66 protein-coding genes and 1 riboswitch (2 of these 67 only partly in view) are annotated in these 54,031 nt (G+C 61.7%); of the genes, 16 read left to right on the top strand and 50 right to left on the bottom strand.

All coding sequences use genetic code 11. From position 1 onward, the window contains the following. Positions 1–525 carry the 3' portion of an NADH:flavin oxidoreductase/NADH oxidase gene (locus PAN08_RS15640; RefSeq protein WP_269792441.1) on the top strand. The gene continues 585 nt to the left of window position 1, outside the view, so only the last 525 of its 1,110 coding nucleotides appear in the window; its start codon lies off the left edge, out of view; the stop codon is at positions 523–525. 42 nt (positions 526–567) lie between these two features. On the opposite strand, the gene PAN08_RS15635 is transcribed toward PAN08_RS15640, so the two are convergent. Beyond that, positions 568–1,500, bottom strand: coding sequence for a LysR family transcriptional regulator (locus PAN08_RS15635; RefSeq protein WP_269792440.1), 933 nt, complete (start codon positions 1,498–1,500; stop codon positions 568–570). A gap of 138 nt (positions 1,501–1,638) precedes the next feature. Here PAN08_RS15635 and PAN08_RS15630 point away from each other — a divergent pair, with 138 nt between their 5' ends. Together PAN08_RS15630 and purU are read left to right on the top strand one after the other, a co-directional pair. After that, positions 1,639–1,902, top strand: coding sequence for a DUF2798 domain-containing protein (locus PAN08_RS15630; protein ID WP_269792439.1), 264 nt, complete (start codon positions 1,639–1,641; stop codon positions 1,900–1,902). Between the two features lie 105 nt (positions 1,903–2,007). Then, positions 2,008–2,859, top strand: coding sequence for a formyltetrahydrofolate deformylase (gene purU, locus PAN08_RS15625; RefSeq protein ID WP_269792438.1), 852 nt, complete (start codon positions 2,008–2,010; stop codon positions 2,857–2,859). Positions 2,860–3,046: 187 nt separating this feature from the next. On the opposite strand, the gene PAN08_RS15620 is transcribed toward purU, so the two are convergent. Then, positions 3,047–3,670 (bottom strand): nicotinamidase, encoded by a 624-nt coding sequence (locus PAN08_RS15620; protein WP_269792437.1) that lies wholly within the window; start codon positions 3,668–3,670, stop codon positions 3,047–3,049. A gap of 97 nt (positions 3,671–3,767) precedes the next feature. Between PAN08_RS15620 and PAN08_RS15615 the strand changes: the two genes are divergently transcribed. Further along, a complete protein-coding gene (locus PAN08_RS15615; RefSeq protein ID WP_269792436.1) occupies positions 3,768–4,466 on the top strand; it encodes an MgtC/SapB family protein in 699 nt (232 codons plus the stop codon). A 185-nt stretch (positions 4,467–4,651) separates the two neighbouring features. Here PAN08_RS15615 and metE read toward each other — a convergent pair whose 3' ends face one another. Further along, positions 4,652–6,946 (bottom strand): 5-methyltetrahydropteroyltriglutamate--homocysteine S-methyltransferase, encoded by a 2,295-nt coding sequence (metE, locus tag PAN08_RS15610; RefSeq protein ID WP_269792435.1) that lies wholly within the window; start codon positions 6,944–6,946, stop codon positions 4,652–4,654. 202 nt (positions 6,947–7,148) lie between these two features. After that, a riboswitch (cobalamin riboswitch) is annotated at positions 7,149–7,385 on the bottom strand. Positions 7,386–7,487: 102 nt separating this feature from the next. Continuing rightward, the gene (locus PAN08_RS15605) at positions 7,488–7,850 is read right to left on the bottom strand and encodes an SMR family transporter (RefSeq protein WP_269792652.1); all 363 of its coding nucleotides are present in this window, start codon (positions 7,848–7,850) and stop codon (positions 7,488–7,490) included. Between the two features lie 155 nt (positions 7,851–8,005). Here PAN08_RS15605 and PAN08_RS15600 point away from each other — a divergent pair, with 155 nt between their 5' ends. Next, entirely contained in the window at positions 8,006–8,353 is a 348-nt protein-coding gene (locus PAN08_RS15600; protein ID WP_269792434.1) for a DUF3307 domain-containing protein, read from the top strand. Between the two features lie 709 nt (positions 8,354–9,062). Here PAN08_RS15600 and PAN08_RS15595 read toward each other — a convergent pair. The 13 genes from PAN08_RS15595 to PAN08_RS15535 all read right to left on the bottom strand — a co-directional run bounded on the left by PAN08_RS15595 (position 9,063) and on the right by PAN08_RS15535 (position 17,899). Further along, complete coding sequence (locus PAN08_RS15595) at positions 9,063–9,764, bottom strand: Imm52 family immunity protein (RefSeq protein ID WP_269792433.1); 702 nt, start codon at positions 9,762–9,764, stop codon at positions 9,063–9,065. Then, positions 9,761–10,480: a Tox-REase-5 domain-containing protein gene (locus PAN08_RS15590; protein ID WP_269792432.1), complete on the bottom strand. Its 720-nt coding sequence runs from the start codon at positions 10,478–10,480 to the stop codon at positions 9,761–9,763. Before PAN08_RS15590 ends, PAN08_RS15595 begins: the two co-directional genes overlap by 4 nt. Position 10,481: 1 nt before the next feature. Then, entirely contained in the window at positions 10,482–10,835 is a 354-nt protein-coding gene (locus tag PAN08_RS15585; protein WP_269792431.1) for a hypothetical protein, read from the bottom strand. Continuing rightward, positions 10,825–11,268: a DUF4123 domain-containing protein gene (locus PAN08_RS15580; protein WP_269792430.1), complete on the bottom strand. Its 444-nt coding sequence runs from the start codon at positions 11,266–11,268 to the stop codon at positions 10,825–10,827. The genes PAN08_RS15585 and PAN08_RS15580 overlap by 11 nt, the downstream gene beginning before the upstream one ends. 2 nt (positions 11,269–11,270) lie before the next feature. Next, positions 11,271–11,681 (bottom strand): PAAR domain-containing protein, encoded by a 411-nt coding sequence (locus tag PAN08_RS15575; RefSeq protein WP_269792429.1) that lies wholly within the window; start codon positions 11,679–11,681, stop codon positions 11,271–11,273. Positions 11,682–12,760: 1,079 nt separating this feature from the next. Beyond that, on the bottom strand, positions 12,761–12,982 hold the full coding sequence (locus tag PAN08_RS15570; protein WP_269792428.1) for a hypothetical protein: 222 nt from the start codon (positions 12,980–12,982) through the stop codon (positions 12,761–12,763). 472 nt (positions 12,983–13,454) lie between these two features. Beyond that, complete coding sequence (locus PAN08_RS15565) at positions 13,455–13,625, bottom strand: hypothetical protein (RefSeq protein WP_269792427.1); 171 nt, start codon at positions 13,623–13,625, stop codon at positions 13,455–13,457. After that, positions 13,618–13,908 carry a hypothetical protein gene (locus PAN08_RS15560; protein WP_269792426.1) on the bottom strand — a complete coding sequence of 97 codons (291 nt, stop codon included), beginning with the start codon at positions 13,906–13,908 and terminating at the stop codon, positions 13,618–13,620. The genes PAN08_RS15565 and PAN08_RS15560 overlap by 8 nt, the downstream gene beginning before the upstream one ends. Next, positions 13,901–14,317: a hypothetical protein gene (locus PAN08_RS15555; RefSeq protein WP_269792425.1), complete on the bottom strand. Its 417-nt coding sequence runs from the start codon at positions 14,315–14,317 to the stop codon at positions 13,901–13,903. The genes PAN08_RS15560 and PAN08_RS15555 overlap by 8 nt, the downstream gene beginning before the upstream one ends. Positions 14,318–14,398: 81 nt before the next feature. Beyond that, a complete protein-coding gene (locus PAN08_RS15550; RefSeq protein WP_269792424.1) occupies positions 14,399–17,095 on the bottom strand; it encodes a toprim domain-containing protein in 2,697 nt (898 codons plus the stop codon). A 13-nt stretch (positions 17,096–17,108) separates the two neighbouring features. After that, the gene (locus PAN08_RS15545) at positions 17,109–17,291 is read right to left on the bottom strand and encodes a hypothetical protein (protein WP_269792423.1); all 183 of its coding nucleotides are present in this window, start codon (positions 17,289–17,291) and stop codon (positions 17,109–17,111) included. After that, positions 17,288–17,569 carry a hypothetical protein gene (locus PAN08_RS15540; protein ID WP_269792422.1) on the bottom strand — a complete coding sequence of 94 codons (282 nt, stop codon included), beginning with the start codon at positions 17,567–17,569 and terminating at the stop codon, positions 17,288–17,290. Before PAN08_RS15540 ends, PAN08_RS15545 begins: the two co-directional genes overlap by 4 nt. An 18-nt stretch (positions 17,570–17,587) precedes the next feature. Beyond that, entirely contained in the window at positions 17,588–17,899 is a 312-nt protein-coding gene (locus PAN08_RS15535; protein WP_269792651.1) for an ogr/Delta-like zinc finger family protein, read from the bottom strand. A gap of 305 nt (positions 17,900–18,204) precedes the next feature. Between PAN08_RS15535 and PAN08_RS15530 the strand changes: the two genes are divergently transcribed. Further along, positions 18,205–18,657 carry a helix-turn-helix transcriptional regulator gene (locus PAN08_RS15530; protein ID WP_269792421.1) on the top strand — a complete coding sequence of 151 codons (453 nt, stop codon included), beginning with the start codon at positions 18,205–18,207 and terminating at the stop codon, positions 18,655–18,657. A gap of 84 nt (positions 18,658–18,741) precedes the next feature. Here the strand turns inward: PAN08_RS15530 and PAN08_RS15525 are convergent, their stop codons facing one another. The 25 genes from PAN08_RS15525 to PAN08_RS15405 form a co-directional block, all read right to left on the bottom strand. Beyond that, the gene (locus PAN08_RS15525) at positions 18,742–19,740 is read right to left on the bottom strand and encodes a phage late control D family protein (RefSeq protein ID WP_269792420.1); all 999 of its coding nucleotides are present in this window, start codon (positions 19,738–19,740) and stop codon (positions 18,742–18,744) included. Continuing rightward, positions 19,737–20,135, bottom strand: coding sequence for a phage tail protein (locus PAN08_RS15520; protein WP_269792419.1), 399 nt, complete (start codon positions 20,133–20,135; stop codon positions 19,737–19,739). Before PAN08_RS15520 ends, PAN08_RS15525 begins: the two co-directional genes overlap by 4 nt. An 11-nt stretch (positions 20,136–20,146) precedes the next feature. After that, positions 20,147–23,011, bottom strand: coding sequence for a phage tail tape measure protein (locus PAN08_RS15515; RefSeq protein WP_269792418.1), 2,865 nt, complete (start codon positions 23,009–23,011; stop codon positions 20,147–20,149). Between the two features lie 22 nt (positions 23,012–23,033). Beyond that, entirely contained in the window at positions 23,034–23,171 is a 138-nt protein-coding gene (locus tag PAN08_RS15510; RefSeq protein ID WP_269792417.1) for a hypothetical protein, read from the bottom strand. A 12-nt stretch (positions 23,172–23,183) separates the two neighbouring features. Next, the gene (locus tag PAN08_RS15505) at positions 23,184–23,300 is read right to left on the bottom strand and encodes a GpE family phage tail protein (RefSeq protein WP_269792416.1); all 117 of its coding nucleotides are present in this window, start codon (positions 23,298–23,300) and stop codon (positions 23,184–23,186) included. Positions 23,301–23,308: 8 nt separating this feature from the next. Continuing rightward, on the bottom strand, positions 23,309–23,644 hold the full coding sequence (locus PAN08_RS15500) for a phage tail assembly protein (RefSeq protein ID WP_269792415.1): 336 nt from the start codon (positions 23,642–23,644) through the stop codon (positions 23,309–23,311). A 51-nt stretch (positions 23,645–23,695) separates the two neighbouring features. Continuing rightward, positions 23,696–24,205, bottom strand: a complete 510-nt coding sequence (locus PAN08_RS15495) for a phage major tail tube protein (protein WP_269792414.1) — start codon at positions 24,203–24,205, stop codon at positions 23,696–23,698. An 11-nt stretch (positions 24,206–24,216) separates the two neighbouring features. After that, positions 24,217–25,383, bottom strand: coding sequence for a phage tail sheath protein (locus PAN08_RS15490; RefSeq protein WP_269792413.1), 1,167 nt, complete (start codon positions 25,381–25,383; stop codon positions 24,217–24,219). Positions 25,384–25,400: 17 nt separating this feature from the next. Continuing rightward, a complete protein-coding gene (locus PAN08_RS15485) occupies positions 25,401–25,757 on the bottom strand; it encodes a GPW/gp25 family protein (RefSeq protein WP_269792412.1) in 357 nt (118 codons plus the stop codon). Between the two features lie 122 nt (positions 25,758–25,879). After that, positions 25,880–26,449 carry a phage baseplate assembly protein V gene (locus PAN08_RS15480; RefSeq protein ID WP_269792411.1) on the bottom strand — a complete coding sequence of 190 codons (570 nt, stop codon included), beginning with the start codon at positions 26,447–26,449 and terminating at the stop codon, positions 25,880–25,882. Continuing rightward, complete coding sequence (locus tag PAN08_RS15475; protein ID WP_269792410.1) at positions 26,446–27,042, bottom strand: hypothetical protein; 597 nt, start codon at positions 27,040–27,042, stop codon at positions 26,446–26,448. The genes PAN08_RS15480 and PAN08_RS15475 overlap by 4 nt, the downstream gene beginning before the upstream one ends. A 10-nt stretch (positions 27,043–27,052) precedes the next feature. Then, positions 27,053–28,621: a phage tail protein gene (locus PAN08_RS15470; protein ID WP_269792409.1), complete on the bottom strand. Its 1,569-nt coding sequence runs from the start codon at positions 28,619–28,621 to the stop codon at positions 27,053–27,055. A gap of 4 nt (positions 28,622–28,625) precedes the next feature. After that, positions 28,626–29,180, bottom strand: a complete 555-nt coding sequence (locus PAN08_RS15465; RefSeq protein ID WP_269792408.1) for a phage tail protein I — start codon at positions 29,178–29,180, stop codon at positions 28,626–28,628. Further along, on the bottom strand, positions 29,173–30,165 hold the full coding sequence (locus PAN08_RS15460) for a baseplate J/gp47 family protein (protein WP_269792407.1): 993 nt from the start codon (positions 30,163–30,165) through the stop codon (positions 29,173–29,175). Before PAN08_RS15460 ends, PAN08_RS15465 begins: the two co-directional genes overlap by 8 nt. A gap of 81 nt (positions 30,166–30,246) precedes the next feature. Continuing rightward, positions 30,247–30,714, bottom strand: coding sequence for a phage virion morphogenesis protein (locus PAN08_RS15455; RefSeq protein ID WP_269792406.1), 468 nt, complete (start codon positions 30,712–30,714; stop codon positions 30,247–30,249). Further along, positions 30,711–31,196, bottom strand: a complete 486-nt coding sequence (locus PAN08_RS15450; protein ID WP_269792405.1) for a phage tail protein — start codon at positions 31,194–31,196, stop codon at positions 30,711–30,713. Before PAN08_RS15450 ends, PAN08_RS15455 begins: the two co-directional genes overlap by 4 nt. Next, on the bottom strand, positions 31,193–31,717 hold the full coding sequence (locus PAN08_RS15445; RefSeq protein WP_332840112.1) for a hypothetical protein: 525 nt from the start codon (positions 31,715–31,717) through the stop codon (positions 31,193–31,195). Before PAN08_RS15445 ends, PAN08_RS15450 begins: the two co-directional genes overlap by 4 nt. Beyond that, a complete protein-coding gene (locus PAN08_RS15440; RefSeq protein ID WP_269792404.1) occupies positions 31,717–32,355 on the bottom strand; it encodes a glycoside hydrolase family 19 protein in 639 nt (212 codons plus the stop codon). The genes PAN08_RS15445 and PAN08_RS15440 overlap by 1 nt, the downstream gene beginning before the upstream one ends. 2 nt (positions 32,356–32,357) lie before the next feature. After that, positions 32,358–32,636: a phage holin family protein gene (locus PAN08_RS15435; RefSeq protein WP_269792403.1), complete on the bottom strand. Its 279-nt coding sequence runs from the start codon at positions 32,634–32,636 to the stop codon at positions 32,358–32,360. After that, entirely contained in the window at positions 32,629–32,973 is a 345-nt protein-coding gene (locus PAN08_RS15430) for a putative holin (protein WP_269792402.1), read from the bottom strand. Before PAN08_RS15430 ends, PAN08_RS15435 begins: the two co-directional genes overlap by 8 nt. Before the next feature lie 2 nt (positions 32,974–32,975). Further along, positions 32,976–33,191, bottom strand: a complete 216-nt coding sequence (locus PAN08_RS15425) for a tail protein X (protein WP_269792401.1) — start codon at positions 33,189–33,191, stop codon at positions 32,976–32,978. Beyond that, entirely contained in the window at positions 33,191–33,658 is a 468-nt protein-coding gene (locus PAN08_RS15420; protein ID WP_269792400.1) for a head completion/stabilization protein, read from the bottom strand. Before PAN08_RS15420 ends, PAN08_RS15425 begins: the two co-directional genes overlap by 1 nt. Positions 33,659–33,763: 105 nt before the next feature. After that, the gene (gene gpM / locus PAN08_RS15415; RefSeq protein WP_269792399.1) at positions 33,764–34,495 is read right to left on the bottom strand and encodes a phage terminase small subunit; all 732 of its coding nucleotides are present in this window, start codon (positions 34,493–34,495) and stop codon (positions 33,764–33,766) included. Positions 34,496–34,499: 4 nt separating this feature from the next. Beyond that, a complete protein-coding gene (locus tag PAN08_RS15410; RefSeq protein ID WP_269792398.1) occupies positions 34,500–35,513 on the bottom strand; it encodes a phage major capsid protein, P2 family in 1,014 nt (337 codons plus the stop codon). A 39-nt stretch (positions 35,514–35,552) separates the two neighbouring features. Next, positions 35,553–36,404, bottom strand: a complete 852-nt coding sequence (locus PAN08_RS15405; RefSeq protein WP_269792397.1) for a GPO family capsid scaffolding protein — start codon at positions 36,402–36,404, stop codon at positions 35,553–35,555. Positions 36,405–36,558: 154 nt separating this feature from the next. Between PAN08_RS15405 and PAN08_RS15400 the strand changes: the two genes are divergently transcribed. Genes PAN08_RS15400 through PAN08_RS15385 form a run of 4 tightly spaced genes read left to right on the top strand, consistent with a single transcriptional unit; the run spans position 36,559 to position 40,208 of the window. Further along, on the top strand, positions 36,559–38,316 hold the full coding sequence (locus tag PAN08_RS15400; RefSeq protein WP_269792396.1) for a terminase ATPase subunit family protein: 1,758 nt from the start codon (positions 36,559–36,561) through the stop codon (positions 38,314–38,316). Next, complete coding sequence (locus tag PAN08_RS15395) at positions 38,316–39,329, top strand: phage portal protein (RefSeq protein ID WP_269792395.1); 1,014 nt, start codon at positions 38,316–38,318, stop codon at positions 39,327–39,329. Before PAN08_RS15400 ends, PAN08_RS15395 begins: the two co-directional genes overlap by 1 nt. 8 nt (positions 39,330–39,337) lie before the next feature. After that, positions 39,338–39,565 (top strand): Com family DNA-binding transcriptional regulator, encoded by a 228-nt coding sequence (locus tag PAN08_RS15390; RefSeq protein WP_332840111.1) that lies wholly within the window; start codon positions 39,338–39,340, stop codon positions 39,563–39,565. After that, positions 39,498–40,208, top strand: coding sequence for a site-specific DNA-methyltransferase (locus PAN08_RS15385; RefSeq protein ID WP_269792394.1), 711 nt, complete (start codon positions 39,498–39,500; stop codon positions 40,206–40,208). Before PAN08_RS15390 ends, PAN08_RS15385 begins: the two co-directional genes overlap by 68 nt. Positions 40,209–40,237: 29 nt before the next feature. On the opposite strand, the gene PAN08_RS15380 is transcribed toward PAN08_RS15385, so the two are convergent. The 6 genes from PAN08_RS15380 to PAN08_RS15355 form a co-directional block, all read right to left on the bottom strand. Then, positions 40,238–41,332: an acyltransferase gene (locus tag PAN08_RS15380; protein WP_269792393.1), complete on the bottom strand. Its 1,095-nt coding sequence runs from the start codon at positions 41,330–41,332 to the stop codon at positions 40,238–40,240. A gap of 162 nt (positions 41,333–41,494) precedes the next feature. Then, positions 41,495–42,652 carry a DGQHR domain-containing protein gene (locus tag PAN08_RS15375; RefSeq protein WP_269792392.1) on the bottom strand — a complete coding sequence of 386 codons (1,158 nt, stop codon included), beginning with the start codon at positions 42,650–42,652 and terminating at the stop codon, positions 41,495–41,497. A gap of 3 nt (positions 42,653–42,655) precedes the next feature. Beyond that, positions 42,656–43,237 (bottom strand): hypothetical protein, encoded by a 582-nt coding sequence (locus PAN08_RS15370; protein WP_269792391.1) that lies wholly within the window; start codon positions 43,235–43,237, stop codon positions 42,656–42,658. Positions 43,238–43,384: 147 nt separating this feature from the next. Next, positions 43,385–44,263, bottom strand: a complete 879-nt coding sequence (locus PAN08_RS15365; RefSeq protein ID WP_269792390.1) for a Dam family site-specific DNA-(adenine-N6)-methyltransferase — start codon at positions 44,261–44,263, stop codon at positions 43,385–43,387. 1,028 nt (positions 44,264–45,291) lie between these two features. Next, positions 45,292–46,020 carry a hypothetical protein gene (locus PAN08_RS15360; protein WP_269792389.1) on the bottom strand — a complete coding sequence of 243 codons (729 nt, stop codon included), beginning with the start codon at positions 46,018–46,020 and terminating at the stop codon, positions 45,292–45,294. 637 nt (positions 46,021–46,657) lie between these two features. Then, positions 46,658–47,734 carry a site-specific integrase gene (locus PAN08_RS15355; protein WP_269792388.1) on the bottom strand — a complete coding sequence of 359 codons (1,077 nt, stop codon included), beginning with the start codon at positions 47,732–47,734 and terminating at the stop codon, positions 46,658–46,660. A gap of 124 nt (positions 47,735–47,858) precedes the next feature. Here PAN08_RS15355 and dusA point away from each other — a divergent pair, with 124 nt between their 5' ends. The 4 genes from dusA to PAN08_RS15335 all read left to right on the top strand — a co-directional run bounded on the left by dusA (position 47,859) and on the right by PAN08_RS15335 (position 51,698). Continuing rightward, complete coding sequence (gene dusA, locus PAN08_RS15350) at positions 47,859–48,851, top strand: tRNA dihydrouridine(20/20a) synthase DusA (RefSeq protein ID WP_269792387.1); 993 nt, start codon at positions 47,859–47,861, stop codon at positions 48,849–48,851. A gap of 261 nt (positions 48,852–49,112) precedes the next feature. Next, a complete protein-coding gene (locus tag PAN08_RS15345; protein WP_269792386.1) occupies positions 49,113–49,493 on the top strand; it encodes a hypothetical protein in 381 nt (126 codons plus the stop codon). A 72-nt stretch (positions 49,494–49,565) separates the two neighbouring features. Next, positions 49,566–50,249 (top strand): response regulator transcription factor, encoded by a 684-nt coding sequence (locus PAN08_RS15340; protein ID WP_004136763.1) that lies wholly within the window; start codon positions 49,566–49,568, stop codon positions 50,247–50,249. Positions 50,250–50,270: 21 nt separating this feature from the next. Continuing rightward, positions 50,271–51,698 (top strand): ATP-binding protein, encoded by a 1,428-nt coding sequence (locus tag PAN08_RS15335; RefSeq protein ID WP_269792385.1) that lies wholly within the window; start codon positions 50,271–50,273, stop codon positions 51,696–51,698. A gap of 39 nt (positions 51,699–51,737) precedes the next feature. Here the strand turns inward: PAN08_RS15335 and PAN08_RS15330 are convergent, their stop codons facing one another. Continuing rightward, positions 51,738–52,550, bottom strand: a complete 813-nt coding sequence (locus PAN08_RS15330) for a M90 family metallopeptidase (protein WP_269792648.1) — start codon at positions 52,548–52,550, stop codon at positions 51,738–51,740. Next, positions 52,517–52,804 (bottom strand): hypothetical protein, encoded by a 288-nt coding sequence (locus PAN08_RS15325; RefSeq protein ID WP_269792384.1) that lies wholly within the window; start codon positions 52,802–52,804, stop codon positions 52,517–52,519. Before PAN08_RS15325 ends, PAN08_RS15330 begins: the two co-directional genes overlap by 34 nt. A 127-nt stretch (positions 52,805–52,931) precedes the next feature. Between PAN08_RS15325 and birA the strand changes: the two genes are divergently transcribed. Further along, positions 52,932–53,897, top strand: coding sequence for a bifunctional biotin--[acetyl-CoA-carboxylase] ligase/biotin operon repressor BirA (gene birA, locus PAN08_RS15320; protein WP_269792383.1), 966 nt, complete (start codon positions 52,932–52,934; stop codon positions 53,895–53,897). Continuing rightward, positions 53,894–54,031, top strand: partial view of a type III pantothenate kinase gene (locus tag PAN08_RS15315; protein ID WP_269792382.1) — the start only. It continues 600 nt past the right edge of the window; 138 of the gene's 738 nt are visible here — the first part of the coding sequence; the start codon lies at positions 53,894–53,896; the stop codon falls past the right edge of the window. Before birA ends, PAN08_RS15315 begins: the two co-directional genes overlap by 4 nt.

The raw sequence follows: 54,031 nt of genomic DNA, 5'->3' as shown, positions 1-54,031 counted from the left end.
CGAACCGATGAATACGGCGGCTCGCTGGAGAATCGCATGCGTCTGTTGCTGCGCGTGTTCGATGCGGTACGTGCGGCAGTGCCGGCCACGATGTCAGTAGGTGTCCGTATCTCTGCAACCGATTGGGTCGATGGCGGTTGGGATGTTGCGCAGAGCATCGAATTGGGCAGGGCGCTTGAGGCGCACGGTAACGATTTTCTGCATGTCTCCAGCGGCGGGCTGGACCCGCGCCAGCAGATTCCGGTTGGTCCGGGGTACCAGGTGCCCGTGGCCGAAGCGATCAAGGCACAGATCAGTACGCCGGTAATTGCGGTGGGCCTGATCACCGAGCCGGCGCAGGCAGAGGCGATTCTGGTGGAAGGACGTGCCGATGCCATCGGCATCGCGCGCGGCATTCTCTATGACCCGCGTTGGCCGTGGCATGCGGCTGCCGCACTGGGCACGCATATCAGCGCATCGCCGCAATACCTGCGGTGTGAGCCGCATGAAGCGCGCGGCCTGTTCGACGTTGCCCGCTGCGACTGAGCCATGAACCAACTGAGCGCCGGCGCAACACTGCGCCGGTGCTCAGCGGTGGTCGGCCCGCCATGCGGTGGGCAGGGCATCCAACACATGTTGCAGGAGTGACCGGACCTTCGGGGTGAGATCGCGGCGGTCACTCACGCACAGATACACCCGCATCGGTTCAGCGGCGGCCTGCGTGTCGTCTGCGCTATCCGAGGTAAACAATGCCTGCAGCTCACCTCGTGCGAGGTAGGGGGCCGCGACAAACGCGGCCAAACGGGTGATGCCGCCGCCCTTGGCCGCCATGATCGCCAACGCATCGATATCGTCGCTGACCAGAGCGGGCCGCACATCCGCATCGAAGCGCATGCCGTCACGCACGAAGCCCCAGCGCAGGTAGCGCCCGTCCAGTGGATAGCGGAACAGCAGGCAGCGATGCTCGCGCAGATCTTCAGGCGTATGCGGCGTGCCGGCGTCGGCCAGATAGGCGGGCGCGGCGCAGAACACGAACGGCACCTGCGCGATAAGGCGTGCCACCATGCCTTCTTCAAGTTGCGGCCCGATGCGGATGCTGACATCCACATCTTCACGTGCGTGGTCGACGTTGCGGTCAGCCAGCAGCAGTTCAATTTCGAGCCGTGGATAGCGCTGCTGTAGCGCGGGCAGCAACGGTGCCAGTACATGCCGTCCGAATGCTGCGCTGCTGGCGATGCGTAACCGTCCTGCGGGCGTCGCATCGGGGTCGGTCACGGCAGCCTGCGCGCGTTGCAGGTCGCGTTCGATATGCCGCACCTGTGCCAGGTACAGCGCGCCACGTTCGGTCAGCGCCAGCTGGCGGGTGGTGCGGTTGAACAGGCGCACGCCCAGGTGGGTTTCCAGGCGGGCGATGTTCTGGCCCACGGCGGCGGCGCTGATGCCAAGGGTGCGCGCGGCGCCGGCAAGGCTGCCGGCATCGGCGGTGCGGATGAAGCTGCGGATGGAATGGAGGATGTTCATGCCGGGCGGCATTGTCCGGGGTGATTGCAAAGTATTTCTTTATAAAGCGCCAAGCCCGGGCGATCTAGTCGAAACCAGAACCATTGCTTATCGTGGCCGGCTCGCAATCGCCGATTGGTTGTTCAAGGAACACGCACGATGCTGGAACCCCGCACCACCGCCGTCTCCCCCTGGAAGTTGCACGCGCGCGCCACGCCCTTCGTGTTTGCCTTCTTCATGGCCGGCATCATGGCCATGCTGATGTGCCTGGTGATCACTGCCGCCAATGCCGGCATTGATGCCCAGTACCCGATGCGGGTGCTGTCCGCCTATTGCCTGGCCATGCCGGTGGCGTTCTGCTGCGTATTGGTGGTGCGCCCGCTGGTGGTACGGCTGGTCGGTTTGACGGTGCACCCGCATTGAGTCGGCCTGCTGGCACGGGCGGATCCGTGTCAGCTGCAACTGCTGTTGGCCCGCTGTCGCCAGACCGGTTACTGTCCGCGACCTCCCCGTGCAATGTTGTCGGCCATGCGCCCTGATTTCATCCTTACCCTGTCCTGCCCGGACCGTACCGGCATCGTCTACCGCGTCTCCGGCCTGTTGTTTGATGCCGGCTGCAACATTCTGGATGCCCAGCAGTTTGGTGATGAGGAGAGCGGCCGGTTCTTCCTGCGCGTGCATTTCGACACCGCCGACAAGGGCGACGTGCCAGGTGTGCGTACACGGCTGCAGGCGCTGGGTGAGGAATTCGGCATGCAGTGGGAACTGCACGATGCGCGCCGGCGTGCGCGCCTGCTGGTGCTGGTCAGCAAGCAGGGCCATTGTCTCAATGACCTGTTGTTCCGCACCCACAGCCGCCAGCTGAAAGTGGATATCGCAGCCGTTGCTTCCAATCACACCGATTTTGGGGCGCTGGCCGGTTCCTACGGCGTGCCGTTCCATCACCTGCCCGTGGACGCAGACAACCGCGAACAGCAGGAGCAGCAGATCATCGACCTGGTTGAGCGCGAGCGTATCGACCTGGTCGTGCTGGCGCGCTACATGCAGATTCTGTCACCGCGCCTGTGCCAGGCGTTGGCCGGCCGCGCGATCAATATTCACCACAGCTTCCTGCCCAGCTTCAAGGGCGCGCAGCCGTACCACCAGGCACACGCACGCGGGGTCAAGATCATCGGTGCCACCGCGCACTACGTGACGTCTGATCTGGACGAAGGCCCGATCATCGAGCAGGACGTCGCGCGCGTTGACCACGCCATGACCCCGCGTGATCTGGTGCAGCTGGGCAGTGACACCGAATCACAGGTGCTGGCCCGCGCCGTACGCCGCCATGTCGAGCACCGCATCGTGCTGAATGGCCACCGCACGGTGGTGTTTCGCTGAGATGGGGTGCGGGGAAAGGGGAGCAGGAAACGGCGCAAACCGCAGCTCATGCCTCAGGCCGAAGCCGAAGGTGAACTCGACGTTGAACTTCCATCCCTTCTCCCGCCTGCGGGGGAAGGTGCCCGAAGCGCGGATGAGGCGGGCTTTGGTTCAGCTCGCGCCGTCGCCTTAACTCACTACTCCCCATTCACTCCGCAATCTCCACTCCGCCTTCGCTCAGCGCAATGCGCACCGCCGCATCATTGTTCGCTGACACCGGCCGCGTCAGGTCCCACAAAAAGCGCACCCGGAAGCCACTGATCGCGGCGTCCTGCGCGCTCCACAACACGCAGTAGTCGCGCGCCAGTCCGCAGACGTGCACCTCGGCAATGCCGCGTTCGTGCAGCCAGCCGGCCAGGCCGGTGGCGGGGCGGTCACCGCGCGGGCCGAAGTTCTCGCGGAAGGCACTGTACGAATCCACTTGGCGATCGCTGCCTTTGCGCAGGATCAGGTTGGCGTTGTTCCAATCCACGCGCGGGTCCAACGCGGCGCCGGCGGTTCCCTGTACGCAGTGGTCAGGCCACAGCGTCTGCGATTGGCCGTGCAGCGTGATCACCTCCAGCGGCTTGTGACCGCTGTATTGACTGGCGAACGAGGCGTGGTCATGCGGATGCCAGTCCTGCGTGGCCACCACGGTGGCGTACTGGCGCGAGGCCAGCAGCTTGGCGATGCCCGGCACGATGGCATCGCCTTGATGGCATGGCAGCGCGCCGCCCGGCATGAAATCGGGCTGTAGATCCACCACCAACAGCGCTATGTCTTTTGCGTACATCCACGGCTTCCTGACGCAGGGGTGTGCACAGTCTACGACTACGGGTTGGCAGAGGCCGGGCGAAGCGACGAGAACCGGCCGGCGAACAGGAGCGTGAATGATGATTTCATGGTCGGAAATGGGGCTGCGGCTGTTGCTGGCAGCGGTACTGGGCGCAGTGATCGGTATCAACCGCGGGCGTCTGGAATGGGCGGCAGGGTTGCGCACGCACATGCTGGTCTGCGTGGGGTCTGCGTTGGCGATCATCGTTTCGGCATTCGGTTTCGGCGACGTGTTGGGGCGCCCAAATGTCGTGCTTGACCCGTCACGCATCGCCGCGCAGGTGATCAGCGGCGTCGGGTTTCTGGGGGCGGGCACCATCTTGTTCCTGCAACGTGAACAGGTGATTCGTGGCCTGACCACCGCTGCCGGCCTGTGGGCGGTGGCGTCGGTCGGGCTTGCCGCCGGTGCCGGGCTGTATCTGGCCGCGCTGATGACCACGCTGCTGTTGTGGGCAATCCTGGCGTTGCTCAAGCCGTTGGAACAGCGCTATCTGCGCCGTCGCGCCCGCATCGGCCGGCTGCGTCTGCGGCTGGCCGAGGGTGCTTCGCTGGCCAAGGTGCAGGCGGCAGCCGAGGACGCTGGCCTACCGGTGAAACGCATCACCCTGCGGCGACGCGATGAAGGCAATGACATCGTCGATATCGACTGCGATCCACCACCGACGCGTGAGCAATTGCTGGACAAGGCGCAGCTGCTGGGTGCGGTGGAAGGTGTGATGTCGGTGGAACTGGCCGGGCAGGAGCGCAAACCATGACGCCGCGCCCGCAGCCACGTCACCCGGGTGCGCTGCGCTTACCCGGGTTGCATGGGCTTGGAGGTGAGGTTGCGTGGTGCTTCCGGCGGCTCCCTGCCACGGTTGGAGGCTGACGCAGGACGCGAGGAATGAGCGATGTGCAGCGGCGCTGCTTTCACTCACTCCCCTGTCCTGTTTGCTCACTCCTAGGCTGCTGCGGCGGCACGCTCGCTACGCAACGTGCGCGCAGCATTCACCATTGCTTCGAGTGCGGCGCGGGTTTCGTCCCAGCCCCGGGTTTTCAGGCCGCAGTCCGGATTCACCCACAGCTTCTGCGGTGGCAGCACAGCGCAGGCCTTGCGCAGCAGTTCCACCATTTCGGCGGTGTCCGGTACACGGGGCGAATGGATGTCGTACACGCCCGGGCCAACTTGGTTGGGGTAGTCAAAACGTGCGAAGGCATCCAGCAGTTCCATGCGCGAACGCGAAGTCTCAATCGAAATCACATCTGCATCCAAAGCCGCCACCGCTTCGATGATGTCGTTGAACTGGGCGTAGCACATGTGGGTGTGGATCTGGGTCGCATCGGCCACGCCACTGGCGCTGATGCGGAAGGCATCCACCGCCCAGTCCAGGTAGTGCTGCCACTCGGCACGGCGCAGTGGCAGCCCTTCGCGAAGCGCCGGCTCGTCGATCTGGATGGCGCGGATGCCGGCGGTTTCCAGATCGCAGACTTCATCGCGCAATGCCAGGGCGATCTGACGGCAGGTGTCGGCACGCGACTGGTCATCACGCACGAACGACCACTGCAACACCGTCACCGGGCCGGTAAGCATGCCCTTCATCGGTTTGTCGGTTAGCGATTGTGCGTATTGCGACCAACGCACCGTCATCGGCGCAGGACGGCTGACATCGCCATAGATCACCGGCGGCTTCACGCAGCGTGAGCCGTAACTCTGCACCCAGCCATTGCCGGTGAAGGCGAAGCCGTCGAGCTGCTCACCGAAGTATTCGACCATGTCATTGCGCTCGAACTCGCCATGCACCAATACGTCCAGGCCGATCTGCTCCTGCACGCGCACGCAGTGCTCGGTCTGCGCGGCGAGGAAGGCATCGTAGTCGGCGGCACTGAGCTTGCCGGACTTGTGCCGTGCACGCGCCTCACGAACGTCCTGTGTCTGCGGGAACGAACCAATGGTGGTGGTGGGGAAGTCTGGCAGGCGCAGTGCCTGCGCTTGTAGCAACTGACGTTGTGCATGCGGCGTGGTGCGGGTGCCATCGGCCGCCGAAAGTGCAGCCAGACGGCGCTTGACCGCGGCGTTGTGCACGCGCGACGAACGCCGACGCGACTCGATGGAGTCACGTGCCTGTGCCAGTGCGGGTTCGGCGTTGATGTTGCCGTCCAACGCGTCGGCCAAGGTGCGTAGTTCCTGCAATTTCTGCCGCGAGAACGCGAGCCAGCTGCGCAGTTCCGTATCCAGCTTCTTCTCAAGGGTGAGATCCACCGGGCAATGCAACAGCGAGCAGGACGGTGCCAGCCATAGCTTGTCCGGGCCACGATGGCCCAACGCATAGCGCGCCAGGATCAGCGCATTGTCCAGCGGGTTGCGCCAGATGTTGCGGCCGTTGACCAAGCCCAGCGACAGCACGCGTGAGTCGGGCAACGCGCGCAGCACGGCATCGAGCTGCTCGGGTGCGCGCACCAGATCCACATGCAGGCCTTCCACCGGCAGCGCCGCGGCCAGCGACAGGTTGTCGCCCAGCGCGCCGAAGTAGGTGGCCAACAGGATGTCCGGACGCGGCAGCTCGGCCAGCACGGCGTAGGCATGCACAAAGGCCGCGCGCGTTGTCTCGTCCAGGTCCTGCACCAGCACCGGCTCATCCAGCTGCACCCAACTGGCGCCCAGTTGTTTCAGCTCGCCGAGCAACTGCACATATGCGGGCAGCAGGTTGTCGAGCAGGTCCAGTGGATGGCTGCCATCGGTGGTCTTGGACAGCAGCAGAAAGCTGACAGGCCCCAGCAGCACGGGTCGCGTCTGGATGCCCAACGCGCGAGCTTCGCGATATTCGGTCTGTGGCTTGTCTCCGTGCAGCTTGAACACCTGGTCGCGCTGCAACTCTGGCACCAGATAGTGGTAGTTGGTGTCGAACCACTTGGTCATTTCCAGCGCATGCAGGTCCACCTCCTCGCGCTGCAGGCCACGGGCCATGGCGAAATAAGCATCCAGCGGTGCACGCTCAGCCAGGTGCCGGTAGCGCTGCGGAATCGCATCAAACAGCACGGCGGTGTCGAGTACGTGGTCGTACAGGCTGAAGTCGTTGCTGGGCGGCACATCCACGCCAGCATCGCGTTGCAGCTGCCAATGGCGTGCGCGGAGTGCGGCGGCACTGGCCTGCAATTGCGCGGCATCGCTTTCACCGCGCCAGTAGCCCTCCAGGGCGTGCTTGAGCTCGCGGCGTGCGCCGATTCGGGGGAACCCCAGGTTGGTAACGGTAGTCATGACGCTTTCCTCATTGCATGGGCATTGAGGAACGAAGGAACCGCGCGTCGTGCGCGGCTTTGCAGCCATGCCCGCCACGCCAGCGACCTTCGCCCCCGCGGGCGAACCGGATTCATGGCGTGGACACGGAGCGCCGCCCCGCGCATGGGCAGGGACAGCGCCGGCCGCCTCCCCGCGGAGACTCCAGGTCGAAACAGGGGACGGCAGGTCCCCCGGCCGAGGCCGGTATTCGGGCTGTTGGACGCGGGCACGATTGCGCCCACCTACTGGCCGTCGCTTCCCGGGCGTTGGCCCAGTGCTGATGACGGCGGTCGTTTCCATTCACCGCTGCGGGGCAGCTCCGGAATGACAGGCCTTGCGGCCGGCTTCACCGGATTCCCGTTTAAATTCATCCCTTCATGCGGATAGAGGGATAAATACCTTTGGCGCGCACAAAATAGGCCGGGACGCGTGGGAGGTCAAGGGTGGGGAGCGGGGAGTGAGGAATCGCGGATGAAGCAAAGAACATCCAACACCTCTGCCTGCCGTTCCCCGCGCCACATCAATGCGCTGTGGAGCGTGAGAACACGTTGATCACCACCACGCCGGCGCAGATCAGGCCGATGCCGACCAACGCCGGCAGGTCCAGCTTCTGCTTGAACACGAACAGGCCGATCAACGAGATCAGCACGATGCCAACGCCGGACCAGATGGCATAGGCAATGCCGGTGGGCACGGTCTTCATCACTATCGACAACAACCAGAAGCACACGCCGTAGCCCAGCATTGAGCCCAACGTCGGCCACAAGCGGGTCATGCCGTCGGAGGCTTTCAACAGCGAGGTGGCAAGGACTTCCAGGGCGATGGCACAGGCCAGCAATGCGTAAGCGTTCATGAGTAGGGACAGGCAGTAGCGGCGCGAAATGCGCACATGGATTCTACGTTGCAGGCCTGCGGGACAAGGCTCGGCGATCCAGTCGAAGGTGCGCTTTCTGTAAGTCGCGACCCCCACAAATGGCACCTTCACGACGGCCTGCCATTAGTGCCAGACTCGGCCCCTCACCTGACATCCATCTGCTGATGACCTCTTACGAGTTGCTCCAGATGTTCGTGTTGTTGCTGGTCGCCCATGCCTTGGCCGACTACCCGTTGCAGGGCGAGTTTCTGGCCAAGGCCAAGAGTCGCTTCGTGCCGGTGCCGGGGGTGCCGTGGTACCAGGCTTTGGGTGCGCATGCGGTGATTCATGGTGGTGCGGTGGCGTGGATCACCGGCAGCCTGGTGCTGGGTGCACTGGAGGTGATCTGCCACATGCTGATCGACGACCTCAAATGCGGCCATCGCATCGGCTATAACGCCGACCAGTTGTTGCATGTGGCGTGCAAGGTGCTGTGGATCGCGTTGATCGTGCTTTTCCCGGAGCTGCCCTGAGCTGAGCCGGCGGCCAGTCCGGCAATGGTTCAGGCGCTTCGTTTACGCTTGGCAACCCTCAAACATGCGCCGGTGCCGCCCTCCAGGCCGCCGGGTACGATCCAGCGCCCATGATTCCGTCGTCCACTTCCGCCCGTTATGACGCCTCCCTGCGCCTGTCCGTCGCCCGCTGATGGACTGGATGGACATCCAGGTATTTCGGGGCTTTCGATGGCGGTGGTACGAATTTGGCGCAGCTTGCTCTTGGCTTGGGCGCCTTCAGTTGAAGAGGCTGGGGATGGTCGAGACCCAAGTCACCAAATCAGCGAGCCTCATAGCAAGAGTTAGCCCAATGTTTGTAAGCGTCAGGAGGCGTGTGGCCCTGGCCGACCAGTTGGACGAAGGCGACGCGAGCGCTGGTGGGGTTGCGGGCGGCGGAGCGTATTGGATGAAGGTGATGTTGTCCCCAATGATGTAGACGTTATTGTCATCAGCCGTGTTTGTGGTTGTTACTTTTTGATTTCGTTCGTTTATTTTATTTTCCATACGGATATCCTTTTTTTATCCGTACCTATTTATAGCTGGAAGAAATTGGCGAGCCGAAATCGTAGGGCTCCAAAGAGAAGGGCCGCCTCACAGGCGGCCCTTCTATCGTGATCGTCAAGCGACGCCGGCCTTATACGTCCCCGCTCCTGAGGCCTGGCTACTCAAGGGGAAAGCCAGCGTCGGCTCAAAACGAAGGATCGGTGACGGCGAGCAACCCCAGGTCACACATGTCCATCTCGATCTGATTGGCACGCTTGATGTGGGCCTTGTTTGCCAGATCAAATGGCTCGTCAACGGCGACGATGATCGAGCCGCCTTCGGCAGGAATGATCCTGGCGGCCAGCGGCAATTGCTCCATCGTGACCACCTGGGGAACGTAGGCCATCCAGCCCAGGCATTGGCGGTGCGGGAAAGTGGCGTACTTGGACTTGTAGTACTGGAACTCCCCATCCACTTTGTCGTACACGTCGGCAAATGCAAACGTGGTTTCCCGTTCACTTTCAAGCATTGCAAGCATGATGTCGGCAACCCACTGTGTAGGGTTTACTAGGACTTGGTCAGGACGGTACAGGTCCACGGTCATATACCCTAGTTCAGGGTTGTAATCGATTTCGATCAGTCCGGGCTGGCGGCTTTTCCTGTCGTCGCTGGCCACGGCTGCACTAAATGATTGCAATCCCATCAGAGCGGACCGCTCACGCAGCCTCTGCACAACAGCGTCCTCTTGCTCAAACGGAATTTGCTTTTGCTTGGGGGTGTTGACCCCGCAGAACCATTCGTAGTTTCCAGGTATGCGCTGAAGTGCCATATAAAGTTGGCGATAAGCGCTGCCAAAGTCGCTCTTGATGTGCTCGCTGATCTTGAAGCGGATTATGATGCTGATCATGCTTGGACAACCTGCAGAATGTAGGGGGTGTGGACGCAAACAACTGGCTGTGGAATGCTGGCGGCAGCCCATTTATAGACTTCAATCTGCATAAAATGCCATTGCAGTTTTGCTTGAGGCATGGCAGTGCTAATGACCGTAATCTGCCGGCCGGCCTCCTCAATCATGCCGGGAAACACGAATCGCTTTGGGAAACCTAGGTTAGGCAGTCCATCATCTGGGGACAGAAACTGTGCGTAACGCCCCTTAGCGTCTACCACTGTGCATTGCGCCCTCCAGAATCCGTCGAAGTACACACCGCCGTACAACCATTCTGTGAGATTCAGTTGCTCTGCATTGGGCTGCGGCTCGCCCTTGATGGCCAACCATGCTCGTCCGGCTAGTGATGTGTCGAAATCAGTGACCGGCAAGCCTGTGTTCTTGTCGCAATAGGTGAAGCGCTCTGGCCCTGCGTTCATGTTGGCGATCTGCAACTGATAGTCCCCGTTGACTTTATTCTGGCGGCGCACTGCCCGGCGCGGCACTGCCGGTGCCAACGCGCCTTGGTCCAACTTGCACTGATTGCATTGGGTCTCGTCCTTGGTGTTGGAGCAGTCACCTTCTTTGGCGACATCACGGGGGATGACCGCTACCCCGCGACGAACCCTTACGCGCGGAAGCACCTGCTTCAGCACTTGCCCAAGGCCGCGTATTCCGATTGGAATTGCTGCTCCCATATCAATCACTCCAGTTCGTTTGTGCCAGCAGAACCGCCAGAACATCTTCGGCAGCAAGGCTTGGATCAGTGGCAGCCTTGATCCTCAGCTGCATGCCTGGCTCGGTGCGTAGGGCACCATTGGACGTGGCGTCCAGCCTCACCCAGCGCACCAACGTGGGAATGCGGGTGATGTGCAGGTCGTAGGTGGCGACGTCGTAGGAGGCACGCACGGCCTCAAGCAGTTGCGCGTCGGTCATCCCTGCCACGTCCTGCGCCATGTCGCGACGGATTTCGTTCGTAATGCGCAGCGTGAATTCATTCGGATCGGGGAGGCGCAGCAGGGCTTCCTGTTGCGCAGTCAGCTCAATTGGCATTGCGGCTATACCTTCCTACCTGCGTTGACCACTCGTGAAACGGCGCCAGCAGGCACGCGCTTTGCACTGGGGTGAGAATGCGCTGCAGACGTTTCATGACGCGCGGATCGTAGAAGCGGAGCAAGGCCGCCGTTCCGTCGGCAAGCCGCAGTTCCAACTGCTCCTGCAGGTGAGAAAATACGCTGTTGAACGACTGTTCCGTCACCAGTTGGGTGACACAGGGAACGCGTGCTCCCGTCCCTTCCAGAGCATTCAGCCACCCATGGAGGGGATTGCCATCGCCTAGTTGCACCAGCCACGGACCTACATCGGCATGCGCCTGTTCCGGCTGCCCATCGAACAGTGAACGATGCGGCATGCCCTCCGCATAAAATCGAAGGGTTCGGGCCGCGCCGGGACGCACGCCGCAATCAACAATCAGATATCGGTTCATGATCAGCGCCCCAGGAATGCGGTGCCCTTCTGGGCAGCGGCCAGAAGACACTCCTCACAGACCGCGCTCGTGATGTCGGGTGGCGGCGTGGGTGGTGTATGGACAGCAAAGACAGCAGGATTTGCAGCACCGCTGCCTGCCGCCGCAGCGTTCTCGATGAAGGCCAGACGCTGCTTGCCGGAGAGCAACGTACAGCCGCAAGCCAGGCTATCTCCGTGGCGGGCGACAGGTTGACCATCGATCAGGAGCGTGTGGTCCCCGCTCACGATCGGAAATATTCCTTTGTGCCTGGGACAGGTGGCTCTGTCACCCACGCGGGCAACCGGCTTTCCCTCGATGTTGGTCTGCGATGTACCGGTGATGACGTTGCCACCGCCCGTCGTACAGTCGCCGACAACAATCAGCATGCGCATTGTCTACTCCTTGACGTTGGCCGCCCGAAAGTTAGCTACGCGTTGATGCGCGGGCAAGCCTATGAGCGGATGTGCCCCAGATCCTGTGAGGTTTCGCTTGCACAAATGCGGTTGAAACGATGGGAGCATTGCACGTCTTGCATGGAAAGGCCGGGAGGGCCTGCCCTGCAACTGGCGCATACGGCCCCTTTGGTGCCGCGCATCGCGCTTCCGACATGACTCCTTCGTCGGCTAGCCGTGACATTTTCGACGGGCCTAACGCCAGGGTAGAAAGTTGGCGAATCCGCATGGAATTCGCACTTCACCCCCGGCGCGCGCACTCGTGTCCCCGCCTGCTCGAACAGCTTGCGAAGCAGTTGGCGTCCACCTTCCCAGATATCAAAATTCTGGCGGATGGATTGAACAACCCTGGCCCGGCAACGTGGCTGCATAAATACACCCATGGAGGTACAGCGCAACTTGTGAGGCGCCCTTTAGGGTGGACCTTGGAAGAGATTCTGCTTCTGCTTACTCGCGCAGATACATTTGCAATTGTGGCGGCTGCACATGAGGAGGTAATCGAAACGAATGCGGATCTCTCCGCGTATGCATTTGGGCGCTGTGACGATCTAGGTGTGGTGCTCTCTCCTGGTGTACCGCCGCGCGCGTCCATGTCAGCCATTTCGCGTTCGATGCGGTCGGCCCATGTCTTGGCGGCGGTCTTGGTAGGGAACGTCCGGCTCTGTGTCGTGTGGCCCTTACGGCGCACAATGGCGCGCCATTTGCCGTTGCGTGATTGGAGAGTTGCCATCGCTGTACCGGTCCTTGGTGTACCAGGTCATTCTTGGTACGCGGTTGGTACAGATGAATGGGAAATGCCGAAAAGGCGGGCGTTATCGGGCACTTTAAGGTGCGGATTGTTAGAGTAAGTGCATGAAAGAATGGAATTTAAGCGGAATTCGTCTGTGCGTGGCCCCGATGATGGACTGGATCGACAGTTGGATCTATCAATGCTTTCAAGGGCGCGGGTACACGTATGGCACTGGTGCCGATGTCCAGACAAAAGGGCCACCCTCGCGGGTGGCCCTTTTGTTTCGTAGTTATGCGGCGCTGGCTTTTCGCTGGCCATCCCACCATTCCGCCACGTCCCTAGTGTCGTAGATGTCCCCTGTTCGAGGGGGAAGCAGGCCGGCGCAGTGCTTGTTGGCCATCGTCTTGATCTTGGTATCGGGGAAGTAAGTGGCCCGGAGTTGCTCGGTGGTCATGGTCGGCCCGAACTGCCCATACAGCAGCCAGAACGTTCCGAATCCGTGGCGGCTCACGACACTACTCCTGCCAAGCGAAGCCCAAGCTGCACCACGTTGCTGTTACCTGCTGGCCGGGCGTCCAGCTGCGGATGGATCCCGTGCTGCTTGTGCCAATGGGCCCATGCTAGGTCGAACGTCGCGCATTTGGGGGTGCGGCTGCACCGGCATTCGATGAAATGGCCCCCGCGCGACTCGATGCGGCGCCCATCGAGCATGTAGCGCGGATGGTGGCCTGCAGGGCAGGCAGGGAGGGGGCGTGACGGTGTCCGTTGCTGCTGGGTCATACGTCCTCCTTGATTTCCACTTTGTAGTAGCTGTGACCGCCGCAACGAGGGCAGATCATCGGATACGCGCCGTTCTTGTCGAGCTTGCCGCGTGGCCGCTCGGATTCCATATGCACGTTCCGGCATCGGGTGCATTGGCATTTGATGTCATCCATGGCACACCATGCCGCCGGCATGGTCATTGCTACTGCGACGTTCGAGGTTCATGCAGCACCCCCGGCACGCACAGCCATGCGGCCACTGCGGCGCTTGATGGTGATCTGGCCAACGGCAAGGCCTGTGTGGTTCACAGCGGGCTTCCGAGTCAGCGTGAGGTAGGTGATCAGAGAGCCACCGGCGGCGGGTGCCAGCGCGAGCAGGGCGAGTTCAAACACGGGTCACCTCCTGACGGGACTTCGCCTGTGCGGGGCGCACGCCGATGCCGGCGAGCGCGGCATCGATGTGCAGCAAGTTCGTGCCCAGCAGCCGCGTCGCACGCTGCGCGTAGGCCTCACTGTTGGACAGGTACAAGTACCCGCTGCGCTGCAACCCTTCGCCCTGCAGCTGCACGTCGTCCAGATCCATTACGTGTTGAAGGCCGATGCATCTGGCGATTTCCTTGCCGTAGCGCGTTTTGCCGCTGGCCACGGGGCCAAAAAGGACGACTGACTTAGCCATGGACCACCTCCTGCTGTGCTTGAGCAATGGCCGCGAGTGCGGCGGGCGTTGCCGCGCGGGGCAGCATGTTGGCCACCTCGCAGGGGAACGGCAGGCGGTCGAGCAGGTCGGACAGCTCGCGCCCAAGACAGTTGGCCAGCGGCCGGAACGTTACCGGCCCTTCTACGCGCCACCAGCCCTTGCCCGGGCCGCTACGGCGCTTCCAGCGCTGCAGCACCACGACGCCCCGGCCCATAGCCAGATCGGCGCAGAACGTCACCTGGTCGTGCGTGACGTGCATGGTGATGGTGGCCTCGGCGACGGTGCGGCTGACGCTGCCGGGCACCGTGGTAGCCTCGGCACCGGTTCCGGTGGTCGGTACCGGCGAGGGTGTAGCGGGGGCGGACATCTGCCCGTTCGTCTGTTGCATGACTCTTCTCCTGAGCTTCGTTGGGAAGGCCCTTGGGGTGGTGTTGACGCACCACCCGCCGGAACCACTGTTGCGGTGTTGCTACTTCTTCTTGAACGTCCAGCACTTCACCGTCGCTGGCTTATTGAAATCGACTGATCGGATCGCGCTGTTCACAGCCACGTTGCTGCCGATGAACTTATGACGCCGGGATTCGGGCAGGAGCTTGCGCAGCGTGTTGAGGTCCGGCGTCGCTTGGCCGTGGCGCGCCGCTGCTGCCATGAACTCGTTGAGGTTGATGGAGATGGTGTCGTCGGTGCGGGAGTGATTGAGCAGCCGACGATCACTGCCATGGAGGCCGTCGATGTACTCAAACGTTTCCCAGAACTCGTTGACCATCGGGTGATCGGCACTTATGGCCAGCTGCCGTTCCATCGCCATGCCTCGCAGCGCCTTCCGCGTCTGCTCAACCATGTGCGGCGGCAGGTCAACGACCAGGCCGAGACAATCCAGCAGTGCAAGCATCTGGGCATGGTTCTTGATGACACGTTCCAGCCGCAGTTCGGTTTCTTCGCGCAGGCTGGCTTCGTATGCCCGCACGCCGGTCGCGAACATCTCCATCACCTTGGATTCGGCGCGAACGGCTTTGATCAGGAAGTGACTCAGATCTTCGACCTGCAGCGCGTTGAGGTTGTCAGCTGCAATACGGCTTTCGGTGGTGACCTTCGGCTTCTTGAAATGCAGCTTCACGATGCGCGTTAGGATCGCCTCACTGGCGTCTACCGGGGCGTTCTGGCTGATCACGATAGTGCCCCGGAATGGCGGTTCGTATGTGTCGTTGCTGGCGTTGCGCACGCCACGGACAGCAAGGGTGCCGCCACCGAAGTAGTCCTTCAGTTCGTCCCACTCGAACGACTTCGCATGCGTACCCGGGCTGTCGCGGTCAGCTTCCAGCAACACCACGGGCATGCCGGATATTTGCCCCATGCCGCGAGCGCGGCCGGCCTTCGATGACTTGGCGGGGTCGAAGCCCTCGTAGTCGCAGCGGGCCAGTAGCTTCCACAAGAACGTGAGCAGCGTGGTCTTGCCGGCGCCGGCCTCACCCGTCGCTTCGAGGAAGGGGAACGACTTGTGAGCCGCGCGGATCTGATTGGCAAACAGTGAGCCGAACCAATAGGTCAGGGCAACGATGCCGTGCGTTCCAAAGCACAGCCACAGCCACGGCAGCCAATCGGTGCGGTACGCCTCGGCGTCACGCTGGATGTCCAGGCGAATCGACTTCTGCGTCGTCTTCAAACGCAGCTTGTTGAACTCAAAATAGTCCTCTGAGTTGGCTTGGCGGATCTCGCCGTTCTGCACCGCAATGTCGCCAAAGATGTAGGCGCCGTGTTCCGGGCTGTACCCAACGAAATCCACGGTATTCACGGTCTTGATGTTGAACAGCTGGTCTTTCATTACCTGCAGCAGCTGAGAGCCTGTGCCATCAAACATGGCGCCGGGGGCAATGTGGCCCAGCCGGTCGCGGAAGGTGGGGGCGTTGTACGCCTGCGACGACGTAAAGGTTCCCGTGGCGCTGGGGCCGTCGTGCGGCATGTCCACGCGGAAGTAGTAGTAGGCTTCGTCCGTTGCTGCATGGCTCTGGAAGTACAGCGCCTGCGGGTAGCAGTTGGCGATCTCACGCACGGAGCAGCACGCGCGGCGGATCTTCTCCGCCTCGGCCGGATCTAGATCTTCATCAGCGTCTTCCTTGCGCGTCGCGTGCTCGCGGCACAGCTTGTCGAAGCGGTCGCTGTCGAAGTCGAACCAGTACAGGCGCGAACGGAAAGCCAGGTGGAACTGCCGTCGCTCGGTCTTGCCGAACATGAGCAGGCCCTTTTCCACCGCTGACTTGGCCAGCAGCAGATCGCCCTGATAGCGGGCTTCAGCAATATCAGCGTGCCACTGCTCTTCGCTGGAATCCGATGCCAGCGCACGCAGGTGCAAATCGTTCCAGTCGGTTTTAGTGCCATCGCGCTGTGGGATCTGCGCGGCCTTGCACCTGAAGCCCAACTTCTCGGCACGGGCAGCGTGTTTCGCCGTGTACGCACGGGCGCCCGGTTCGTTGTCCAGCGCCCAAACGAGCGTAGGCAGATCGCCCAGCCGCGCGTTCTTGAGTTCGACCAACGACTCTTCCGGGTAGGCATTGCTGGACATGCCTGAGACGGCAGCGATGTCGTGTTCCATCAGGGCGATGGCGTCGAAGATGCCCTCGGTTATCCAAATCTCTTTGGCCGTGCGCAGCTCGGTGGCCACGCTCGGCGCCATCCACCAAACGCCGGCATAGCTCTGGCCCGGTGCGAATCGGGCCTTCTGCTTGCCGAAGCGGTGCGGCCGGTCGATCAACCGTTCCCACCAACCGCCTTTGACCAGCGCGAAGCGAACCGTAGCGGTGCCCTGCTGGATCTTCCGGTCGTAGTAACTGTCCTGCGCGTACAGGCCGCTCAGGGACGCCAGTGAGAAGCCGCGAGCGGTCTGCAGGTACGCATCCGCCGCAGCATTGGGCTGCTGCTGTGTCTGCGGATGCTGCTTGCTGTAGTCATCGAACAGATCGTCGTACAGATCCTTCACGCGCACTTCGTGGCCGCACTTCGCCTGCCGGCCGCAGCGGAGCACCCACGGCGTTCTGAAGTTCGTGTACAGCTCTTTCTTCGAGCATTGGGGGCACTTGCCACCGCGCATGTAATCGGTCTGGCTACGGTGTTTAAGCCCGTACTGCTGCTCGATGCGTGTCAGTACCTGCTGGCGAATATCTTCTTGCATTACGGCAACCTGATCAGCGGGCGGAAGGAGACGGGATTGCGATGACCTGGCCACCTGCAGCCTTGAAGGCTTCCACGTCGTTGCGGATGGCTTCGGCCTCGGCGGCCTTTACTGCCGGATGCGTGGGCACGTAGCCCGTAGGCCCTGCAACGAACGACACCTGTTGCGCGGTCTTCCAACTGGCGTCACTGCTCATTTCTGTGATTCCTCGTAGAAGAACCGGCCGTGCTCGATCAAGGCGGTGCCTCGGTCGGTGAGTTCGAGTTCACGATCGCGTCCGGTGCGGACGCGGAGCAGTTGGTGGCGGATGAGGTGCATGACGGGGAGCGCGCCGAACGTCAGGGCGGTGGTTTCCGCTGGGACACTGCGGCCAACGTAGCCGGGCTGCAGGGCAATCAGCCCCTGACACTCAGAAGCAAATTTCAGACAAAGCTGCGCCGTTGGCGGCAGTGCCGCCAATTCGATCAAAGGCATTGGGGAAACCTCAGTTGTTCAGTTCAAGGGCTGGCTATCGAAGATGTCCAGCTGGTCTCTGTTCTGTGCTGCTCGCATCGAACGCTCATGCACTGCGCGTTGATATGAGGGGGTAGGGGGTAGGTCACTAGCCGGCGCGTTGGGAACGCCGCTGGGGCTTGCGATGCCGGTAATTTCCGTGTGGCCCGAGTAGCTGGCCGAGCACAACGGGTTGGAACACACATACACGTCTTGACGCAGGTGCTTATGCAGGAGGCTGCTATCGCGCTTCACCAAGCGCGAGCGGCACGCCTCGCAATGAAATACGGCCTTTCCGCTGGCGAGCGTCATAGACATGCAGAACCCTCAGCGGCTGACTTTCGGAAGCGTGCCGATCTTTAGGCCGAGCAACACCGCAGCGCGGTGTGACTCGCCTCGCGTTCCCTTCTGTCGCCCGTTGAGGACTTGGTGGACGGTGGAATCGAGTAGGTCGTGACGGCGGGCAAAGTCCGCAACGGATTCACCACGATTAGCGAACTCTTCTCGTACCTGAGCGGCCGTTTTCGGCTGCATGGATTTGTTTGCGTTCATGCGTAATAGTGCGAAGCTGTTTAACTTGATACGGATGTTGCTCCCGATTGGGAGCATTGTCAACAATGGAAATCACTCAAATGGAAGAAATGGGCGCGCGTCTCAAGGAAGAGCGAATCCGATTGGGCATGAATCAAGATGAGATGGCGGCACTAGCCGGCATGAAACGCATGGCTCAGTTGAGATACGAGAAGGGCGAGCGCTCGCCCGATGGGCTTTTCTTCGCGGCCGCTGCACGTGCTGGCGTTGATGTGCAGTACGTGATCACCGGCATCAGGGAAGGTTCTATGGATGCTGCAGAAGCCGAATTGCTGGCGCGTTTTCGCGCGACTTCGGGAGAGCTTCGCGCCGCCGCGTTGGCCGTACTCACTGCGGGGCCTGCGGTGCCCGGTGGTCAGTCGGTCAAGTTTGGCGGCGACAACCTGGGCCAAGTTATGAGTGGTGAAATTACTCAGGGCGATGTGACGTTCAATGTGGGATCGCGTGGTACACGCACCCGCAGGAAACCATCGAAATAAACATTGGTCAGCTGGTTGTGGTTGACGGCCGAAATAGCGGCCATGCGGGGCATGCCTGAAGTATGCGCGGCCGTTATCGATTGACTACGTTGGGCTGTGTTCAAGTTCCAGCGCGGTTGTAAACCCGCTGTTGGGGTCGATTGAATGCGTGGCCTTTGCTACCAGCCAGCCCGTCCCGTCGATTTCGTTCTTGAATCCGCTCAACGTCAGCGTTTGCTCGGGTGAAATGTCAGCGCGGCCGAGCGCCAGCGTGTAATTCATGGTGGCGGTACCGCGTTCCAATCGCTTGAACTCCGCATCGGCATGTTGACGGGCCTCCTGCTCTGTTGCGTAGGTGGCCTGCAGCTTCTTCTCGTTCTCGGCGGTGCCCACCAACACGGCCTTTCGTCGTGCTGCGTTTCGATCACCCCAGTACGCGCGGACGCCCGAGTATTTCTCCCGATCCGCCACGGTGTAGCGGTGCTGGTCGCCTGACTCTCGTGTGATCTGAGTCGCTGGTAGCTCGGCACCGCTGGGAGTCGTTCCGGAACCGATAGGCGAGAAGATCAACGTGCCTGCCTTGACGGTGGCCACCGCATCGAAGCGCTTGCCCAAGCGCGTCAGCAGATTGATGTCGCTTTCGTTGGCTTGATCCAGATGCGGCACGGGAACACTCGCCATGCCTGCCGCGATGGCCACCTTCAACGAATGCTCATTGGCAATCGTGCCAAGGATCGCGCCTAGCGTTGTGTCATGCCAGCTGCGCTCCTTGCGGCTGCGCACGGCGCCCGTGAGGTCAGCACTACGGGCGCGGATCGTGATGACGTCCGGTGGCCCGCTGTGCTCCACGTCGTCCACCACGAACGTGCCCTTGTTGAAAAGACTGCGGTCTTCCCAGCCGAGCGATACCTGCAGGGTGACGCCACGACGCGGCAATGCCATGCGCCCGTCGTTGTCGCGGATCTGGATGTCCAACTGGTCGGCTTCATCGCCTCGACATTCGGTGAGGGTCAGCGAGTCCAAGCGCGGGGCAAAGCGTGCGGTGAGATCCTGCCCGTCCATCGTGACGCGCCAAGCGGGGATGGGATACGGAACGGCCCTCATGCAGCCACCTCGGCGTTGTTGTCTTCGTCGCGCTCCAACTGCAACTGGAATTCGATCAGGCGCGGCGTGCCGTCGCTGAAGAACTCCTTGCGCGTCTCGGCCAGGCTGACCAGCACATAGCCGCCGTAGACGCGGCCCGTACCCTCGACCAGCGCCTGCGGCTTGCCTTGGTTGGCCAGCTCGCGCAGGTCATCGAGCACGTCCAGGTTGTCCGTCAGCTCGGCGCTGATGAGGCCCTGCAGGGTGATGGTGTCCTCGCCCGGTCCCACGTACTGACGGGCGGGGCGGGCCCCCACGCGGGCGCTGCTGGCGTGGCGCCAGTCCATTTGCCGCTGCAGCGAATCGTAGGCAGCGGTGGACAGGGCGAATACGAATGTTCCGAAGCTCATCATCATGGTGGTGGTGCTCAGTCTGCGAGGCGCGATTGGCGGCGCGATGCGCGCTCGCGCTCGATGGCTTCGATCTGCCGGCGAACTTCACGCGCGATGTCCTGCGCGCTGTCGCCGGGCTGCGTGTGGATGTGGAACTCGTAGGTAGCGGCGCCTGTGCTGCCCGCTGTGGCCTGTGCGGCACTGGCGGCCATCAATGGCGCACCTGCGGCCATGGCGGGCGCTGTGGCCGCTGTGAGGGCGATTCCTGCACCTGCCTTCCGCATGCGTTCGCCCAGGCTCATCACGCGCTGCAGGGGCGCATCGGCGCTGCGGTTCAAGCCGTTGGCCAGCCCCTGCATGGTGAAGTCGCCGAACTGGGCGAACACGCGGGACGGGCTGTGGATTCCCAGCACGCCCTTGAACTGATCGATGATGGATCCGGCCAGCGACATCACGATGCCGCGCACGTTGGCCTGCATGCCCAAGATGCCGTTGATCAGCCCGGTGATCATGTCGATGCCGGCCTGCCACATCTTCGCCGGCCAGCCGCTCAGGATCTGATTCACGCCTTCCCACATGGCTGTCAGGCCCGCAGTGATGCGGCCACCGTTGAGGGTGAAAATGCCGGCGATCAGATCCCAAGCGCCCTTGAGGTAGGTCCACGCGCCGCCCATCGTGTTTCGGATGATCGGCATGATGGTCTCGAAAGCACCCACCAGCAGCTTGATGGCCGCGACGGCAATTTTCAGGTTCGTGGACATCACGCCGGCAAGCATCTGGCCGAAACCACGGCCAGCGTTGCCAGCACCTTCCAACTGCTCAGTGGTTGCCTCGAATGGGGCGAACAGCTTCTTCACCCATGCCCAGGCTTTACCCATGGCATCGGACACCAGGTTCCATACTGGCGCCAGCGGCTGCAGCGCAGTGACCAGCTCATCGAAGATCGGCCGCATGACATCGAGGATGCCTTCCCACATCCCGAGCATGAACGCCTTGATCGGCCCCCAGTACTTCCAGACCAGCACCGCGACCAGCGCGATGGCGGCGCCGATGGCAAGCACCGGCGCGCTGATACCGCCCAGCACCGGCAGCAGCATGCGGCCAGCGTTGAGCAGCATTGGGAAGGCCCGACCGCCGACAGATAGCACCTGCTTGACCAACTGGCCAAAGCCGCCACCGCCGCTCAGAAGCAGCACAGCCTTATGGATCTGCGTCAGTGCCATAGCCCCGACGCCGCCGACCACCAGCAGGCCACCCAGCACGGTGACCAGGGCGGTGCCGGCGATGGTCAGCTTTGCGATGGTGGCCACCAATGCCGGGTTATCGCGGATCCAATCGGTGATCTTTCCAACCACCTGCGCGGTGCGCTCCACCAGCAGTTTGAACTCAGGCAGCAATGTCTGGCCGATGGACTGAGCCGTGACTAGGCTGGTGTTCGTCAGCAGCTGCAGGGCGTTCTCGGACGTGGCCACACGCGCGGTGTATTCGGCGCCCATCGAGCCGCCGTACTTCTGTGCGTCTGTGACCTTGTCGAAGTTGGTTTTCAGCAGTTCCAGATTCGTCAGCAGCGGTGCGATCGCGCCGATGGATTCGCGCCCGAACAGCGCGGTCATGGTCGCGGCCTGCTCATGCTTGGGCAGCTGCTGCAGTTTCTCCAGCACGGACAGGATGGCGCCGCCGGCATCGTCCTGCATAGCCTTGGCCATGGAGCTGGCATTGAGGCCTAGCTTCTTGAAGGACTCGACCTGCCGCTTTGTCGCAGCATCGCCCGCAGCGAGCGTCAGCAACATGTTCTTGATGCCGGTGGCCGACACCTCGGACTCGATGCCCATGCCTGCCACCGTGGCGCCCAGTGCCGCAATGGGGCCGCTGCCCAGTCCGGCAACTTCACCCAAGGCACCAATGCGGTTCACCACCTCGCTGATCTTCTGGACGCTTGCCGGGCCGGAGTTGCCCAGATAGTTGATCTTGTCGGCCAGCACGACCACTTCGTTCTGGCCCATGCGGAACGCGGTGCGCCACGTGGCCATCGTCTGGCCCGCATCTTCGGCGGTGGTGTCGAATGCGACGCCCATCTTTGCCGCGTCTTCGGCAAAGGCCAGCAGCTCCTTGCGCGGGATCGACGCCTGACCAGCAGCGGCAACGATCTTGGCAATGTCGGCCGGCACCATCGGCAGAATGCGCGATAGATCCTCCACGTCGCGGCTCATTTGTGCGAACTGGGCGGGCGTATCGAAGTCCACGACCTTCTTCACGTCAGCCATTGCCGACTCGAAGGTCATGGCTTGCGAAATGGGGAACATTTCCACGCGCAGCGCGCCGGCACCGGCGAAGGCCATGCCGGCGCCATGCGCAGCAGCATTCATGCCAGCGGTGTGGATCCGTTTGCTACGCGCCATCGCTGCGTCCAGCGTGGCAAGGCGCTTGCGCTGGGAATCCATCTGGGCGGTGGTGGCGGCGATGTCAGTGCGCAGCCGCCGCTCATGGCTGCTGAGCTGGCGCGTGCTGACGCCCGCCCCCTCAAGGCGCGAGCGCAGGCGCTGCAGTTCCGTGGCCTGTTGCTGGTGCTGCGATTTGAGCTGGCCGGCGGCGTGCTTGGCCTGCTTGAACTCATTGTTGAGCTTGCGCGATGGCTGGGCCGTGGCGGCGATCTGTGCGGCGAGCTGCCGCACCCGCTCTTGTGCCTGTAGGTGAGCCGCAGCGGTGCCGCGCGTAGCCTGCTGCTGCGCACGGAAGGCGCTTACGTCACGTTGGGCGGCATTGAGTCGGCGAAGGGTGGCCTGCTGCGCCTGCAGCGCCGAGGTCAGGCCTTTGCTGCCGGCCATGATCTTGCGGAATGGGGCGGTGGCTTGGTCGAGTGCCTGCAGGACAACCTGCAGTCGAAGGTTGCCGCCGCTCATGCGACGACAGCCCGGGCATCACTCAGGGAGCGGTGCGTTCCGTATCGGACGGAAGCAAGGCGGCCAGAAAGCGCGCCACGGCGCTGAACGCCCACACCACCGCCGCAAACAGAATTGCCAGTAGTGCCAGGGCGAACAAAGAGAGGATGAACGTTGCCATGGGCGGACTGTATCACTGCTGGGCTCCACTTCTCACACGGGCACGTTCGTGCCACTCGACCAATTCAGGCAGGGACATGGCCGACATCTCGGTCAGGGTGAACCCCAACACGACGGCGATGTCGGCCATTGCGTCCTCTACGCAGGCAGGGATTCCCGCGTCGCCTTGCTCAGAAAAAAAGTAAGCAGCTCGGTGCTGATCGCCACCAGATCAGCCGGGTCGATCTTGGCCACGTCGTGCGGCGTGAGGATCGGTGTGGTGATACGCGGCAGCAAGGTGCTGACGGACGTGACGTCCATCTGAAGCAGATCCATCAGCTTGATGCCGCGCAGGCTGCCCGAGTCGGGCTTGCGCAGGGCAACCTTGTCGATGACCTGGTCACCGCGTTGGATCGGGTGCTCCAACGGCACCACGCCCGGCTGGTACACCTGTTCTTGTGCCGCATCGACTTCGGGCTTCGTGTTCTTGCTCATGCTCTGTTTCTCTCTGCGAAAGGCCCGGCCTCAGTCAGCCGGGCGAGTGGGTTACACGCCGATGGCGCGGCGGTGGGCTTCGAGCAAATCCACACCGTCAACGATGAAGAGCATGCCGACCTGGTCGATCTCGATTTCAACGCGGCCGTTGATCGTCAGCTTGTAGTAGCTGGCCGAGGTCTTGACGCTGAACTCGGTGTCATCACCGACCTTGCCGGTGCCCGGATCAATCTCGCTGTGGCGACCGCGAATAACGATTTCGACGGCATCCACTTCGCCGGTGTCTTCGCGCTGGTACGAGCCGGCGAAGCGCAGCTGCACGGCGTTGTGGCGGATCGCGCCGAACTGGCGCAGCACCTGACGCATCAGCCCGCCACACTTCCACTCGGCCTCGATCAGCTCACTGCCCAGGTCAATGTTGATCGGGCCACCCATGCCGCCGGCGCGGTATTCCTCGAACTTGCGGGAGAGCGTGGGCAGCTTGAATTCGGTGATCTGACCGATGTAGCTCTCGCCGTCGTTGAACAGGTTGAGGTTCTTCAGTTTGCTTGGCAGTGCCATGGCAGGTTCCTTTAGGCGCCGACGCGCGAGGCGAAGTCGGAGAAGTAGCGGTTGGTGATGCGCTGACGCAGCGTGAGGTTTTCCAGCGGCGGCACCGGGGTGTAGTCGTAATCGATGGCCAACTTGCCATCTGCCAGCTGCGTATTGCTGTTGGCGCTTTCGTCGTACCAAGCGGTGGCATCAATGACGTATCCGCCGGCCTTCAGCTCGCGGAACTTGGCGTTGATCGACTCCAAGATGTCTTTGACAATCGACGGGTGCAGCGGCTTATCCGTATAGGTCATCATTGCCTCGGCAATGGTGTCAGCAAGGATCTGCGCAGTACGGGTGGCCGTCTCGAACTCGAACAACGGATCCTCGCTGCAGGTGCGCGATCCCCAGAAGCGGTAACCCTTGGAGCTAATCAGCGTGGTGATCTGGTTGGCATTGAGCAGGCCGGCGTCGGTATCCGGATCCTGCAGATCCCAATGCACGTCGGCGCTGATGCCCGACACGCCCAGGACGGGGACGTTCGAGATGGACTTGTGCCAGCCCTGTTCCTGATCGATCTTCGCGCGTAGGCCTGCTGCACGGGCGGTGGCGAACGTGACCGTACTGGCGTTGGCTGTGATATCCCACGCGAGGAAGTCCGGGTAGATCAGCATCAACTCACGGTCACCGAACTTCTTGCGGTAGACGATCATTTCGGCAATCGACTTGGCCGCGCCCACACCGGCATAGCTGATGGCGCGCAGCTTCTTCGCAACCGCTCCCAACGCGACCGTGACTTCTTCCGAATCCAATCCCGGGGCCACGATGATGCGCGGCTTGACGCCCAACACCGCTTCGGCTGCGAGTAGCGCCTGCAGGCCGGTGCGCTTGCCGTCCTCGATGGTCCCGATGACGTTGCTGATCGTCTCGGCCGGATCGGCACCTTCGGCCACACGCACGATCACGGTCGGGGGATTGGCCTGATCGGAAATGGCTTTCAGTACGCCGGCCAGGGTGCCCTTGGTGCCTGCCTTGGAGATAGCGCCCACCACGTCCGTCAGCAGAACTTGGGTATTGAGCGGGAATGCAGCCTCGTCTGCGTCATCGGCCGTTACGACAGCGCCGACGACGGCGGTGGCCACCGTGCGAATGGGGCGTGCGCCGCCGTTGATCTCGATGACGCGGACGCCGTGATGGTAGATGTCCATCGGGGATTGCTCCTGATTCAGTGGGCGCTTGCGCGCAGGGGGACGGTGATGCGGGCAGGGCCGGCGACGCCGCCTTGCGTCAGTCGGCCTTCGATGACCAGCTCAGCGGCGCCGTTGACGTCGGCACCGGGAAGCGAGAGGCGTGTGACTTGGATGCGCGGCTCCCAACGCATCAATGCCGTTGCAGCCGCACCGAACAGGCGCAGCTTTGTCATCGCATTGAACGGCTGGTCGATCAGCTCGGGAATCAGCGAACCGTAATCGCGGCGCTCGATGCGCGAGCCGATGGGCGTGGTGAGGATGTCGGCGATGGACTGGGCGAGGTGGGCCTCGCCGTCGATTCGCTTGCCGGTGCGCACGTCCATGCCAATCACGGCGCATCACCGTTGGTGGATGCGCGCGCAGCTGCGGCGAAGATGGTCAAGGCATGTTCCATGCCTTCATGGTCGGCGGTGATGCGCCTTGCGCCACTGCCTTTGGCCTGTAAAAGCAGTGCTTACTGAATCTTGGTCACGATGCCTTTAACCACGGTTACTGTCTTTCCGTCTTGGCTACGGAACACACCGCTTGCAGCTGACTCGATGGTGGCTTCTTCGGTGATGCTGACCTTGCCCGTGCAATGCACCTGCGGCGTATCCAGTTCGACAGTCGAAGCGGCGGTGACGGTGGCCGCGTCGCAGTTCACCACAACGCGCCCTTGGCCCACATTGACGGTCAGCGTGGACGTTGCGACATCGAATTCGACCACGGATCCATCGCCGTACACCGTGCGTTCGACGGTTGCCACGTCAGCCGGCGCTGGCTGGGAATCGCTGTAGAGACTACACACGGCGATGGCTTGCCCGATGTCACCTTCAGGGCACAGCAGAACGACCTGTTCGCCGACGGAAGGGGGCGACCAGGTCTTGGCATTGGCGCCGGCGCGCCGCTCGCCCCAGCGGAGCCAATCCGTCTCTATCTCACCGGTGCGTACCCGCACGCGCGGCGGGCTGGTCTGCAAGGCCGTCACGCTGCCGGTGCGGATCAGGTTAGATACCTCTGCCGGCAGTTCCCGTCGCTGGCTCACGCGTCGGCCTCGCCGTGGATGGGCGTGGGATCCGGTTCTGCTGGGGCAGGGGCAAGGATCCACATGCCGTCTGCATCCACGAACACCCATGGGCCGGGCTGATCCCGGGGCGGCGCGATGTCTGTCAGGTGCGGCGGCAGGGCGGTGCCGGCCTCCAACGGTGCGGCGTGTTGCCCGCTGGCTTTCTCGTAGAGCTGGATTGCGCTGTAGTCCGGCACCAGCCCCCATGAGCCGTTGCGCGCATTCCAGGCGTTGCGCTGTGGCGCCCCTGTGGGGATCGGAAGGGGTGGCAGGTGTGTTGCGCCGGCAGCGGGCACTTGGCCGAGTTGCAGATCATTTGCAGCGACTGCAGCGGTGGCCTTGTCCCAGAGCATCCGGCGGCGGTAGTCGGGCACGATCTCCCACGCCTTGCCAGTTGCGTTCAACCGCAACGCTTCGAGTTCAACCGTGGCGCGTTTGGGTTTGGCGAGCACGGTGTTATCCGGCAGCAACCAGCCGCCGTTGCCGTCGCTGTAGACCTTGACGGGCAACACGTACTCGCGTGTGACAGGGTCAAAGGAATGCGCGGTCGTGATCGCAGTTTCTTGTGTCATGGGGGATTCCTTAGAACGCGATGAAGTAGCGCATGCGAATGCCGGCGGGGAGGTTCGCTGCTCCACCATTGGCGTTAACGGTGATGGCATGGGCGTGGTCACCGACAGCGTGAACAGTGATCGCGTGGACATGCACGCCGTTGTAGTTAACGGAAACCGGATGGGAATGAGCCGGTGCCGCTGCGACCGAGATCGTATGGCTGTGACCGCCCGCGCCATTCATGCCGATGTTGTGTGAGTGGTTGCCTGTCGTATTCGTAGTGAGCGTATGCGCGTGGTGTCCGGTCGAGTTGGTGCCGACGCTCCCAGTGTTGTTCTCATGTAAGCCCAAAGAGCTGCCGAACTGGTAGCGCGCGATGAAGCTACCCAGGGTGTGTGCGTGGGCACCGTCGCCTGACGTGTTACCGGAATGGGCGTGGTTGCCCTGTGCATCCGTCCACGCGCTGTGGGTATGGTCGGCGACAGCGGAGGCTGAGGCGCCGTGAGCATGACCGCCGCCGGCGCCACTCGATGCAACATGGTCATGCCATCCTGATTCCGCGCTACTGGACCCGTGGGCATGAGTACCTGCCCCCGCTGAACTGGCGCTATGGTTGTGAGAGATAACCGCACCGACAGTCCGTTGGCCTACTTTGGCGACATCACTGGTGTGGACGGGAACGGTGTCGGCTTCGACGTTTGGAAGATTGAACGTGGTGGTACCGTTGCCTCCGCCGTAGCGCGTTCCAATGGCGGCAAACAGCGCCGGATAGTCGTTGCGAAGTACCTCCCGACCGTCGCATGGCAGCAGGCCGATTGGCGCTGTGATGTTGGCCAGCAACACGACCTGGCCGGGCATGAAGAAGGTGCGCGGAACGTTGGAGAAATTGCGCCAGTCGAGGTAGTGCTCCCCGTGCCGGCCATCGAGCAGGTCGGCGTCGAGGTTGTTGCCATGGCCGGTGTCGACCAGCGCCGCACCCTTGAGTTCGAGGAGGTTCCGCACTGCTGCTGCCGTGGCGGCTGCCAGAATCTTTTTTGCGAAGGCAGTAGGGGCGCCGATGCCGAATCGTTCATTAAGCACAGCCAGCAGATTGCTCGCCGTCAGTGCGCGCCACGTGTCCTTACCGGTGATGGCCTCGGCATCGGTGGCCAGCTCCACGACGCCCTGCACCTCAGTGGTGGCGGGCGGGTTTAGGAACTCGGTACTACCGAACACGATGGATGCCGCGTCGATGTCGGTCAGCATCATGTCAACTGCCAGCAGCATCATCGCTTGGGGGGACTTCTCCAAGATGACGTCGGGCTGGGAGTAGACGCACAGCAGGGTGCCCGTGTCCAAGTACAGTCCGATCCCATACAGGCTGTATTTGTCGTCGCTGTCGTCGCGCATGCTCACATGGATGACATCGCTAGCGACGGCCGAGCCGGCGAACGTGGTCAGACGCTTACGTTCGCCCGGAAGCGTCAGATAGCCGCCTTCGGGGTTGGGGACAAAGGCTTGCTCAGTCACGCCGATCTGCGTCACCAGCACCGACTTGGTGCCGGTGTTCTGCGCGTTGATGATCTCGGCGCGGCCCTCGGGGGTGAATACCACACGCATCAGGTCAAACCTCAGTGGTCAGTTGCAGGCGGCGATAGACAGCCGGACGAATCGCGCCGACTAGGCCGATCTGGCCCTCGAACTCGGCGCCCTGCGTGAATGTGAAATAGGAACGCACCGGCTTGGTGCGGTTCACTTCGGCAATAACGTCCTCGACGTACTTCGCAGACGCTTGAACGCCAGGGCGGCCTGAGAGGATCAGCAACAGTTCGAAGCTGTGTGGCGGCCCGTGCGGTTGTATTTCCCACCACTCGCGGATGACCACGCTGCCGCCGAAGGATTCGATGACGTCACGGACGCTGCCGGCAGTGCCCTTGTGGCGCTGAATATCGATGGCGCTGGCGATGCGCTGGCGTTTGATATGAAGCGGCCACGCGCTGTCCCACGTGTCGAGGGAAAGCTCCCACGCCAGCCATGGAAGGAATTTTTCGGGACAGCGGTATGGATCCTTCAGCAGTGCATGGAGCATGACCATGCGCAGAATCCGCGCCTCTGCCGCTGCCACGGCCCGTTCCAATGCCGAAGCATTCGGGGGAAGCAGAGAAGGCGGACTACTCATCGGTGCCCGCGTGGTTGATCACCACGCTTGTGCAAAAAGCCGCCTGCGTTCGATTGACGACGACGGACGCCGCTGGCGCACGCAGCACCACGCGCTGGACACCTTCGGCGTGCAGGGTGGCGTAGATGGCCGAGAGCGGCACATCGCGACCCAGCCGGTGCGCCTCGCGCTGGAAGTCGGAGAGGCGGCGTCGGGCCTCGTTGATCACGACCTGCGCGTCGGGGCCGTCGAATGTGTAGAGGTCGGCATCAACGGTATAGGGCAGGATCTGGGCCGACGCTACGGTGACGTGGTCGGTCAGGGGGCGGACGTCTTCGCTGGTCAGAGCAGACGTCACCGCTGCAATCACCTCGGGCGATGCGGCGCCGTCGCCTTCGCGAGTCAGCACCGACACGATCACGCTGCCCGGCCACGTGGCCGCGTTAAGCGCCGCCGTCATGGCCGCTACCAGCGCTTCGGCCGCGCCGTGCGTGGCGAGGATCTGCATCACCAGAGCCTTGATGTCATCCGGCTCTGGGCTGGCTGCGCTGGCATCGACTACGCGCGCATCGGCGCCGAGTGTGTGGAAGATGTAGGCGCCCTCCGGGCCGGCAACCGAAAGCCCTTCAGGTGACAACTGGATGCGGCGTCGAAAGGCGACATCATCTTCGTAAACGTCAGCGGTGCCGCTCTGCGGGTCTCCCTTTTCCAGAAGCTGCCGTTGAACGCCGAAGGGCACGGCAAAGTTGTCCAGGTCGGCGCCCTGTGCCGTGGCAAGGAATAGCGCTTTGGCGCGCTGGTTGAATTGGGCACGCAACGTCAGCTCGTTGTAAGCGCCGTTCTGCAACAGCTTGTAGATCGGATCGGATTCGACCAAGGCGTCGAAGTCGGGCATCAGCTGGCGGAAGGTACTCACGCGCTCGCCGAAGATGTCCTCGAAGGATAGCTGCTCGAACACGTCGGGCAGGGGCAGTTTTGAAAGATCGACTGCGGTAAAGGTGGACACGGCGAGGCCTGATCAGGGGATACCTGCAGGCTCGCATCGCGCGCGCGTGGCGTGCGTTGGCGCAGTCCGTAGAACGGTGCCCTACAGCGTTTGATTGCCCAGATGATCGAGAATCAGCTCGTGCACCAACTGCTCATCGGCGGCGCTGAAACCCAACAGCTCGCGGCGGGCGTAGGTGACGCGCGGGCCGCCACGGCTGACGCTGTCGGTGCGGCCTTCTTGATGCACCTGGGCGATGCGTGTCACGCGGCCCATGAAGCCCACGGTCACGTCCTGTGGCGTGGCGCGGATCCGCAGGTGTTTGGCTTGTCGGATCTTGGCGAACATGGCGCGGCGCTTGATGCTGCCGGCCTTCGCACGGCGCGGCGTAGCCGGGCGCCGGGGTGCGTAGGGCGAGCCATCCGGATTCTGCTGTGCGGCGATCCGCTTCTGCTGGCTGCGACGCAGGGCGGTACCGATGGCGCGGCTCAGTCGTGTGCGCTGGGCAGGCTGCAGCTGGCGCAGCAGCGGCCCCGCCCAATCCTCAAGGCGCTGCAGGTCATCGGTCATTCGTTCATGGCCGGTAGTTGACCTACCACCACACCGTCGATGGCGATGTCGCCGCCGCGAAGGATGTCTCCGTGGCCGTCATCGAATAGCGGCTCCGGCGGGAATTCCAGCACCAGAGCACCATTGTCACCGCGCGTGAGGACGACACGCTCGCTCAATGTCAGCTTCAGCGACAGATCCACCAGGTCGCCGGCCAGCACGTCAGCCTCGAAGCCGATTTGCCCGCGCGTAGCGGGGTTGGCCAGCAACTCGGGTTGGTGCCGGGTAAGCCACTGCAGCAGCGGCACCATGATGGCTTCCGGGCCACCGACGAAGTCCGTCACGATCATTTCCAGCTCGTACTGGTACTGGAACGACAGGCTTGGGGCGTAGGTGGCCGCGATGTGGCCCTTGTCGACAAACACAAGCAACCGGTCGGGGTTCTGTTCCAATACAGGACACGCAGCCAGTAGGTGCGCGCGCAGGGCGGCCGGCTTCTTCACCGCTTGCCCTCCTGCTGGGTACGCATAGCAGCGTGCAGCTCGGCGATGTAGCCCTGCAGCCCGACTACCTGTTCGGCGTTGGCGTGACAGGCGGTGTAGTTGTCTGCGACGGTGTCGGCGACGGTAGAGAGCGCAATTCCTGCGGCGGGCGCATCAGGATCTCCGGCGGATCCGGCCAGGTCGGTGCCTTGGGCGGCTGCGTCGTGGATGCGCACGAAGCCAACAGGAACAGGACAGGCAGCATCAGCTTGCGCAGTGACATAGACAGGAACTTCCTTTGTGATGGTCGCGCCGCGCTCACGCACGACTTGCACGCGATCCACGTACTTGGTCACGACCTTGGTTTCAGAACGAGCGAGCTGTAACTGCTGCTCGATAGTGGCCAGCGTGGCCTTGTTGTCTTCATTGATGGCGATGGCCTCGTTCAATGCCTTTTTCGCGCGGCCGATGCGCTGCTGTTGGCACGTGGCTAGGCTGCCGATGGTCAACACCAGCACCAACAGGGCAATGATGCGGTTCATCAGGCAGCCACCCCCAGCACCTGCAGAGCGCGGCGCGTGCGCTCGGTGCGGTCGGCCATGCCATTGGGCGTGCTGCGCGCCTTGGCGCTGCCCAGATTGATGACACGGCTCACAGCCAGCACGTCGCGGCGGTCTGCATAGGCGTTGAGGCCTGCATCCTTCCAGAAGGCGGCAGCGGCCATGGCACCGATCTCCGGCTCGATCAGGAGGGCTGGCTGCTGTTCAAGCGGCTCACCGATCAATTCCCCCATGCGCTGATAGTTGCGGCGTCCCGTGTGCTGCATGGGGCCACGTCCACGGTAGAGGTAGCCGTCGCCGCTGGCTTCGCTCCCGTTGCCATTGCGGTTGGCATAGACGCGGTTGCCGAGTTTCGCCGGCTGCTGCACAAACGCCGCGGCTTCGGTGCTGGCGATGCGGTGGCCGAACACTTCCACCAGGCGCGGGCGGCTGTAGCTGAGAGATTCCTCTACGCGCGACAGACTCAGGCTTTCGTGGCCCACCTGGGCGAGGAAGTGAGCGACGCGCAAGGGCGTGTTGATACCGAAGCGACGCATGGCAGCATTGAGCGGTGCCACCCAGCGCTGGGCTCGGGGCAGTGGGCATTGCATGATCTGGGATAGCTGGATGGCAGTAAGCATGGTCAATCGACTCGCAGCAGGCGCGCGACGTTTCCCCGTGCGCGATAGGTGACAACAAGCAGCACAAGCAACACACCCAGCTGCCAGATGCTGACGGTGGTGCGCGATCCGAACAGCAGGATATGCAGGGCTTGGCCGCCGGTGCAGATGATCAGCAGCCAGGCGCACCAACCAACGCCGGGGCGGTGGCGTGCGTGCGGCACGGGGCAGTAGGTCAGCAGGCGAATGCAGATCGCCAAGCTGGCAATGAAGGTGGCGGTGTTCAGGAGGTTGTTAGCCATTGCGATCTCCACCGAAGAAACGGGTTCCGGCGCTGCGCTCGATCAGCGCAAGCGTGATCGTGATGATGCAAGCCGCGCTGAAGAAGGCGGCGAGGCCGGACGATTCAAGGGACAGCTTGCGCATTACCTCCGAACCGCCGAGGTAGCCGCCCACAACGCTGATGGCCAGATACACAAAGCGCTTCCACAATGTCAGATCCTTCGCCGAGACGACAAAGAGCGTCGCGCCTGCGAAAGCGCCGATCAGGGCGTCGCCGTCGATGCCGGGCAGCAGCGATGCCAGTCCCACGCTGGTTGCCAGTGCGACCATGCTGCCGGTTGAGGTTGGTTCGGTCATCGTCAATCCCAAAGCTGAAGGAGGGGGCGCGCAACGGCGCCGCTGGTGAGGGGTGAGGGAGCGGGAAGTTCGACCGCTGTTCCCATGGGCAGGATTGGCCCGTGCAAGCTGATGCCGTAGTTCAGTTCGAGCACCTGCTCGACCATGCCGGCCGTCCTGCCCAGGTGTCGGTGGCAAAGGGCGTCGATGGTGTCGCCCTGCTGCGCATAGACACGCATCAGATCAGTTCCACGGTCACGCGCCGCGTGCCCAGTACGTCGCTGATGGCGTAACGCAGATCCCTACGCATTTCATCAATGGTCGGCGTCAGGTCATCGGCGCGTTGGTTACCCTGTGCCGTAGCGTCGTAGGAGCGGAAGCGTTCGTGCAGTTCCACGGTGGTGGCGCAATAGACCGCCCGCAGGTAGAGCTGCACCAGGCGCGAGTTGCCGTCGATCAGTGGCGACGGAATGGCATCCATCGTTGCGTGGCCTTTGTCTTGCTGGGCTTCGCTCCACGTTGCCAGTTCGTCGTTGACCGCAATCACGGCACCGACCACGGCCGCGCGCAGACGCTCGTTCGTGACATCGCCGGTGAGCCGCACCGCCGCCCGTAGGGAGGGCATGACGATGGCAGGCCAGAACGCACCCGATGTCACATCCGGTTCCTGCTTCGCTGGTGATGCGTTGGCTACCAAACCGCTCATGAGGATCTCGATAAATCGCCGGTGGTCGGGGCGTCACCGAAAGGGAGAGATTTCTTTCGGATCAGCCCCGAGCCGGCGGGGTTGCGGGGACGCTCGGTGAATGACTCAGCCGGTGAGCTGGCTGGCCATGTGTTTCTTCAGAAGGCGCTCGGCGCTTTCCAGATCCTTCTTGCCGCCGCATCCGTCATGCAACTGGATGGCACGGCGCAGGGATTCAATTGCGAAGTTGAGTTGTGGCGCCGGGTCGAACGGCTGACCGTCCTGCGGTTCATCGCTGGCCTTGGCGATGGCTTTCAGGATCCACCGCGAGCGGGCCAACAGCAGCTTGGCGCGCACCTGGTCGGGCATGTCCTGGCCTTCGGTGATGATCATGGCCTGATCCAGTACGGCAGGATCGAACTCTGTCTCGGCACGCAGGGCGTTCAGTGCGACCTCGGCGACTTCTTCGGCCACTACGCAGCCGGTGGTGCGCTCGAAGCGGTCCGGCATGGCCAGGTTGTGCCGCAGCACGTACTCGGCCACACGCATGCCCTCTGCGTAGCGCCCGGCATCGATGTTCCACAGCATCACCGTGGTGACGACTTCATCGGCGGCACCTTGACCGGCATCGAGCACGCCCTCGATGTACGCGTCGTAGGCTGGCAACAGCTGCACCTTCAGCTGCGCCTTGCCCTCGCCGGACTGGATCTGCTTCAGGCGGCCGCGATCCGATGCCAACTGCAACATCATCTGTTCGTAGATGCCGGTGCCGGGCATCAGTTGGTTGCTACCGTTGCCGGCGGCGGCTTTCGCCGCCAGCACGCGCTGCATGTGACGACGGGCGGGGCTATCGGCCATGGCCTCAGCCCCCGACCTTGATGTTCTCAATCACGCAGCCGAAACCGTAGTCCTCGACCACATAGCCATCATTGGACGACTCGTAGTTGACCACGCGGTTCTTCTTCGCCTCCTCTTCGACGTGACGGCGGCGGCCACCGATCTGCCAGTAGAGCGAGAGATTCTTCAGGCTGGTGATCATCATGGCGTTGGGCGGCATGAACGGGACATCCACCGGCTGCAATCCGCCGATGCGTTTTGCACCCAGCACCAGATCGGCCGCCAGCTGTTCCGTCGGGGCGTTGTCTTTGTTGATGATCGGGAAGTACTTGTCGTGAATCAGCTCACGGCCGAGGATCACGACCAGGTTCGGATCGCGTGCATACCAAGGCTCGATCATGGTGGACACAGCGTCCATGACCAGGGCATCGAGGTTGGCATAGTCGGAATCGGCGCCGCCGATCTTCACAACGCCTGCCGTCTTGCCCTCAGTCAATACGCGCTGTGGAGCCTTCTCACGATAGTGCTGCAGCCAGCCCTTGTTGACGTCCTGCAACAGCGGATTCGCTGCGCGGTTGGTCGTGGCCTCAACGCTGGTGCCGTTGAAACCGATCATGATGCGATCCAGTGCTTGGCGGGTCACGATGGCATCGCGCACCAACGGCTGGAAGTTCTTCTGACGTGCCCAGGCATCCAGCTGCGCGTAGTACATCGCGGTGTCGAAGTCGGTCTGAACGCACTTGTACTCGTTGCTGTCCAGCGTGACCGGGTTGCCGGGCTTGCGCTCGCCGTCGCCGGTCGTATCGGTGCGGCCGGCGATGGTGCCGCCCACGCCGACGCCGATCTTCTGACCCTGCAAGTCAGTCACACCGATGACGTTGATGGCCGACAGAAAGGCGCTGCTCTCCTGAATCCGGCCTTCCATCGTCTGCTGCACGTTGGGGGTAACGGTGAAGGCCTTGGACGGATCCGCCACGCCGTTGAGGTTGGCAAGTCGTTGGGTGTACTGATCGAACAGCACACGGGTTTCGCTACGCATCAGATGCTCCTGAATCTTGAAGGGTGGGGTGTGCTGCGATCAGCAGTCGGTGGCGTCGTCACCGCTCTTGCCGGTGACCACGGGGCGCTGGGTGTAGCTCTGCGGGGTTTCGTTCAGCACCTTGGCCAGAGCCGCCAGCTGGGTGCAGAATTCCTTGAGCCGGCCGTCTCCCAGCGCCACCTTCTGCTTAAGGGATTCGATTTCTTCATCTTGGGCATCTACGGTTTCGGCCAGCTGGGTGCAGAACGCGGCGAAGTCCGGTGCGTCGTCTTCTTTCGGCTCGGGTTCCGGCTTGGGCTTGATTCCTAGCGTCTTGAACAGGTTTGCGAATTTGGACTGGCGCGGCGCCGGTTGTTCGACTTCCTCGAACTCAATGGTGGTTTCTGCTGCCGCAGAGAACAGATTCTCGGGCTGCTGCTTGCGGTCGTTCAGCGGGTTCTTGTCCAGCTGCGCAGCGAACGTCAGCATCTCGGTGCCCAAACTGGCCGGCGAATCAGTAACGGCCAGGCCGCACAGATACGCCTTGCCGCTGTCGGCAAACTTCGGCGCAATCTCAATGCTGGTGAACATCTTCTGCTTCAGCACGTTGACCATGTTGATAAGGTCATCAGTCGGCTGGATCTGAGCGAACAGCGCCAGCTTCTTGCTTCCGTTGATGTCCACTTCCTCGCTCTTCAGAGCAAGCACGTCGCCGTAGGCGCGGAAGGCGCTGTCGGCAAGGATGCCGCGAATGTGCTCCATCCAGATGCGAGCGCCGTAGACCACCGGATCATAGGTGGCGGCCATGTCCTCGATGTCCTGGCGCTCGATGTTGCGACCGTCACAGGTGGCACCTTCGACGGCCACGCGGAAGAACTTGGAACGGAACTTCTTGTCTTTTTTGGTGGCCATCTCGCCCTCTGCAATTGCCGTTGAGCATCGTTGTTGATGCGATGTCTCATGTTCGGCATGGCGCGAATGACCATCAACGACGTTGACGTGTAAACGCTGCGATTACAGGGCGATTGCGTGTCGCGCGCGCGCCGGGCCGCTCAACCTAGCTGCAATGAATAGCGTTTCCGACCAGCTGCAGATGGATCCCCGCCGACAAGCCAAGTTCCTTTACTGGATGGGCTGGCGTGTGTGCGACATCGCCGACGCCACGGGCGAGAAGGAACGCACCATACACAGCTGGAAGTCGCGCGACGAATGGGATCGCGCGGACAACGTCGAACGCATTGGCGGAGCGCTGGAAGCGCGCTTGTGCGTGCTGATCATGAAGGATGGAAAGACCGGCGGCGACTTCAAAGAGATTGACCTGCTGCACCGGCAGCTTGAGCGGCAGGCGCGGATCCAACGCTACCAAGATGGCGGAAATGAAAAGGATCTGAATCCGAAGGTTGCCAACCGTAACTCCGTCCCGAAGCAGAAGCCACGCAAGAACAGCTTCAGCGAAGAGGAAGTGGAGAAGCTGCAGCAGGCGTTCTTGGATGGCTGCTTCGACTACCAGAAGGATTGGTATCGGGCCGGCAATGAGCGCACCCGCGTCATCCTGAAGTCACGCCAGATCGGTGCCACCTACTACTTCGCCCGTGAAGCGCTGATCGATGCCCTGACTACAGGGCGAAATCAGATTTTCCTGAGTGCATCCAAGAGCCAGGCGCACATCTTCCTTGGCTACATGCGCGGCTTCATCCGCGATGTGCTCGACCGTGACCTGACCGGTGACCCGATTACCTTGGGCAACGGCGCCGAAATGTTTTTCCTTGGCACCAATGCGCGCACGGCGCAGGGCTATCACGGGAACTTCTATTTCGACGAATTCTTCTGGACGTATGGTTTCAACCAGTTGAACAAAGTGGCCAGCGGTATGGCCATGCACAAGCAGTGGCGCCGCACGTACTTCAGTACGCCGTCCACGATGGCCCATGAGGCCTACGACTTCTGGACGGGCGAGCGCTTCAACAAGGGGCGGCCCACGTCGCAGCACTTGAACGTGGACGTCAGCCACGGGCGTTTGGCCGGTGGTCGCCGCTGCGAGGACGCCATGTGGCGGCAGATTGTGACCGTGCTCGATGCCGCTGGGCGTGGTTGCGACCTGTTCGACATTGAGGAATTGAAGCGCGACTACAGCCCGGAGGAATTCGCCAACCTGCTGATGTGCGAGTTCGTGGACGACAGCGCCAGCGTGTTCCCACTGACCATGCTGCAGCCCTGCATGGTGGACAGCTGGGTGGAGTGGGAAGGGGAGTACAAGCCCTTTGCACTACGCCCCTATGGCGATTGGCCGGTGTGGGTGGGCTACGATCCGGCCGAGACAGGCGACAGTGCCGGCATCGTGGTGGTGGCACCGCCGCAGACGCAGGGCGGCAAATTTCGCGTTCTCGAACGCCATCAGTTCAAGGGCATGGACTTCGCCGCGCAGGCGGCTTTCATCCAGAAGATCACGCAGCGGTACTGGGTGACCTATATCGGCATCGACACGACGGGCATGGGCACCGGCGTGGCCCAGCTGGTGAAGCAGTTCTTCCCGAACCTCACCACCTTCAGTTACTCCCCGGAAGTGAAGTCACGGCTGGTGCTTAAGGCGTATGACGTGATCAAGAACGAGCGATTGGAATACGACGCGGGTTGGACGGATCTCACGCAGTCGCTGATGGCAATCAATAAAACGATCACGGCCAGTGGCCGGCAGATCACCTACACGGCTGGCCGCACCCGCACCACGGGGCACGCTGACCTGGCATGGGCGTTGTTGCACGCGCTGCAGAACGAACCGCTGGAAGGCACCGCCGCCGCCCGCAGCACCATGGAGATTTACTAATGAGCGATACCGCCAAGGATGCCCCGCAGGCGCCCACGGGCAAGTTTGAGGCGTTCACGTTTGGCGAGCCGACGCCTGTGCTCGACTCGCGCGGGCTGCTGGACTACCTCGAATGCTGGCGCAATGGCCGTTACTTTGAGCCGCCGGTGGATCTACACGGCCTGTCCCGCACCACGCGGTCGAACCCGTACTTGCAAAGCGGCTTGACCTTCAAGCGCAACATGCTGGTGCGCACGTTCAAGCCGAACCGTCTGCTGTCGCGCTCTCAGTTCGCCCAGCTGGCCTTGGACTTCCTCACCTTTGGCATGGCCTACGTCGAGCGTCAGAACGCGCTGTCGGGCGGCGCATTGCGCCTCAACGTGCCGTTGGCTCAGTACATGCGCCGGGGTGTCGTGGATGGTGAGTTCTTTCAGGTGCGAGCTGGTCAGGCCGAACATGAGTTCAGGCCCGGAAGTGTGTTCCAGCTGCGTGAGGCGGATGTCGACCAGGAGGTCTACGGGTTGCCCGAATGGATGCCCGCAATTCAGTCGGCGTTGCTCAATGAATCGGCCACGCTGTTCCGACGCAAGTACTACACCAACGGCTCACACGCGGGTTTCATCCTGTACCTGTCGGATCCACAAGTGAATGATGCGGACGTGACCAGCTTGCGCGAAGCACTGAAGGATGCTCGTGGCCCGGGCAATTTCAAGAACCTGTTCTTGCATTCGCCGGGCGGCAAGAAGGATGGCGTGCAGTTGATCCCGGTCAGTGAGGTGGCGGCCAAAGATGAATTCAACGGCATCAAGAGCGTGACACGCGATGACATGCTGGCCTCGCTGCGTGTGCCACCTCAGTTGATCGGCATCGTGCCGCAGAACAGTGGTGGCTTTGGATCAATTCGTGAAGCCGCGTTGGTGTGGGCTGCGATGGAGCTGCAGCCCTTGCAATCGCGCATGGAAGCGATCAACGAATGGCTTGGCATCGAAGCGATCAGCTTCGAGCAATTTGATCTGGCAGCAGCAGGTACGTGAAGTAAGTGATGAAAGAAATGCGCTGCGGCGCTTGCGCCCGGTTGCTTGCAAAGGGCACCGGGCTTTACGAATTACAAATCAAATGCACCCGCTGTGGAGTGCTGAATCACATGAAGGCCGAGAGCCTCCCAATGGATCGCCGCGAGCGACACCAAGAAGGCTCCAACAATGAAGAACGAACTGATCCACGGCGACGCTCTGAGCGTCCTTCCCACACTGCCGTCCGGCAGCTTTGATGCGCTGATCACTGATCCGCCCTATGCCAGCGGCGGGGTACATGCCGCATCGCGGCAGCAGTCGCCGCAGACGAAGTACATGCAGAGCGGCAGCCGGCAGCTGCACGCTGACTTCGTCGGTGACGAGCGCGACCAACGCTCACACTTGGCATGGATGCGGTTGTGGTTGGCCGAGTGCCACCGTGTGCTGAAGGAAGGCGCGCCGGTGCTGCTGTTCACTGACTGGCGGCAGCTGCCGCTCACAACGGATGCGCTGCAGTGTGCGGGGTTCACGTGGCGCGGGGTGGCTGTGTGGGACAAAACGGAAGGGGTACGGCCACAGAAGGGACGCTTCCGCAATCAGGCCGAGTATGTGGTCTGGGGTAGCAAAGGCCACATGCCGCTGGCGCGCCGAGCGCCGGTGCTACCTGGTGTGGTGCGGGAGGCTGTGCGTAAGGTGGACAAGCACCATATGACCGGAAAGCCAACCGACCTGATGCGGCAGCTGGTGCGGATCTGTGAGACCGGCGGGCGGATCCTAGATCCCTTCGCCGGTTCGGGAACAACGCTCGTTGCAGCCCGTGAAGAGGGATACGCCTACACGGGCATCGAGATGACAGAGCACTACTGGCAGGTGGCGCAGCAAAGGCTGGTCACACCGTAAGGTTGTTCCCAACCGCGCCCAGCAAGGCATCAGCTAGGGCGCGGTTGGCCTAGAGCATTGGCGTCGCCACGCTGCAATTTAGGTGCCTCCCTGCGCGGGGACGTGGATAGCCTTAAAAGCGGTCTTTCTACGACGACGTAGAACACCCGCGAGATCACATAGCACGCCACCACCATGGCGATGACGAAGGCCGCGTGCTGAATCAGCGTGTATCCGACACCCGCCAGAGTCCAAATGCGCGCGACGGCGCTCATGACGAACAAGTGCGTCAGGTACAGCGCGAAAGATGAATCGCCAAGCGCCGATAGCCAAGTGGGCACGCGGATAGACCCTGCGTGTTCCATCCGCACCATGCCGGCGATCAGCAGGATTGCACCGCCGCCATACACCGCCACGCGCTGCCACTGATGCAGGGGCGCGACGTGTCCCCAAGCGACGAAGCCCATGCCGCCCACTATTGCAGCGGCGCCGATCAGTGCAAGGAAGGGCGCAACGTTCACGGGTATCGCCCGCCAATAGATTCCGAGCAACGCGCCGCCAATGAACTCCAACGTCAAGGGGCTACACGCGAGCCTTGCAGCCGAGCCGGCATCGGTGGGCAGCAACGGGCCGATGCTGGCCACGCCCATCGCCCAGGCGATCAGATAGGCGGTCACGAATCGTTCGGGGACAACGGCGATGGCTGCAGCGAAGACCAGATAGAAATAGGCCTCATGCACCAACGTCCATCCAACAGGCAGGATCGGCAGTTGTGCCTGCGGCAATAGCAAGAGCGAGGCGGCGATCTCTTGGCCTGTCGGCTGAATGCCAATCAGCGAAGGCGCGGCAAATGCCAGCGCTGCAATGCCGATGGTCAGGAGCCAGTAGGTGGGCAGGATCCGCCAAGCGCGCTTGGACAGGAACTGCAGGGCTGCACGCGGGCCGACGTAACGCTCGGTGGCCAGTGTTGTCATGAGGAAGCCAGATAGCGCGAAGAACAGATCCACACCGCTATCGGCCTGCCGGGCAAATGCGCCGAGCAGTGAATGCCCCGACAGGTATTTGGCTTCATAGGGCTGTAGGTGGAACAGCACAACACCCAAAGCCGCAATGGCACGTAGCGCCTGCAATGACTGAAACCGCAAACCTCACTCCGTGTCGTGCTGCTCCTGATGCGTGAATGGTATCGCGCCACGGAGGCGGCGGCGAGGCCGTGGTAATCAAGCACTATGCCGACGTGGCTAGAGCGCGGCTTTCCGCCACAGGCCTCTGAAGTTACGGCGCGGCCCAGAGGTCGCGCCGTTCTGTTAAGCATCTAGGCGAAGCTGACCGAGCAACGTGTGATATAGCAAAGTCTCGCCACTAGTCCCGGGCTTGTAGGTCTCGGTCGTTATCTCTTCGTCCTTCAATTTTGCCCGGCTGAATAGTGCCAAAAATTGAGCCTGTGAGACCAACTCTCCAGGCGCCACAAAGTGGAGATAGGCGGGGCGCAGCAACCTCATCAGTGCGCGGAAGCCGTTGGTCTTATTCAAAACGGCGCCATCCCCAAGGCCCGCCCATGCAACAGGCCATCGCTCGCGAACGGCGGAGAAATAGTTGAAGAGGATATCCGCGATGTCCATATCTCTCTCTTCAATGAACATGTTGCGGAAGATGAGTTTCCTCGCTTCGTCGGAGTCCGCCCGAGCTGGCTTGCTGTTACGCAGATAGAGGTCGCGATCCGTGGTGGCATCGGAAGTCATATAGCGAAGAAGCGACTCCACAAATGTGGCCTGGGTCAGCGTCTCGGTGAAGCGACCTTGGGTTGCTACACCCAGCCTCTTTATTCTCTTATTGAACGGGCTGGCATCAGCTCTATCCAGCGCCACCGCGATAGTGTGTGCCGTCTTTTGCGGACTACGTGATTTGGAATACTCGAAAAGGTCGTATACGAGGCTCTTGCTGACCTTTGTCTGAGCAAGGTTGACGACAGAGAAAATGTAGGCTTGGCTCTCTATGTCCATCTCAATGAAGATCGAGACATTAACTTCAAATTTTGGGTGTCCGTTATGCAGGTGCTGCAAGCCTTCGATTCGGTGCTGTCCATCCAGCACTCGCGCAATCTGAGTTCGATCTATTCGGATTTCGCCTTCCAACACATTTGTCAACGTGAGGGACTTTGCGTCCTCATTGTAGGTAGCACAGATGCCCGGGACAGCCAAGATAACGGCTGTAGGGAAGCACGCATCAATAGTGTTCACGTACTTGCCGATTTCTTTCACGCGCTTCGGATTTACCTCGCGCTGAATGCCCAAGTATTCGTCCATTTCGCGTCCGCCTCGTAGCTCGCGGACATCGGAGAAGGTGATCTCGCGAAGGAGTGCAGAATCGATGGACGCGACGTAGAAGTCACCGATAGGCTGGCTAACGCGAATGCAGGGAAGCGTTATGGAATAGGGGTCGTTGAGGATGCTTTGCTGTTTCATTGTTTATCCCCCGTTCCTGCTGTTAAACCGAGCGGTCATGTCATCTGCTGCGTCATTCCTGAGGGGGGGGGCGTCCGCCGCTTCCTCTGCAGGGTGGCGGGCATTGAACGCCGCAGCGAAGTCGTTCACGGGTTCTTTGAGGCTCTCTTCCGCGTTGAAGCTTGCCGTACTCTTTCGATAAACAGTGGTGAGGTATCTCATCACTACAACGACGAGCGCGATGCAAATGGAAGCTCGATACAGGAACTGTGAATCAAACAATCCGGCTGCTTGCGTTTCACGGGAGGCTAGGACAAAAGCATAGAAGCCCGAAGCTAGTACCCCGAGGAGCAGGATCAATGCAAAGTGATAGGTTCGCCCAGGAAATTGCTTACTGGTATCCGGGTCTTCCGCAGAGGCAAGTAGGATTGGTCCCAGCATGCCGACGGCGAAGATGAAGAGCTGGCCAGTGCTGACAGTCGATTCAAGGATAGCGCTGTTGCTTTTCCCCTTGTTGACCAAGAACGCCTTAAGAAAGATCGCTGTGACCCAGAACGTGGCCGTGCCGAACAGAATCGTAATTGAGAACTCTTTTAATGAGTCCACGTGATTCTTGACAGTGCAATTTGTTAATGGTCCGACAATTGGAATTCGGCCAAATTTCCGTTGGCAGCTAGAAACGAAAATATCCCATCGGCTCGGCCCAGTCGTAGGGCTGGGGTTCGGTTGCGGCGTCATTCCCTGATCTCCGTTCTAGCCTATTGCTAAAATTTCTGCGTAATTTCCACGCACACCCCCCGTACCTGCGATGGCACTGTAGCGCGACAAAGGGAACAACCTGAAGTCACCTTCATACAGTTCCCGGATACTAGCGTGGTCGGCATTGGTACACATCACTACGGCGCCCCGCATCTTTGCTCTGTGCAAAGCATCACGGAGGCGCTCTTGGTCGGCCCATGAAAACAGCTGCTCGTTGTACTTGATGAAACCATTGAACTGGTGGCGGACCGTGTAGGGGGGGTCGGCGAAGACCAGATCTCCAGCACCTGCGCGGTCGATTTGCTTCTCGAAGTCGCCCGCTTGAATATCAACGCCCTCTAAGAGTCGAGCAACCGACTCGAAATCGTCGCTCTCCAAGATTGCGCGCTTCTTGGTTCCGATAGGTGTATTGAAAATGCCCGCTCGGTTTACGCGATAAAGCCCATTCCAACATGTTCGGTTCAAATAAATGAACTTTGCAGCGCGCCCGACGACGGATGTCGGGCGGCTTGCCCGGATCATGTAGTAGTAATCCGCTGTGTGGAGCCTGTCGTGGTGGGCGAGTTTGCGTCGCACTGCGCGCCAGTCGCTGGCGATCGCTCTATAGGTCTCTACGAGTTCGGCGTTGCTGTCCGACAGGAGCGCGCGCGCCGGCCTAAGTCCAAAGAACATGGCCCCACTGCCCAGAAAGGGCTCGATATACGTGCCTTCGCAGCGCCCCTGTAGCTCTAGTGCAAGAGGCATCAACCATCTTTTGCCGCCCGCCCACTTGAGAAAGGGGAGCACACCTGGGGGCAACGCGCCCGCTCTGGCGGACCGAGCCTGCGTGGGCTGCCGGTCCAGGATCTGCTCAACCTTGGCCCTCAGTTCCATCTGATGGTGCTTCCCCTTCACTTCCATGAGGGAAGTATGGCCGAACCGCGCCCCCTAGCACAGCTCTGGTGCATCCCGGCGCGCGCACTCGTCTCCCCGCCACGCCTGCGGGCTTCATGGGGCACTTTTCCTGCACCCCCTGCAGTAGCGGTCGGGAGCGGCCCTGTATGGCGATTGATGGGGTTTCCAGCATCGCGCCAACCCTGCGGATCCCTGCGGCGGTGGGCTGCTGTGAGGGCGCCTCCATGCCGCTTACGTGCGGAGGCGGCGAAGGCAAGATTTTTCGGCTCGGGTCGGGGAACAGGTAACAAGGTAATTTTAGCCGAAAAGACGGTGTAAGTATTTGATGCGAAAGGGAGATTGAAGATTACCTTTGCAGGTAACTTCAGGTAATTTTCTTGGAGGCTGAAAGTTATGTCATTGATTTATAAGGATTGCTATCGATCAAAAGATTACCCTCTAAAAAGGTAATCTGATTACCGCATCATTACCCTATTGTTACCTTTGATAAGTTTATATAAGTATATGTTTTATAAGGAATAATGCCTTCTTCCTTGTGGGTGATTACCTTAATTACCCAATCCCCTGCCCGTTCCGAAAAATTCTCTATAAAGGGTTGGAAAGCTGTCCGGCCTCACTGGCGCACCTTCGCTCACTCGTTTGATCGCCTCGGGCGACGACGGCTCTGTGAGGGAGGTGATGGCGGCCGCTCAGACGGCGGAAGGGTGCCGGGCGCTATGCCGGAACTCAGCCCGTCGTAGGTCTCCTCGATGCGCGCATGCCACTTGGCCACCCAGGCACAGAGAAAGCGAACGCCGGCATCGACGTCGTCGTGGAACTCGCTGGACAGGTGGAGGTTCCCGACATTCCGCTCGGATCTCGCTCTGCCGGTAGGAAGTGGTGTAACGAAGGCAATCAAGCGTCCGCGCAGCAACACGCCGGGGCCTTCCATCCAAGGGCGGATCTCGAAGTTAGGAGGGAGTTGCACGGGGAAATCCTTCGATGCGGCGCTGCACTTTTTCAGGGCACTAGGGCTTCATGTTCAATCCACGCGGCCAAAGAGTCGAAGACTTAATTAGTGAGGACTCGTACGCTTTGGCAGCTTCCTTGCTCAACCCGTATGAAGATACATCGTGAACGCAAATCACCTCTTGCCCCTGCATCGCACGGATGGCGTTATGGAAACGGGTAGACGAAAGCTTTTCTTGAGCGCTTTGTACATGCTCCATGTATCGCTTCTGCCATGAGCGACGGGTAATCCCCACGTAGCTCATACCCTTGATCGTTTCATAGCCATCGCGCGACTTGGTAAACATGAAAGCTTTGAGCTTCTCCATGTCACTGCCGTTGGTCATTACCTCTTGAATTTCCGCCGTGTCAAAGAGCGGGCGCTTGTAGGTATGACGGTATACGGTGTGATCACCTGATGGCTCGTAGAACGAAGAACAGAATGCCAGCGGGACGCATAGCAACGTTTGCCCACCGAATACTCGATGCTGGCTCTCAATGAAAAAGCTGATGCCACTCAATGAAGTGGCATCGCGTGTCACGATGATCATCATCGCGCCGGAGTCCACATCGAGGTGGCAGATCAACTGAAGGCCGAAGTGGGGCGTGCCCAGCCTAATTGACTCGCTCAGCTCCAGCGCCAAGATTTCGATGTCGGGTAGATGCGAAGCAGTGTCCATAGCCATTTCGGCATTGAAATGGTGGCCAAAAAAATATTCGAGAGCTTTGTGGTTCAACAATGTTGTCATCGGCAGATCCGCCTGTAAGGTTCGTCGCTCCCTTCCGGGGGAGGGGCTGTGCTTGAGGACCGCTTAACTTTCTAGAGAGGCCCGCGAGCAGTGTCGTGCAGCTTTCCCTCGAACTAGTACCCGACATTCTCTAGGAATTGTGGCACCCCCGTGGTGTGTGACCACTTATGGCTCAGTGCTGATGCACTCTTGCGAAGCTGCTGGAGATCAATCCAATGCTCCCGAGCGATTGAATTGTCCGGGAGCGTTGCGTGTTCCTGCATTACAAGTGAGATTTCTTGTTCCCAAGGATGCCGGTCCATATTGGACACTGCTGGAATCCCTGCGGCCTTGAGAAGTTGGGCGTTCGTCTCGACTACGATTCCAAATTGCTCGGTGTCCCAGCGCCTCTGAAGCGCGTAGTACGCGGCTACGTCAAACGAAGAACTAAACGACAATAGTGCGAGCGCAAAGTATGGGCTATCGATAGTGTGCATGCTCAGCGCGTTTCCCAGAGATGGTCCTCCTATGGTGATATGCGTATCGCCGGCCCCCACCTTTGTTTCCCCGGCATACAGTTGCTCGGCAACTCTATCGCTCCTGCGAGTCAGACCTAGGCGCGATTTGTATTCTGACTCACTCATGCCCCTGTAAAGATTCATTCGGTGGATTCCTCTGGGAGGGGGCGATGCAACGACTCTGGACGTAGCTGTGTATACCGCTTCAGCTCGTTCCATGATTCATGCAGGGTGACTGCGGCCACTTCGGGGATGTCGTAGCCCTGCTCGAACAGGCGCGACGTCGCTTCATGGCGCAGATCATGGAAATGCAGGTTTTGGATGGCCAGGCGGATACACGCGCGCGTAAAGGCAGTTCCGACCGAGGACGTGTTGTACGGGAAGATCCTATCCTCGCCATCCCGTTGTGGCTGGCGCTGAACTATCTCCCAGGCCTCACCGAGCAGGGGGAATCGTTTGTGATTGCCGCTCTTTTGGCGTGGATGCTTGGCATCGCGTAGTAATGCAGTTCGTGTTTTTGCATCCAGATCCGACCACAGCAGGCGTGTGATTTCCCCCTCGCGCTTTGCTGTGAGGATGGCGAAATCGATGATGTCCACCATCGGTATCTGTGACCGCCATGCTGCGGCGGCGAACAGCTGCCGCAGCTGCTGCAGCTCGTCGTCAGTTGGTCGCCTATCTCGGCGCTTGGACTTGCCGACGAGGCGAAGTAGGCGCAACACGGGGCGTGCTTCGGCAACTGGATCGCTGGTCAGTTTCACACCTTTCAATGGCGCGGCTAGTTTCAGCAGCTCCGAGAGGTATCCCAACTCGACGTTCATGGTTGCTGGGGAGCAAGCAGGGATAATGAGGCCGTTGGCCATCATGTGTTCGCCTTGGACTCGCCGGCGTGTGTACTCGATGATCTCGGTGGACGTAAGGCGTCGGGCCACGATTTCGCCCAGTCCTTCACGCAATCGCGTCAGGTTTCCCGTGTGGGTTTTGGTCACTGCCTTGACGCTGCCCAAGGTGTCTATGCGCCAGTCGATCAGTTCACCGATGGTGGTGCTCTCTCCTGGTGTGCCGCCGCGCGCCTCCATGTCGGCCATTTCGCGTTCGATACGGTCGGCCCATGTCTTGGCGGCGGTCTTGGTAGGGAACGTCCGGCTCTGTGTCGTGTGGCCCTTACGGCGCACAATGGCGCGCCATTTGCCGTTGCGTGATTGAAGAGTTGCCATCGCTGTACCCGTCCTTGATGTACCAGGTCATTCTTGGTACGCGGATGGTACAGATGAATGGGAAAAGCTGGGAAAAGCCGGGAGTTATCGGGCACCTTTAGGTGCGGATTTGCAGAGTAAATATATGAAAGTAAAGGGTTTGAGCGGGATGCGCCTATGCGTTGCCCCCATGATGGATTGGACGGACCGGCATTGCCGGGTGTTTCACCGCATCCTGGCGCCGGGCGCACGGCTGTATACCGAGATGGTGCATGCCAATGCAGTGATCCACGGTGACCGTGAGCGCCTGTTGGGTTTTGATGCCGCCGAGCAACCGCTTGCCCTGCAGTTGGGGGGCAGTGAACCAGCAGCGCTGGCGCAGGCCGCGCGCATTGCCGCCGACTGGGGCTATGCGGAGGTCAACCTCAACTGCGGGTGTCCGTCTGACCGCGTGCAGGCCGGGCGCTTTGGCGCCTGCCTGATGCGCGAGCCGGCGTTGGTGGCCGAATGCGTGGCGGCGATGGTTGCCGCGGTCGATATCCCGGTTACGGTCAAATGCCGGCTGGGTGTGGATGAGGACAACGACTACGACCTGTTCGCCGCCTTTGTTGATCGGCAGGTGCAGGCCGGTGCGGCAATGGTGGTGGTGCATGCCCGCAACGCCTGGCTCAAGGGCTTGTCGCCCAAGGAAAACCGCGAAATCCCGCCGCTGCGCTATGACTGGGCCTACCGCCTGAAGCAGGACCGGCCGTCGCTGCCGGTGGTGCTCAACGGCGGCATCGCGACCGTGCAGGCCGCGCAGGAGCACATGCAGCAGCTGGATGGGGTGATGCTTGGCCGTGCGGCCTATCACGACCCCTACGTGCTGCACGCGTTGGAAGCGGCCCAGACCGGCATGGCGCTGCTCTCGCGCGAAGCCCTGTTGGTCGAAATGCGCCCCTACATCGAGGCGCGGCTGGAGAGCGGGTTGGCGCTCAAGCACATCACCCGACACCTGCTCGGTTTGTTCCACGGGCAGCCCGGCGGGCGCGCGTTCCGCCAGATTCTCAGCGAAGGCGCGCACCGGCCCGGCGCTGGCTGGGCCTTGCTGGAACAGGCGCTGCAGGTCACCCGGATGCAGGCGGCACGGGTTGCCTGAGCCGGTCAGGCTCGAACGCCCTGTATCAGCACAGTCCAAAACCCTCCGGCAATGCTGAACAGGCGGGTGTCGCAAAGGCTGGTGGCACGCATTTGTCCGGCCAATTTGCTGAACGGGGCGGGTGTACAGTGGCGGAGTTCAGATCGGATTCACCCCTAAAAATCAAGAATTTGCCTTGATTTCGCTCGGGTCGACGTAGAGTTTGAACGGCGGCTTTTACGAATTTTGAACGTAGCCTCGCAGTCCGCTAGGATCACCCCCATGCACCCGCTCCAGCACCGCCGTCTGCTCACTGCTCTTGTCGCCACGTTGATCGTGGTTGGCCCCGGCGTGGTTGCAGCCACGGCCCAGCAGCAGGCCCGTCCGCAGGAAATCGTGCGCGGGCCGCCGGAAGTTGGCGCCGAGCGGGTGGCGCGTCAGGAGCAAGGTCGTTCGTTGTCCGACGCGGTACGCCGCGTGCAGCGCGAGACCGGTGGCCGCATTCTGGGCGCCGAACGCGTGCCCTATGACGGCCGCGACATCAATCGTGTCAAGTACATGGATGACCGGGGACGTGTGCGTTATATGGACGATCCTCAGCCCAGCCGCTCAGGTCCGCGCGGCCCCCGGGCAGAGTTGCCACCACGCGGCGATAACTCCTGAACAGCGATAGTTGTTCCGCGTTCCGCATACAAACGCCGGCGTCTAGCCGGCCCAAGTTACTAGGGAGAGTTCATGCGTATCCTTCTGGTTGAAGACGAAGCCCCGCTGCGGGAAACCCTTGCAGCCCGCCTGAAGCGCGAAGGTTTCGCAGTGGATGCGGCGCAGGATGGCGAGGAAGGCCTGTACATGGGCCGCGAAGTGCCGTTCGACGTGGGCATCATTGATCTGGGCCTGCCGAAGATGTCGGGTATGGAGCTGATCAAGGCGCTGCGCGACGAGGGCAAGAAATTCCCGGTGCTGATTCTGACCGCGCGTTCGAGCTGGCAGGACAAGGTTGAGGGCCTGAAGCAGGGCGCCGACGACTACCTGGTCAAGCCGTTCCACGTCGAAGAGCTGTTGGCCCGCGTCAACGCGCTGCTACGCCGCGCTGCTGGCTGGTCCAAGCCGACGCTGGAATGCGGCCCGGTGGCACTGGACCTTGCCGCGCAGACGGTGAGTGTGGCTGGCAGCAATGTCGACCTGACCAGCTACGAGTACAAAGTGCTCGAATACCTGATGATGCATGCCGGTGAACTGGTCTCCAAGGCCGACCTCACCGAGCACATCTATCAGCAGGATTTCGACCGCGACTCGAATGTGCTGGAAGTGTTCATTGGCCGCCTGCGCAAGAAGCTCGATCCGGACGGCGAGTTGAAGCCGATCGAAACCGTGCGTGGCCGCGGTTACCGTTTCGCGATTCCGCGCAACGAGGGCTGAGCCCCTTAGGGGCAGCGCAGTATGTCGAGCCGTCAGTGGCTATTGAAGCGTTGGCGGCCTCGCTCCCTGCAGGCACGCCAGCTGCTGGCGGCCTCCGTGGGGTTGGTGGCGTTTCTGGCATTGGCCGGTTACGCCCTCAATGCGATGTTTGCCGACACCGCACGCGCCAACCTTAGCGAGCGACTGAAGAACTACGCCACGGCCTATGCCGGTGGCATTGATTTCACCCGCGACCGCTCGTTGTATATCCGCGAGCAACCGCCGGATCCCCGTTTCGATGTTCCCGGCAGCGGCCTGTACCTGCAGGTTGTCATGCCCGGTGGCTATGGCAATTCGATGTCCGCCGAAGGGCCGTTCCTGCCTGATGTCAGTGGGCACATGCTCAAGCCGAACGAGGAAGTCTTCGAGGGGCCGTTGCCGATCATCCAGATCGATGGCACGCCCGGCGAGGTGTATCGCTATGGTTTGGGCTTGATCTGGGGCGGCGATGGCGCGCCCGAAGCCGAGTTCCCTTACACCATCTACGTGCTGGAAGATTCGCGCGCGCTGGGCAAACAGCTGCGTGGGTTCCAGGGTGCGGTGTGGTTCTGGCTGGGTGTGACCGGCTTGATCCTGCTGTTGCTGCAGACCTTGGTACTGCAGTGGAGCTTGCGCCCGCTCAAACGCGTGATCAACGAGCTGACAAAAGTGCAGCGCGGTGAGCGTGAGCGCATGAGTGAAATGCACCCGCGCGAACTGGAACCGCTGACTGAAAGCATCAACGCTTTCATCGAAAGCGAGCGCGAAAACCTGGAACGCCAACGCAACACCCTGGCCGATCTCGCCCACAGTTTGAAGACACCATTGGCGGTGCTTCGCACGCAGCTGGACAGCGGTAACAGCAGTGACCAGGAACTGCGCGAGGAAGTAAGCGTGCAGTTGCAGCGCATGAACAACCTGGTGTCCTACCAGCTGGCGCGAGCGGCATCGTCGGGCCACAAGTTGTTCTCCGCGCCGGTGCCCATCGAGGCCAGCGCCGAGGAAATCGTGCGTGGTCTGGAAAAGGTATATGCCGCCAAGGGCGTGCTGTGCGAGTTCGATCTGGAGCCGGGTGTCAACTTTTACGGAGAGCCGGGCGACCTGCAGGAACTGCTGGGCAACCTGTTGGAGAACGCGTTCAAGTGGGCCAACCGTCGCGTGTTGCTGACCGCCAAGCCGATTTCCAACACCCAGGGGCGCCGCGCTGGCCTGGTGCTGGCAGTGGATGACGATGGCCCCGGCATTGCCGATGACAACATCGCCAAGGTGCTGCAGCGTGGTGTGCGCGGCGATGAGCGAGTGCAGGGCCACGGCATTGGTCTGTCGATCGTGCAGGATCTGATCAAGGCTTATCGCGGTGAACTGCAGGTCAAGCGTTCGGCCGAACTGGGTGGCGCGCGTTTTGAAGTGACTTTGCCACCGGGAATTTAAGGCCAGTGGTAGCGCCGGGCGCAATGCCCGGCTGGAACGCTATCGAGAAGGCTTCAGCCGAGCGTGGCCCGGCTCTACATTCACAGCCCCATACAACCGGCGCAGATGCGCGGCGATGGTCGGCATCTCCTGCTCCAACACATGCGATGCCGAGAAGTGGTACTCGCTGACCACGGCAAAGAACTCTTCCGGTGCTTCAGCCGCATACGGATCAATGGCGGTTTCCTGGCCCGCTTCCATCTGCGCGCAGAACCGGTCGTACTGCTGCTGGAAGTCGTGCGCCCACTGCCGTTGCCATTCCCGCGGCAGCGGCGGGGTGCCGTCCATCGCGCCGTCCAGTGCATCGAGCTTGTGTGCCATTTCATGCACCGCCACGCAGAAGCCTGCATGCGGGTCGGCGATGTCGGCCTGCACATCGGCCCAGGACAGAATCAACGGGCCGCTGTCCCAGGATTCACCGATCAACTCGTCGTCCCATTCGTGCAGGACGCCAGCGGCGTCAACATGGCTGCGCTGCACGCGGAATGCTTCCGGGTAGACCACCAGTTCTGTCCAGCCATGCAGGCCTTCGCGGCCAAACTCCATCAGTGGCAGGCAGCACAGTGCCGCCAGCAACATGCGCTGGCCAGCATCCAGCGCAAGGCCTGCGACGGGAGTGATGGTTTTCTGCTGAAGAAACAGCGCGGTCAGTTCGCGCAGCTTGGCTTCCTGCGCCGGCTGCAGGGTACGCAGCCACGGGCAATGACGGCACACATCGCGCCAGAGGGTTTCATCGAGTGAAGGCGGGTTGCGCTGCCACCAGCGCAGGAACGACTGAATCAGCGGAACATCCCGGGCAGCATGCGGTGCCAGCGGGGTGCACGCAGGCGCGGAATGATGTCGTCATCGCTGCCGCCGCCGGTGGTCTGGGTGGGCTTGGCTTTATTGGCGGGCGGTGCTGCCGGCGCCGAATTGGCAATATTCACCGTGGCGGCCGGAACAGCCACGCGCTCTACTTCGGCCGGTGCATAGCTGCAACCACTCTTGCCGGTGCCGTTGAGCGCGTCCGAAGCCTGCGCTGCAACTGGCACCAGCAGCAGGATCAGGCAATGAGCGAGGTGGCGCATCGTCAACATCCGGAGGAGCAGGTGAGTTCCCGATTCTAGCCTGCTTTTTTATCTGAATTGGACGGCTGGCTGGGCGCCCCGGAGGGCATGCCGCATAATTTCGCGGTCTGTTGTGAGGAACCTGCCTGTGGATGACCGCCAATTGCTGGCCAAGCTGGGTGCCGGTGCGTTGTCCGGTGACGCCTTGGCGCGTGAGCTGGGCCTGACCCGGGCTGCGGTTTGGAAGCGTATTCAAGGCCTGCGCGCCGCTGGCGTGGAGATTGAAGGCCGCGCTGGCGACGGCTACCGGCTCGCGCAGCCACTCGAACTGCTGGACCCGGCAGCCATCCGTTCGGCGTTGGCTGCCGACGTGCAGCCGCTGCTGGCCGGCTTGGATATTGGCTGGTCACTGGCATCCACCAATACCGATTTGCTGCAACGCAGCGCACCTTTGCGCGGCGTCGAGGTGCTGTTGGCCGAGCGCCAGACCGGCGGCCGGGGTCGTCGTGGCCGGCATTGGGCCTCGCCGCTGGCTGCACATATCTATCTGTCACTGTCGCGTGCCTTTGCCGGCGGACTGTCGCGGATGGGCGGGCTAAGCCTGGCGATGGGCGTGGCCGTGGTCGAGGCGCTGCACGCGCAGGGCTTTCATGGCGTCGGGCTGAAATGGCCCAATGACGTGGTGATCGAAGGCCGCAAACTTGGTGGTCTGCTGGTAGAGGGGGGCGGCGAGTTTGCAGGGCCCGCGCGCGTGGTGATCGGCCTGGGTTTGAATGTACGCATGCCGGCAGCGGCCGCGGCGGACATCACCCAGCCGTGGACCGATCTGGATTCACTCGCGGGCCGGCAGGTGTCGCGCAATGCGGTGGTCACCGCTTTGCTGTCGGCGCTGTTGCCGGCACTGGAACAATTCGAGCAACACGGCCTTGCGCCGTTCCTGCCGCGCTACGCGGCGATGGATGTACTGCACGGGCGTGCGGTGCGTGTGGAGGACGCAGGCGTGATGCATGAAGGTATTGCCTGCGGGCTGGCCGAAGACGGTGCGTTGAAAGTGCGCATCGCTGAGCGCGAAACCTGTTTCCATGCGGGCGAAGTCAGCGTGAGGGCGTCATGAGCGATTGGTTGTTCGACCTAGGCAATTCGCGTTTCAAGTTCGCGCCGCTGCATGGCACCCGCGCAGGTAGCGTGCAGGCATGGGCGCACGGCGCCGAGACCATGACTGCCAGCGCGCTGGAGGCCTTGCCACGG

This window comes from Stenotrophomonas sp. Iso1 (assembly GCF_027497995.1).
Lineage (GTDB): Bacteria > Pseudomonadota > Gammaproteobacteria > Xanthomonadales > Xanthomonadaceae > Stenotrophomonas.
This window is presented reverse-complemented; position numbering and strand designations above follow the sequence as displayed.

Excerpts from the sequence above, each read along its gene's own strand:
- PAN08_RS15635 (WP_269792440.1), bottom strand. The coding sequence starts at position 1,500 with ATGAACATCCTCCATTCCATCCGCAGCTTCATCCGCACCGCCGATGCC.
- PAN08_RS15630 (WP_269792439.1), top strand. The coding sequence starts at position 1,639 with ATGCTGGAACCCCGCACCACCGCCGTCTCCCCCTGGAAGTTGCACGCG.
- purU (WP_269792438.1), top strand. The coding sequence starts at position 2,008 with ATGCGCCCTGATTTCATCCTTACCCTGTCCTGCCCGGACCGTACCGGC.
- PAN08_RS15620 (WP_269792437.1), bottom strand. The coding sequence starts at position 3,670 with ATGTACGCAAAAGACATAGCGCTGTTGGTGGTGGATCTACAGCCCGAT.
- PAN08_RS15615 (WP_269792436.1), top strand. The coding sequence starts at position 3,768 with ATGATGATTTCATGGTCGGAAATGGGGCTGCGGCTGTTGCTGGCAGCG.
- metE (WP_269792435.1), bottom strand. The coding sequence starts at position 6,946 with ATGACTACCGTTACCAACCTGGGGTTCCCCCGAATCGGCGCACGCCGC.
- PAN08_RS15600 (WP_269792434.1), top strand. The coding sequence starts at position 8,006 with ATGACCTCTTACGAGTTGCTCCAGATGTTCGTGTTGTTGCTGGTCGCC.
- PAN08_RS15595 (WP_269792433.1), bottom strand. The coding sequence starts at position 9,764 with ATGATCAGCATCATAATCCGCTTCAAGATCAGCGAGCACATCAAGAGC.
- PAN08_RS15590 (WP_269792432.1), bottom strand. The coding sequence starts at position 10,480 with ATGGGAGCAGCAATTCCAATCGGAATACGCGGCCTTGGGCAAGTGCTG.
- PAN08_RS15585 (WP_269792431.1), bottom strand. The coding sequence starts at position 10,835 with ATGCCAATTGAGCTGACTGCGCAACAGGAAGCCCTGCTGCGCCTCCCC.
- PAN08_RS15580 (WP_269792430.1), bottom strand. The coding sequence starts at position 11,268 with ATGAACCGATATCTGATTGTTGATTGCGGCGTGCGTCCCGGCGCGGCC.
- PAN08_RS15575 (WP_269792429.1), bottom strand. The coding sequence starts at position 11,681 with ATGCGCATGCTGATTGTTGTCGGCGACTGTACGACGGGCGGTGGCAAC.
- PAN08_RS15560 (WP_269792426.1), bottom strand. The coding sequence starts at position 13,908 with ATGGCTAAGTCAGTCGTCCTTTTTGGCCCCGTGGCCAGCGGCAAAACG.
- PAN08_RS15555 (WP_269792425.1), bottom strand. The coding sequence starts at position 14,317 with ATGCAACAGACGAACGGGCAGATGTCCGCCCCCGCTACACCCTCGCCG.
- PAN08_RS15550 (WP_269792424.1), bottom strand. The coding sequence starts at position 17,095 with ATGCAAGAAGATATTCGCCAGCAGGTACTGACACGCATCGAGCAGCAG.
- PAN08_RS15545 (WP_269792423.1), bottom strand. The coding sequence starts at position 17,291 with ATGAGCAGTGACGCCAGTTGGAAGACCGCGCAACAGGTGTCGTTCGTT.
- PAN08_RS15540 (WP_269792422.1), bottom strand. The coding sequence starts at position 17,569 with ATGCCTTTGATCGAATTGGCGGCACTGCCGCCAACGGCGCAGCTTTGT.
- PAN08_RS15535 (WP_269792651.1), bottom strand. The coding sequence starts at position 17,899 with ATGACGCTCGCCAGCGGAAAGGCCGTATTTCATTGCGAGGCGTGCCGC.
- PAN08_RS15530 (WP_269792421.1), top strand. The coding sequence starts at position 18,205 with ATGGAAATCACTCAAATGGAAGAAATGGGCGCGCGTCTCAAGGAAGAG.
- PAN08_RS15525 (WP_269792420.1), bottom strand. The coding sequence starts at position 19,740 with ATGAGGGCCGTTCCGTATCCCATCCCCGCTTGGCGCGTCACGATGGAC.
- PAN08_RS15520 (WP_269792419.1), bottom strand. The coding sequence starts at position 20,135 with ATGATGATGAGCTTCGGAACATTCGTATTCGCCCTGTCCACCGCTGCC.
- PAN08_RS15515 (WP_269792418.1), bottom strand. The coding sequence starts at position 23,011 with ATGAGCGGCGGCAACCTTCGACTGCAGGTTGTCCTGCAGGCACTCGAC.
- PAN08_RS15510 (WP_269792417.1), bottom strand. The coding sequence starts at position 23,171 with ATGGCAACGTTCATCCTCTCTTTGTTCGCCCTGGCACTACTGGCAATT.
- PAN08_RS15505 (WP_269792416.1), bottom strand. The coding sequence starts at position 23,300 with ATGGCCGACATCGCCGTCGTGTTGGGGTTCACCCTGACCGAGATGTCG.
- PAN08_RS15500 (WP_269792415.1), bottom strand. The coding sequence starts at position 23,644 with ATGAGCAAGAACACGAAGCCCGAAGTCGATGCGGCACAAGAACAGGTG.
- PAN08_RS15495 (WP_269792414.1), bottom strand. The coding sequence starts at position 24,205 with ATGGCACTGCCAAGCAAACTGAAGAACCTCAACCTGTTCAACGACGGC.
- PAN08_RS15490 (WP_269792413.1), bottom strand. The coding sequence starts at position 25,383 with ATGGACATCTACCATCACGGCGTCCGCGTCATCGAGATCAACGGCGGC.
- PAN08_RS15475 (WP_269792410.1), bottom strand. The coding sequence starts at position 27,042 with ATGACACAAGAAACTGCGATCACGACCGCGCATTCCTTTGACCCTGTC.
- PAN08_RS15470 (WP_269792409.1), bottom strand. The coding sequence starts at position 28,621 with ATGCGTGTGGTATTCACCCCCGAGGGCCGCGCCGAGATCATCAACGCG.
- PAN08_RS15465 (WP_269792408.1), bottom strand. The coding sequence starts at position 29,180 with ATGAGTAGTCCGCCTTCTCTGCTTCCCCCGAATGCTTCGGCATTGGAA.
- PAN08_RS15455 (WP_269792406.1), bottom strand. The coding sequence starts at position 30,714 with ATGACCGATGACCTGCAGCGCCTTGAGGATTGGGCGGGGCCGCTGCTG.
- PAN08_RS15445 (WP_332840112.1), bottom strand. The coding sequence starts at position 31,717 with ATGAACCGCATCATTGCCCTGTTGGTGCTGGTGTTGACCATCGGCAGC.
- PAN08_RS15440 (WP_269792404.1), bottom strand. The coding sequence starts at position 32,355 with ATGCTTACTGCCATCCAGCTATCCCAGATCATGCAATGCCCACTGCCC.
- PAN08_RS15435 (WP_269792403.1), bottom strand. The coding sequence starts at position 32,636 with ATGGCTAACAACCTCCTGAACACCGCCACCTTCATTGCCAGCTTGGCG.
- PAN08_RS15430 (WP_269792402.1), bottom strand. The coding sequence starts at position 32,973 with ATGACCGAACCAACCTCAACCGGCAGCATGGTCGCACTGGCAACCAGC.
- PAN08_RS15425 (WP_269792401.1), bottom strand. The coding sequence starts at position 33,191 with ATGCGTGTCTATGCGCAGCAGGGCGACACCATCGACGCCCTTTGCCAC.
- PAN08_RS15420 (WP_269792400.1), bottom strand. The coding sequence starts at position 33,658 with ATGAGCGGTTTGGTAGCCAACGCATCACCAGCGAAGCAGGAACCGGAT.
- gpM (WP_269792399.1), bottom strand. The coding sequence starts at position 34,495 with ATGGCCGATAGCCCCGCCCGTCGTCACATGCAGCGCGTGCTGGCGGCG.
- PAN08_RS15410 (WP_269792398.1), bottom strand. The coding sequence starts at position 35,513 with ATGCGTAGCGAAACCCGTGTGCTGTTCGATCAGTACACCCAACGACTT.
- PAN08_RS15405 (WP_269792397.1), bottom strand. The coding sequence starts at position 36,404 with ATGGCCACCAAAAAAGACAAGAAGTTCCGTTCCAAGTTCTTCCGCGTG.
- PAN08_RS15400 (WP_269792396.1), top strand. The coding sequence starts at position 36,559 with ATGAATAGCGTTTCCGACCAGCTGCAGATGGATCCCCGCCGACAAGCC.
- PAN08_RS15395 (WP_269792395.1), top strand. The coding sequence starts at position 38,316 with ATGAGCGATACCGCCAAGGATGCCCCGCAGGCGCCCACGGGCAAGTTT.
- PAN08_RS15390 (WP_332840111.1), top strand. The coding sequence starts at position 39,338 with ATGAAAGAAATGCGCTGCGGCGCTTGCGCCCGGTTGCTTGCAAAGGGC.
- PAN08_RS15385 (WP_269792394.1), top strand. The coding sequence starts at position 39,498 with ATGAAGAACGAACTGATCCACGGCGACGCTCTGAGCGTCCTTCCCACA.
- PAN08_RS15375 (WP_269792392.1), bottom strand. The coding sequence starts at position 42,652 with ATGAAACAGCAAAGCATCCTCAACGACCCCTATTCCATAACGCTTCCC.
- PAN08_RS15365 (WP_269792390.1), bottom strand. The coding sequence starts at position 44,263 with ATGGAACTGAGGGCCAAGGTTGAGCAGATCCTGGACCGGCAGCCCACG.
- PAN08_RS15360 (WP_269792389.1), bottom strand. The coding sequence starts at position 46,020 with ATGACAACATTGTTGAACCACAAAGCTCTCGAATATTTTTTTGGCCAC.
- PAN08_RS15355 (WP_269792388.1), bottom strand. The coding sequence starts at position 47,734 with ATGGCAACTCTTCAATCACGCAACGGCAAATGGCGCGCCATTGTGCGC.
- dusA (WP_269792387.1), top strand. The coding sequence starts at position 47,859 with ATGAAAGTAAAGGGTTTGAGCGGGATGCGCCTATGCGTTGCCCCCATG.
- PAN08_RS15345 (WP_269792386.1), top strand. The coding sequence starts at position 49,113 with ATGCACCCGCTCCAGCACCGCCGTCTGCTCACTGCTCTTGTCGCCACG.
- PAN08_RS15340 (WP_004136763.1), top strand. The coding sequence starts at position 49,566 with ATGCGTATCCTTCTGGTTGAAGACGAAGCCCCGCTGCGGGAAACCCTT.
- PAN08_RS15335 (WP_269792385.1), top strand. The coding sequence starts at position 50,271 with ATGTCGAGCCGTCAGTGGCTATTGAAGCGTTGGCGGCCTCGCTCCCTG.
- PAN08_RS15325 (WP_269792384.1), bottom strand. The coding sequence starts at position 52,804 with ATGCGCCACCTCGCTCATTGCCTGATCCTGCTGCTGGTGCCAGTTGCA.